The following is a 57,671-nucleotide window of genomic DNA, read 5'->3' on the forward strand; positions in this document are numbered from 1 at the left end:
GCATAGTCGAGATCGTTCTTCGGGTAAACGAAGGGCTGGCCGATATGGTACTTGTAGGCCATGGCGGCAAGCGTCGGCATCTTGGCGATCATACGAAGGCTTGCGACCATGCGCTGGTGCGGATCGGTGATGTCGGTCGAGTCGTGATAGAAGGCCGACAGAGCGCCGACGCAGCCGCACATGACGGCCATCGGATGCGCATCGCGGCGGAAACCGGTGAAGAAGCGGGACATTTGTTCATGCACCATGGTGTGGTGCACGACCCGATAGTCGAAGTCCTTCTTCTGGGCTGCGGTCGGCAATTCGCCGTAGAGCAGCAGGTAACAGACTTCGAGGAAGTCGCCGTGCTCGGCAAGCTGTTCGATCGGATAACCGCGATGCAGCAGAACGCCTTCGTCGCCATCAATAAAGGTGATGCTGGACTCGCACGACGCAGTCGAAGTGAAGCCAGGATCATAGGTGAAAGTGGAGGTGTTCTTATAAAGGGCACCAATATCAATGACACTTGGGCCGATGGTTCCGGTCTTAACCGGCAAATCCACCGTCTTTTCACCCCAAGTTAGTTTCGCGCTTTGTTCCGTCATGCTGATCCTCCAAGATTTGGCGGGATTGGCGCCTTAAAAAGCGCCAAAGGGTTAAGCGACTAACGATTAGCTATATGATCCAGAGCCTAATGCCAAGTTATCCTTACGCTGAATTGTGCATTGCAGTATCAACTTTTGGGCAATGCGGTAGACCGGCTTGCCGTGCGCAAGCATGAATTGGCGTCATTTATGGAAGAACCGACGGATTTCAGTTGAAATCACCTAATAGTGACGGCAAAACTCTCGCTTTAGCTGTAGTTTTGCGTAGGCGCTTTGATGTATGCCTAATTTAGAGGCACCGGATCCGCAGGTGGAGAGTCGGGAATTTGCTGCGGTCGCCGAGCGCGAGCGCGGCATGGCCGCCATTATTCCTCGTGCCAAAGCGACACAGCCGAAACGGACGCAGGATCAAACCGCCCTCATCGTCCGCCTTCGCCGTGCGGCCGCCGGCATCCGACCCAGCATTTACAATTTAGCCGAAGAAGAGGCGGCGCACGGGCGCGCGATGCTATTTGCGCCGGTCTATATCGGCGTCGGCGCGCTTTTCTGGTTCTCTGCCGGAGCCGATCCGCCGCCCCAGGCCGTTTTTACCGCCCTTCTTATCTTCGCAGCCGCTTTTTTCCTCCGGCAGGAGGCCGGACGAGTGCTGCGGCATTTGCTGTTTGCCGGCTTGCTGGTGTTCTCCGGCATGGCTCTGGCGCAATGCGAGACTTGGCGGGCGTCGACGGTGATGCTCGATTCCGCGGTGACCACCACCATTACGGGCAGGATCGAAAGACGCGAGGCCGATGACAAAGGACGCTGGCGCTATGTCGTCGCCCTGGAGTCAACGGAAAAACCGGCCATTCGCCGGCCGCCGGCGCAGGTCACCATTTTCGTGCGCAAACAACTCCAGCCCTTTGAACTCGGCGATCGCATTCAGGGGAGGGCCCGGCTGACGCCGCCGGCCGGACCCGCCTTGCCTGGCCTCAACGATTTCGCCTTCAGCGCCTATTTCGATGGCACCGGGGCGAATGGCTTTGCCTATGGAGCGCCGACGCTATTGTCGCCGGCCGGTGATGTTTCCCAAGGATCGGTTCTCGACAAGGCGGATATCTGGCTTGCGCGTTTGCGCAGCAGCATCGGCGACCGGATCAGGATGCTTCTACCCGGCGATACCGGCGCCTTCGCGGCATCGCTTGTCACCGATGAGAGACGCGCGATCTCGGATGATACGACGGAAGCACTGCGGACCTCGGGTCTTGCGCACATCATCGCAATCTCCGGTCTAAACATGGCGCTGTCTGCAGGCATCTTTTATGTCGGCCTGCGCTATGCGCTTAGTCTATTTTTCGGCGTGGCACAGGCTTGGCCGACGAAGAAGATTGCAGCCTTCGGCGCGCTGATCACGGTGACGGCCTATTATCTCATTTCCGGCTTCGGCGTATCGGCAGAGCGCGCTTTCATCATGATGGCGATCATGCTGGTCGCCGTGCTCTTCGACCGGCCATCCCTCAGTCTTCGCAATGTGGCGCTCTCGGCGATCGTCATCCTCATTCTGTCGCCGTCCGAGGCGCTCGGACCGAGTTTCCAGATGTCCTATGCCGCGACATTGGCCTTGGTGTCGGGTTATTCGCTGTGGACGAGGAGGCCGCATCGAGAGAGCGTCCTCTCCCGCTTCCGGCTCGTGCGTCCGCTGCTATTCGTTTCACGCTTCTTCGGCGGCATATTGTCGACCTCCTTTATCGGCGGCGCGTCGACCGCGATCTTCTCGATAGAGCATTTTCACCGCTTGGCGACATACGGCCTTATCGCCAATTTGGCGGCCATGCCGGTCGTCTCCTTTGTCGTCATGCCGTTTGGCATGGCCGCCACGATGCTGATGCCATTTGGCGTCGATGCTCCATTCTGGCAGATCACCGGTGCGGGACTTGATGCCGTCATCGTCATTGCCAAAACGGTTGCCGCTTGGGGCGGTAACATTCCCTTTGGCCGACTACCGGTCTGGCTGTTCCCCACGGTCATAGCCGGCTTCTTGCTGATGACCCTGCTCAAAACATGGCTGCGGCATGCAGGCGCGCTTTTGATCATCGGTTCGATCGCAGTCGTGGCGCTCAGTCCCGGTGTCCCGAAACCCGATCTGATGATCTCCGAGGACGGCACATTGGTTGCTTTGTTGCGCAACGGTGCATTGACGACCAACCGTGAAAAGCCGCCCGATTTCATCTTCGAGCAATGGCAAAGAGCCCTGGCGATCACCGAGCAGCAACCGCCGACGATGCTTCCGCCCGACAGCCAGCTCCCTAAAATCAGCAAATCAGACAAGCATCGACGCTTGAGTTCCGACGAACAGACCGCCGTTCGAAAGGCGATGGATGCGGCACTGGATAAGGCCGGGCAGGGTGGATTCGCCTGCCAGAAAGGGGCTTGGTGCGTGGCAATGCTGGCGAATGGCGACATGCTCGTCACCATCGAAGACGCTGCCTGTCTCGCCCCGGCCTGCGATACCGCCAATATCGTCGTCACGCCCGTACGGCTTCGCCTGGATCGCTGCCGCTCCGGCGCCCAACTTTTCACAGGTGCAACGCTGCGTCGCACCGGATCCATCGAAATGAATCTCAGCGCCGAGAAACCGGTCATAACGGCGGCATTTGAAAATCTGACGCGGTCATGGAGTCTTCATCGCGCTTATGATTGGCGAACCGGGACTTTCGGAGCACCGATCGCACCGGTGTCACCCGTCAGTGATAGCGGCGAATGAGGCCGACGAGCTTGCCTTGTACTTTCACGCGATCCGGCCCAAAGATGCGAGTCTCATAAGCCGGGTTCGCTGCCTCAAGCGCGATCGAGGCTCCCTTGCGGCGGAAGCGCTTCAGCGTCGCCTCTTCGTCATCGACGAGAGCAACGACGATGTCGCCCGGATTGGCGGTCGTGGCGTTGCGGATAATGACGGTATCGCCGTCAAAGATGCCGGCATCGATCATCGAGTCGCCCTTGACCTCCAGCGCATAATGCTCACCGGAGCCGAGCATGTCGGCAGGAACCGTGATGTCATGGGTATTGTTCTGGATGGCCGAGATCGGAACGCCAGCGGCGATGCGGCCCATGACGGGGACCGAAACCGAACTGTTTTCCTCACTTGCCGGCTTGGCGGGAGCGGGCGGCGGCACAAGCTGCGGTTTGCCAAGGCTACCCTCGATGACGCTCGGCGAAAAGCCGCGGCGCGGCTGCAGACTGGGGCTATAGGCCTCTGGCAGCTTGATGACTTCCAGCGCCCGGGCTCGGTTTGGCAGGCGGCGTATGAAACCGCGTTCTTCCAAGGCCGTGATGAGACGGTGGATACCCGATTTTGACGCAAGGTCCAGCGCATCTTTCATCTCATCGAAGGATGGCGGAACACCGGACTCCTTCATTCGTTCGTGAATGAAGAGAAGCAGTTCCTGCTGCTTGCGCGTCAACATCGTTTTGAACCTCGGGAGTGAGAAGGTGTCGTGAAACAAATCCAGAACGGACACTATATGTTCCATATGTGTTCTGCAAGCCCTTAAATTTTGGTGAAGATTTTGTAAGCGCAACAAATAAATGGGAACATAACAGGTCCTGGGCGGACAGATTTTTTCGATACACCCAAGCTAAATGCAGGAAATATATCAGGAACTCTGCGGGAAGCGATTTCTACCCATCGGGGATAGCCCATTAAAAAAAAGCGATGAGAAGCCATCTTGTTTGCGCAATAAGCTCTTTGGGGGACGATGCTCGCCGAACGAAGGGAGTAAGCTATGGATCAGACTTGGAAATCGCATTCGCAGCGGCTTTGATCGGCGCCGTCCGTAGCGATATTGGACGGGGATTCAATAGGTTGAGCTTTTTCTGGAACTCCCGTGCCGGTGCTCGAGCAAGGTGCGATCGTTGGCGATCTGCCTCAGCATGCTGCGCCCGGCCAGAATCATCTCGAAGAGGAAGGCCACAAAAGCGCCCATGAGCGCGATGACCGCGAGGCCGAAGAACCACAGCAGCAGCTGCTCGCGAAATTGCTGACGAATCGCGCCTCCCATGAGGCCGAGCGTTGCAAGGCATGTGCACACGCCCGATGCTGTGGCGATCAGGACGGCAACCTCAAGCGCCAATGTTCGCCGCCGCAGATAATAGAGCTGCAGCAACCGCGTTTCGTCCGGATCGTCCGAAGTAACCCGTTCGAAAAGGCTGTTGACCCGGTCGGAGACCCGAGCGAGCCTTGCCGAGAAGACATTGAGGCACCCGGCGGTGCCGGCCAGCAGAAAGACCGGTGTCAGTGCTATTTGAATAACGTGCGCGGCAATGGAAGATAACTGGTCGCTCAGCACACTGGATCTCCTTCTATCGAACGTCATCCGGTATCGTCCCCCGACGTTGTCGCCTTCAAAGAGACGCTTCGAGAGGGTAGTGGCTGATCTCACGCGAAGGTTTTACGTCGGTGGCGACGGCGATACCGTCATTTGGTCAGTGATCCTCTTCCTCTGCAGTGTCATTGCGGCGATTGCGGCGTCGGATTTCTCCTCTCCACCCACCTGCACCGTCGGTTGGGCGAATTCGATACCATTTTCCATGAAGGCGTCGCGGATCATGGTGTAAGCCTGCCGCCGTATGTAAGTCTGCCGGCCGGGAAGGGCGGTAAACGCGAAGCTCAGTTCGATACCGAAGTCGCCAATCTGCTCGACACCCTTCATTTTCAGCGTCTCCAGAATCTGCGGCCCGATTTCCGGGTCTTCCTTCAACTGCTCTCCGATTTGCTTGACGATCGCTTTCGCCTTGGCAACGTCGGTGTTGAACGGAACCCGCAGCAGGAATTTATCGATCGCCCAGTCGCGGCTCATGTTCTGAACGGCGCCGAGCTCGCCGAAGGGCACCGTGAATACGGGTCCGCGATGATGGCGAAGCCTGACGGAGCGGAGGCTGAAGGATTCCACCGTCCCCTTGTAGCTGCCGCTTTGAATATATTCGCCAACGCGGAAGGCATCATCCATCAGATAGAAAATGCCGCTGACGATATCCTTGACCAGCGTTTGCGAGCCGAAGCCGATCGCTACGCCGAATATTCCGGCTCCCGCAATCAACGGCCCGATCTGAACGCCCATTTCGGAGAGCACGGTAAGGGCCGCCGCGGCGATGACGATGGCTGCGAGCGCGTTGCGGAAGATCGGCAGCAAAGTGCGAAGTCTGCCCGCGCGGGCGGCTTCCGTCGACAGCGAGGATGCGCTGTTGTCGGCGGTGCTTAATTTCTCGTCGATGAATGCCTTCGACAATTGCCAGCAGAGATCGGCCAAAATCAGTATGACAACGCTCTTCAGAGCGCCGCGGACGGCGGCGTCGATCGCCGGATTTTCTCGTGCGAGAATGTTGGGATCATAGTGCCATACGAATGTGATCCAGGCGACCGCGGCCGCGATGACGACCGCCCGTGCGCCGCGGACGGCCAGCACCATACGCGCGCTGTTCTTATTGTCGCTAGGCCAGCGTCCTTTTGCAAATGCTTCAGCCGTTCGTCCGACAGCAGCCAGCAGCGCCGGAAGAACAACGAGATAGATGCCAAGCCAAAAAAGCCCGAGGAAATTGGCCACCCAAAGAAGCCATAGGCAGATCGCATAGAGCGAATAGAAGGTGTTCATAAGCGCGAGCTGTCTGGGAACGGTTGTCTTGCTCGGTCGTCGCCACACGGCTTCCAGCGCGATCAGCAATAAGAGGATTGAAAAGCTAAAGGAAACAAGAATACCGACATTCCTATCGACGGAGAGCGGACTGGTCAGCGAGGTCGTCGCGCCCGCCACAGCCAGGACGCCAATAAACATACGTGCCCTGCGATAGCCGAAGGCGGATAGGGCGCCCGCATCCATCGATAGTTTGCAGACAGCGAACGCAAGGCGAGCGGCGATGAACGCCACCAGATAAAACAGGATCACGGCGTGCAGAAGCGGTGGCCAGTCTATGGCAAGGAAAATGGCGGAGCTGACGAGGGTGAAACTGATCCACGGTCCGAATTCTCCGATCGTATGGGCGATGAGAGGATTTTGAAACCGCGCTTTGAGGACGGTCTTTTTGAAAAACCATTCGCCTGCGAGCCCGACGCAAACCAATGCGGCGAACATTACGATTGCGGGGGCAAAGCCGTTGCTCCTTGCCTGCTCACGCACCCTACGCGTTGCATCGGCGATCTGCACCGGGACATCTGGGATCGCCGAGCGCAGTGCCTGATATCGGGCCCGAGCGCGGGCTTCCCCGGTTTCGATCAGCGTTGCCGTCGCCGAAGATGGCTGCTGCTGCTCCACTGCCTGCCGCTTTTCCAACCACTGACGCAACTCCGGATCATTCATCAAACGCAGTAGTTCCGATAGCTTCGCGGGTGGCGCGGGGACTGCTTCCGGCGATTGCGCCTGACACGGCTGCGGCGCGACAGCGGCAAAGAGAAGCACGAGCACAAGGGGGATCAAGCCACTGCGTATGAGGGCAGCCCCGAGCGGGACAGGGTTCCTGAATCCTCGGACATATCCCATCAGGGCAAAATGAAGAGAAGCCGCTAAGTGTAAGACCGGGCGTATGGGCGCCCCCTCGACGAGCATCAAGCGCATGTCTCCCCCAAGCACCCGACAATCAAATTAAATACCGCTGCAAAGATAGAAGTAACCGCAGGCCGCTTTCCTGTCTTTCCGAGATCGGATGGTGAATTGCGTCAGCTTTGGACAATCCGAACGGAAGAATGTGCATCTTGTCTTGCTGCCGGGAAATGGACTTGTCGGCTCAATCCTCTCCGTGCCACTCACCGCTGGCTTCGCTACAGGCAAGTTTGTTGCAGTACGATCGGGATATTGCTTGAATTATCGCCCTCTCACAAGGGAGAGTTTTATGCCGCTGCATATATAATTCGGCTGGTTGACCTGCGGATTTTAGAGGTGTTCCTCGCGGGTCCGCAGTTCTCCGGTAACGCTTTGATCTTGAATTGAACAGCAGATGGGCGCAAACCTGCCGACGAATGAAGGGGAAGATCATGACCTCATCGCCGCATCCGCTGGATCATCTCGTTCTGCCGACGGTCAATATCGCTGTGGCGCGGGAACGCTTGGGCAAGCTCGGCTTTACCGTTGCCCCCGACGCTCGTCATCCCTTCGGCACGGAGAACGCCTGCGTTTTCTTTCCCGACAACATCTATCTGGAGCCCTTGGGTGTCGCGTCTCGGGAGCAGCGCCAGAACAGCGTGGCGGAGGGTAATGTTTTCGTCGCTCGCGACCAGGCCTATCGTTTTCGCATCGGTGATGAAGGTTTTTCGGCCATCGTTTTCGGCACGGATAATGCGGTCGCCGATGATGAGCGGTTCCGGGCAAATACGATATCGGCCGGAAACATGCTGGATTTTTCCCGGCCGATGCGTATGCCGGACGGCTCCGAAGTAATGGCGGGATTCCGTCTCGCTTTCGCAGCCGATCTGCGTTCGCCGGATTTTTTCACCTTCTGCTGCCAGCGCATCAATCCATTGCCGGCCGATCGCAGTGCCCTGGAGCGGCATGCCAATGGCGTGACCGGCATTGCAAAAATTGCCGTGTCGACGCCGAAGCCGGCTGCGTTCCGGGGCTTTTTCGAGCAGGTCGTGGGTGGACCAAAGATAATGGATCATTCTTTCGGCCTGACTATCCATTCAGCCAATGCAGCGGTCGAGATATTGACCTCCGAGGGTATGGAAGCCTTTTACGATTGGCCGGTGCCTTCGGAGGATCCCGGCCTTCGCGCACGGGCAATCCTTTTCAAGACCCGCGATCTTTCCGTGACATCGGCGCATTTGACTGCTAACGGCGTCACATACACGCGTAAAAACAATCGTATTCTGGCAAAGCCCGCCCCTGGACAGGGCGCGCTGTTCGCCTTCGAGGAGATAGCATGAATACCAATTCCGAAGTGACCGTCGGTGAGGGAGCCTCCAAGGTCCTGTTCTCCAATACGTCAAAGTTGTCGCTGATTGCCGGCCCCTGTCAGATGGAAAGCCGCGATCATGCCTTCATGATCGCCGGCGTGTTGAAGGAACTCTGCGATAAGCTCGGTGTCGGCCTTGTCTACAAGTCGTCCTTCGACAAGGCGAACCGTACGTCTCTCTCAGGCAAGCGCGGCATTGGCCTGGAAATGGCGCTGGAAGTCTTTGCCGACCTCAAGAAGGAATATGGCTTTCCGGTTTTGACCGACATTCATACCGAAGAGCAGTGCGCCATCGTTGCTAAGACGGTCGATATTCTGCAGATCCCGGCGTTCCTCTCGCGCCAGACCGACCTTCTTGTCGCCGCCGCCAAGACCGGCCGCGTGGTCAATGTCAAGAAGGGGCAGTTCCTCGCGCCCTGGGACATGAAGAACGTGCTCGCCAAGCTGAACGACAGCGGCAATCCGAATATCCTCCTCTGCGAGCGCGGCGCCTCCTTCGGTTACAACACGCTCGTTTCCGATATGCGCTCGCTGCCCATCATGGCGGCAATGGGTGCGCCGGTGGTCTTCGACGCGACCCATTCCGTGCAGCAACCGGGCGGGCAAGGCGGTTCGACTGGCGGTGACCGCCGATTTGTCGAAACTCTGGCGCGCGCCGCCGTTGCCGTTGGCATTGCCGGTCTCTTCGTCGAAACCCATGAGGATCCGGACAATGCGCCGTCCGATGGTCCGAACATGGTCTATCTGAAGGACATGCCGCGGCTTCTGGAAAAGCTGCTGGCCTTCGACGCGATCGCCAAAGCCTGAGAAATGGGAGGCGTTCAACAGGCTGACATGAACTTGCGCTACGCGGCCTGTAGGACCCTTGATCAAGGATGTGGAGCGGCATTGTAATTTCCGCGTCTTCGACTAAGACAGATTTCAATCGATTTATAACCAGCGAGCAGGAACCTATCATGACCGCAATCACCGACATTATCGCCCGCGAGATTCTCGACAGCCGTGGCAATCCCACCGTCGAAGTCGATGTGTACCTCGAAGATGGCAGCATGGGCCGCGCTGCGGTTCCGTCGGGCGCTTCGACGGGCGCACATGAAGCCGTCGAAGTTCGCGACGGCGGCAAGCGTTACCATGGCAAGGGTGTCGAAAAGGCCGTTGAAGCCGTCAACACCGAGATCTTCGACGCGATCGGCGGCATTGACGCGGAAAACCAGATCCAAATCGACAACATCATGATCGAGCTCGACGGCACGCCGAACAAGTCGCGCCTCGGCGCCAATGCCATCCTCGGCGTGTCGCTCGCAACCGCCAAGGCCGCTGCCCAGAGCGCCAACCTGCCGCTCTACCGCTATGTCGGCGGCGCCCATGCCCGCCTGCTGCCGGTTCCGATGATGAACATCATCAACGGCGGCGCTCATGCCGACAATCCGATCGACTTCCAGGAGTTCATGATCCTGCCGGTCGGCGCAGATACCCTCCGCGACGCCGTGCGCATGGGTTCGGAAATCTTCCACGTTCTCAAGAAGGAACTGGCTTCGCAGGGCCACAACACCAATGTCGGCGATGAAGGCGGCTTCGCGCCCGGCCTCTCCAGCGCCCCTGCTGCCCTCGACTTCATCATGAAGTCCATCGAAAAGGCGGGCTATAGGCCGGGAGACGAAATCGCTCTCGGCCTCGACTGCGCTTCGACGGAATTCTTCAAGGACGGCAAGTACGTTCTGGAAGGTGAAGGCCGCACGCTGGAATCCGGCGCCATGGCCGAATACCTTGCCGAGCTCGCCGCCAAATATCCGATCATTTCGATCGAAGACGGCATGGCCGAAGACGATTGGGAAGGCTGGAAGATCCTGACTGACCTCACCGGCAAGAAGACGCAGCTTGTCGGCGACGACCTGTTCGTTACGAACTCCGCTCGTCTGCGCGACGGCATCCGCATGGGCGTCGCCAACTCGATCCTCGTCAAGGTCAACCAGATCGGCTCGCTGACGGAAACCCTCGATGCCGTCGAAACCGCGCACAAGGCCAATTATACGGCCGTCATGTCGCATCGTTCCGGCGAAACCGAAGATTCGACCATTGCCGATCTTGCCGTTGCGACCAACTGCGGTCAGATCAAGACCGGCTCGCTGTCGCGTTCCGATCGCCTTGCCAAGTACAATCAGCTCATCCGCATCGAAGAAGCGCTCGGCCCTCAGGCACAATATGCCGGCCGTTCCATCCTTCGCGGCTGATAGCGCGTACCCCTGAAATTCCGGGGATTTTCGGAAAGGCTTGGCCTGCATCGGATAACGATCCGAGTCGCCTTATAAGCCAATAATTTCCAGCTCTTGAACCGCGCCTTCGGGCGCGGTTTTTTGTTGGAAAAATGGCAGAGTCAACGGATGGTTAATCTCTGACGGCTAGTGTTGTCATAGATGTTTGATTTAGCGTGATCTTCTCCGAAACCGCTTCGTATTTCAGTCGCGGACCTGGGTTCGGGGTCATTCTCGGCAGAGCGTTTTGAGCAAGCGAGTATGTGGACAAAATATCATAAGAAGAGAAAGTTCGGCCGTTTCGTTCTTCCCGCCATCACGGTCGCTTTCGTGAGCTATTTCGGCTACCACTGCATTCACGGCGATTACGGTCTGAAGGCGACCGAGGTCTTCGAGAAGCAGCGCATCGACCGCAGCAAGGAACTCGCCGATCTCGTCGCTAAGCGCGAACACCTTGAAAAGGAAGTGGCTTTGCTCAGCGATGGCTCGCTGGACAAGGACATGCTCGACCAATATGCGCGCTATCAACTGACTTATTCCAAGGCCGACGAAATCCTCATCTTCAACAAATAGACATAATTAACCGAATTCCGGTTAATTGCCTTTTTTATAATCATATCAATCGCTTGCGAAGAATATGAGCCATGCAATTATAGCATTGCTGTGGCGAGCAATCTTCCCTATGTTACGCGGCACTACATAACGAGGCCACTCACATAGGGAGAGTTGAATGGCGCCGCGAAAATCCGCGTCCGTTTCCAGCCGCAAAACGACATCCAAGCCTGCCAGAGACACCAATGGTGGTGCGATCGCGGAATTCGACCGCGATGCGGAGCTCAAGGCCTATCGTGAGATGCTCCTGATCCGCCGCTTCGAAGAGAAGGCCGGCCAGCTCTACGGCATGGGCTTCATCGGCGGTTTCTGTCACCTCTACATCGGCCAGGAAGCTGTCGTCGTCGGCATGCAATTGGCGCTGAAGGAAGGCGACCAGGTCATCACCGGCTACCGCGACCACGGCCACATGCTGGCAACCGGCATGAGCGCCCGCGGCGTCATGGCCGAGCTCACCGGACGCCGGGGCGGCTATTCCCGAGGGAAGGGCGGCTCCATGCATATGTTCTCCAAGGAAAAGAACTTCTACGGCGGCCATGGCATCGTCGGCGCGCAGGTCTCGCTCGGCACCGGCCTCGGCTTCGCCAACTGGTATCGCGGCAATGACAATGTCAGCGTCGCCTATTTCGGCGATGGCGCCGCCAATCAGGGCCAAGTCTCCGAAAGCTTCAACATGGCGCAGCTCTGGAAGCTGCCGGTGATCTACGTGATCGAGAACAACCGTTACGCTATGGGCACGTCGACGGCGCGCGCAACGGCGCAGGCCGACTTCTCCAAGCGCGGCTCCTCCTTCGGCATTCCCGGCATCCAGGTCGACGGCATGGATGTCCGCGCCGTCAAGGCCGCTGCCGACGAAGCTGTCGAATATTGCCGTTCCGGCAAGGGTCCGATCATTCTGGAAATGCTGACCTATCGCTACCGCGGCCATTCCATGTCGGATCCGGCCAAGTATCGTTCCAAGGACGAAGTGCAGAAGATGCGCTCCGAGCATGACCCGATCGAGCAGGTTCGCGCACGCCTTCTGGAAAAGGGCTGGGCATCGGAAGACGAGCTGAAGGCGATCGATAAGGACGTCCGCGACATTGTCGCCGATAGCGCCGATTTCGCCCAGAACGATCCGGAGCCGGATGCATCCGAGCTCTACACTGACATTCTGCTCTAATCGGGGAGGGACGATCCATGCCCATCGATATTCTCATGCCCGCCCTTTCTCCGACGATGGAAGAGGGCACCCTTTCCAAATGGCTCAAGCAGGAAGGCGACAAGGTCGCTTCCGGTGACGTCATTGCCGAAATCGAGACCGACAAGGCCACCATGGAAGTGGAAGCCGTCGACGAAGGCGTCATCGGCAAGCTGCTGGTTCCGGCCGGTACGGAGAACGTCAAGGTCAACGCCAAGATCGCCGTGCTGCTGCAGGATGGTGAATCGGCCGATGCGATTTCGAATGCTCCGGTTGCCGCCCAGCCGGCTTCTGTCGCTGCTCCCCAGGTCGCACAGGAAGAAAAGCCGACAAATACCGGCTCTGCTGCCGCACCGGTCCCGGCCGAGCCGAAGGCATCCGTTCCGAACGATCCGGAAATCCCGGCAGGCACTGAAATGGTCTCCATGACGGTGCGCGAAGCGCTCCGCGATGCGATGGCCGAAGAAATGCGCGCCAATGCGGACGTCTTCGTCATGGGCGAAGAAGTCGCCGAATATCAGGGTGCCTACAAGGTTACCCAGGGCCTGCTGCAGGAATTCGGTCCCCGCCGCGTTGTCGATACCCCGATTACCGAGCATGGTTTTGCCGGCGTCGGCGTCGGTGCCGCGATGGCTGGCCTTCGTCCGATCGTCGAATTCATGACCTTCAATTTCGCCATGCAGGCGATCGATCAGATCATCAACTCCGCCGCCAAGACGCTTTATATGTCCGGCGGCCAGATGGGCGCTCCGATCGTCTTCCGCGGCCCGAACGGCGCGGCCGCTCGCGTCGCCGCCCAGCACAGCCAGGACTATGCTGCCTGGTACAGCCATATTCCGGGCCTCAAGGTCGTCATGCCCTATACGGCAGCCGACGCCAAGGGCCTGCTGAAGGCCGCAATCCGCGATCCGAACCCGGTCATCTTCCTTGAAAACGAAATTCTCTACGGCCAGCACTTCGACGTTCCGAAGCTCGACGATTTCGTTCTGCCGATCGGCAAGGCCCGCATCCATCGTTCCGGCAAGGACGCAACGGTCGTCTCCTTCGGTATCGGCATGACCTATGCCACCAAGGCGGCTGCCGAGCTGGAAGCCCAGGGCATCGATGTCGAGCTGATCGACCTTCGCACCATCCGCCCGATGGACCTACCGACCATCATCGAATCCGTCAAAAAGACGGGTCGCCTGGTGACGGTCGAGGAAGGCTATCCGCAGTCTTCCGTCGGCACGGAAATCGCCACCCGCGTCATGCAGCAGGCCTTCGATTATCTCGACGCGCCGATCCTGACGATCGCTGGCAAGGATGTGCCCATGCCCTACGCTGCCAACCTCGAGAAGCTGGCGCTTCCGAATGTCGGTGAAGTGGTCGATGCGGTGAAAGCCGTTTGCTACAAATAAGGGGAGGGCTCTTCGATGCCTATCAACATCACTATGCCTGCCCTCTCGCCGACCATGGAAGAGGGCAACCTCGCCAAGTGGCTGGTCAAGGAAGGCGATAAGATCAAGTCCGGTGACGTCATCGCCGAGATTGAGACCGACAAGGCGACGATGGAAGTCGAAGCCGTCGACGAAGGCACCGTTGCCAAGATCGTCGTTCCCGCCGGCACCGAAGGCGTTAAGGTCAACGCGCTGATCGCCGTTCTGGCCGGCGAAGGCGAAGACGTCTCCGCCGCTGCCTCGGGCGCTGCCGCTCCGGCTGCAGCACCTGCGCCGAAAGCGGAAACGGCTCCGGCTCAATCCGCTCCTACGGCACAGCCCGCGCCGGTAGCGCCTGCGGCTCTCACGACGGATAGCCATCGTACCTTCGCCTCGCCGCTCGCTCGCCGCCTTGCCAAAGAGTCGGGCATCGATCTGACTGCGCTCGTCGGCTCCGGCCCGCATGGCCGGGTGGTCAAGAAGGACATCGAAGCTGCCGTTTCCGGTGGTGTCGCCAAGGCCGCTCCGGCGGCGGCTCCCGCTGCCCAGCCGGCCGCGGCTGCACCGGCTCCGGCCCCAGTCGCTGCGAAGGGCATGTCTGATGATGCCGTCCTCAAGCTTTTCGAGCCCGGTTCTTACGAGCTTGTGCCGCATGACGGCATGCGCAAGACGATTGCCAAGCGCCTGCAGGAATCCAAGCAGACGATCCCGCACTTCTACGTCTCGGTCGATTGCGAACTCGATGCACTGCTGGCACTCCGCACGCAGCTCAACGATTCCGCTCCGAAGTCAAAGGACGGCGCGCCGGCGTACAAGCTCTCGGTCAACGACATGGTCATCAAGGCCCTGGCGCTGGCGCTGCGCGACGTTCCGGATGCCAACGTCTCCTGGACCGACAGCAACATGGTCAAGCACAAGCATGCCGATGTCGGCGTTGCCGTTTCCATTCCCGGCGGCCTGATCACGCCGATCATCCGTAGCGCCGAACTGAAGACCCTGTCTGCCATCTCCAACGAAATGAAGGACTACGGCAAGCGCGCCAAGGAGCGCAAGCTGAAGCCCGAGGAGTATCAGGGTGGCACGACGGCCGTGTCGAATATGGGCATGATGGGCGTCAAGAACTTCGCCGCCGTCGTCAACCCGCCGCATGCGACCATTCTGGCCGTCGGCGCGGGCGAGCAGCGTGTGATCGTCAAGAAGGGCGAAATGGCCATCGCCACCATGATGAGCGTTACGCTGTCGACCGACCATCGGGCCGTTGACGGTGCGCTCGGTGCCGAGCTCCTGGCAGCCTTCAAGGGCTACATCGAAAATCCGATGGGGATGCTCGTCTGAGCTAGAGCCGGATGATTTTAGGTCGAATCGACCTAAAATCTGAATCCGCTCTAGAATGAAATAGGTAGAGCGTGATGTCGTCCGAAAACCGCTTACACTTTTCGGCATCACGCTCTGGTCGCGACACGGAGGCATGAATGACCAAGACCGTTCTGTGTTACGGCGACTCGCTGACATGGGGCTATAGCGCCGAAACGATGGGTCGTCATGCCTTCGAAGATCGGTGGCCGAGCGTGCTGCAAAAGGCGCTCGGCGATCAGGTTCGGATCATCCCAGAAGGGCTGAACGGCCGCACCACGGCTTTCGACGATCACCTCGCCGATTGCGACCGTAACGGTGCGAAGGTGTTGCCGACGATCCTGCAGACGCATGCGCCGCTCGATCTCGTCATCATCATGCTGGGCACCAACGACATGAAGCCGGTCATCGCCGGTTCGGCCTTTGCTGCCTTGCAGGGCATCAGCCGGTTGATTCAGCTTGTGCGCAGTCATACATGGCCATTCGATTATGAAGTCCCGGACATCCTGATCGTTGCGCCTCCCGTCATCGCCGAGACTGCCGATCCGGCTTTCGCCGCTCATTTCCTCGGCGCGATCACAGAGTCGGCGAAGCTTGCGACGCTCTACCGCGATCTCGCCGACGAGCTTGGCTGCGGCTTTTTCGATGCAGGCACGGTTGCCGTCACCACGCCGCTCGACGGCGTGCATCTCGATGCAGAAAATACCCGGGCGCTCGGTCGCGGCCTAGAGCCGATCGTGCGAATGATGCTCGGACTTTAATTATTTGATTACGCATGATCTTACTTGAAAGCCGCTTCACAATCTTCGCTTCGCGGTTCTTCGGTTCGCCATCGTGCTTCGGAAAAATCAAGGCGGGCTGAGCTTTGGCCGGCCGCCAACCAAAGGCAGGAAACATATGGCTGAGAATTACGACGTCATCATCATCGGCTCTGGCCCTGGCGGCTATGTTGCCGCCGTGCGCGCCGGCCAGCTTGGTCTGAAGACGGCGATCGTCGAACGCGAGCACCTGGGCGGCATCTGCCTGAACTGGGGCTGCATTCCGACCAAGGCGCTGCTCCGTTCGGCCGAAATCCTCGATCATTCCAATCATCTGAAGGACTATGGCCTTGTCCTCGAAGGCAAGGTGACGCCCGATGTGAAGGCCGTCGTCGCCCGTTCGCGTGGCGTTTCCGCCCGCCTCAACATGGGCGTCGGCTTCCTGATGAAAAAGAACAAGGTCGATGTGATCTGGGGTGAGGCCAAGATCACCAAGGCTTCGACTGGCGCTCAGCCCGGCGAAATCGTCGTCGGCAAGTCGACCAAATCCGTTGTCGAGCCGCAGCATCCACTGCCGAAGAACGTCAAGGGCGAGGGCACCTACACTGCCAAGCATATCATCGTCGCCACGGGCGCCCGCCCGCGCGCGCTGCCCGGCATCGAGCCTGACGGCAAGCTGATCTGGACCTATTTCGAGGCGCTGAAGCCGGATTTCCTGCCGAAATCGCTCGTCGTCATGGGTTCCGGCGCAATCGGCATCGAATTCGCGAGCTTCTATCGCTCGATGGGTGTCGACGTCACGGTCGTCGAAATCATGCCGACCATCATGCCGGTCGAAGACGCCGAAGTCTCCGGTATCGCCCGCAAGCAGTTGGAAAAGCGCGGCCTGAAGATCTTCACCAAGACGAAGGTCACCAAGGTAGACAAGGGCGCGAACAACATCACCGCCCATATCGAGACCGAGGACGGCAAGGTGCAGCAGATCACGGCTGACCGGATGATCTCCGCCGTCGGCGTGCAGGGCAATATTGAAAATCTGGGTCTGGAAGCGCTCGGCGTGAAGACCGACCGCGGTTGCGTCGTCATCGATGGCTACGGCAAGACCAACGTGCCGGGCATCTATGCGATCGGCGATGTTGCCGGCCCGCCGATGCTGGCGCACAAGGCCGAGCATGAGGGCGTTGTCTGCGTCGAGAAGATCGCCGGCCTCCCGAACGTGCATCCGACCGACAAGAGCAAAGTGCCGGGCTGCACCTATTGCCAGCCACAGGTCGCCTCCGTCGGTCTGACGGAAGCAAGGGCAAAGGAACTCGGCCGCGACATCCGCGTTGGCCGCTTCCCGTTTACGGCCAACGGCAAGGCGATCGCGCTTGGCGAGGATCAGGGCCTGTGCAAGGTCATCTTCGACAAGAAGACCGGCGAGTTGCTCGGCGCGCATATGGTCGGCGCCGAAGTGACCGAACTGATCCAGGGCTTTGTCGTCGCCATGAATCTGGAGACGACGGAAGAGGAGCTGATGCACACGATCTTCCCGCATCCGACCGTTTCTGAGACGATGAAGGAAGCCGTGCTGGACGCCTACGGCCGCGTGCTCAACGCTTGATAATCTCCTGGCTCGCCCTTTATCCAGAGGGTGGAAAATCGCAAAGGAAATCATCATGTCTGTCAGTACTGAGGCTTGGGTCGTTTTTCTGTTGATCGGTTTGGTGGCGGGGTTTCTCGCCAGCCTGGTTGTTGGCGGTGGCGGCCTGATCAGTTGTTTGTTGAGCGGCGTGATTGGTGCTTTCGTGGGCGGATTCCTGTTCAATTGGCTGGGAATTTCGCTCGGCATACAAAATGCGCTCGTGGTCGAAATCATTCACGCAACGGTGGGCGCGATTGTCGTGGTCCTGTTTGCAAGAGCGATAGCGTGGGGGTAGAGGTGCGATGGAAGGCGTAGGCTGGCTGGGTCTGATCATTATCGGCGGTCTTGCCGGCTGGCTCGCGGGCAAGCTGATGGAGGTGCGATACGGCATCATCCTCAACATCGTTCTTGGCATTGCGGGCTCGGTCGTTGCTGCGGCCATTCTGGTGCAATTGCATATCGGCGTGCCCGGCGGTCGGATCGGTTATTTCGTCACTGGTTTCATCGGTGCATGCATTCTGATATTTCTCGCCAAACTCGTCCGGCGATGAATAGGCCGCGAGCAAGCGGCGGAAAGTAGACATTTCATGGTCACGATTCTCGACACGATCAATCCCGAAGCCAAGCGCATCAGGCATCCGGAAAAGGCGCATCGGCCGGATACGGAAGTTCTGCGCAAGCCGGACTGGATCCGCGTCAAGGCGCCGACGTCGAAGGGCTATGCCGAGACCCGCTCGATCGTGAAGGAGCACAAGCTCGTCACCGTCTGCGAGGAGGCCGGCTGCCCGAACATCGGCGAGTGCTGGGACAAGAAGCACGCCACTTTCATGATCATGGGCGAGATCTGTACGCGCGCTTGCGCCTTCTGCAACGTCTCGACCGGCAAGCCGAACGCACTCGATATGGCCGAGCCGGAAAACGTCGCCAAGGCCGTCAAGGAAATGGGCCTCAGCCACGTCGTCATCACGTCCGTCGATCGCGACGATCTGGAAGACGGCGGCGCCGAGCACTTCGAAAAGGTGATCTGGGCGATCCGCGCCGCTTCGCCGACAACGACGATCGAAATCCTGACGCCGGACTTCCTGAAGAAGCCGGGTGCCTTGGAGCGCGTCGTCGCCGCCAAGCCGGATGTCTTCAATCACAATATGGAAACTGTCGCCGGCAACTATCTGACCGTGCGTCCCGGCGCCCGCTATTTCCACTCGATCCGTCTGCTGCAGCGTGTCAAGGAACTCGATCCGACCATGTTCACCAAGTCCGGCATCATGGTCGGCCTCGGCGAAGAGCGCAACGAAGTGCTGCAACTCATGGACGACCTCAGGACCGCCGATGTCGACTTCCTGACCATCGGCCAGTATCTGCAGCCGACGCGCAAGCATCATCAGGTCATGAGCTTCGTCACCCCGGACGAATTCAAGTCCTACGAGACGGTTGCCTACACTAAAGGCTTTCTGATGGTCGCTTCCAGCCCGCTCACCCGCTCGTCCCATCACGCCGGCGACGATTTCGCCCGGCTGCGGGCCGCCCGTGAGAAGAAGGTTCTGCTGGCTGCGGAGTAAAATTCCAATCTCTTGCATTTTGAACGAACCGCGGCGATTGTGCCGCGGTTTTTGTTCTACCGTCATCAGATCGTCATCTGCGCTACAGCCTCTGAGAGTGGGGGGAAACGTGATGGATCAGATCGCAATTAAGTTGGATAACGAGGTGACCGATCTGAGGCAGGCAGCGGATCATATCCGCGGCGCTGACCGCATTCTCGTTATGGGCTGCTCGGGAGGTGGGAAATCGACCCTGTCTCAGCAGATCTGCGCGCACTTGGATTTGCCTTACGTCTCGATGGATCGCGAGTTTTTCTGGCTACCGGGCTGGATAAACCGAGACAAGGCGGAGGAGCGCGCCCTGATCGCAGCCAAGGTCGCCGAGGAGCGTTGGCTCATTGATGGGACGGCACCATCAAGTTTTGATCTGAGGTTGCCCCGAACAGAGCTCGTCCTTTGGGTACGCATGCCGCGCTGGCTGTGCATGTGGGGCGCTTTGTCGAGAGCGCTGCGATGGCTTGGGCGGTCGCGCCCCGATATGGCGCCGGGTTGTCCCGAGCGTATCGATTGGGAATTCCTGCGTTACATCTGGGATTGGGAGCGCAAGTTTGCTCCCAAGGTACTTGCCGGCATCGCTCAACACGCTCCTGATGTCCCCGTTCTACAGCTAAAATCCCGCGGCGAAATGCGCAGGCTTCTTGATCTTCTGAGCCGTCCTGCTTAATTGCCGCTCATGCCTCAGTTTGAAACGCACCGCCCCGTACCGCACTCGCCTGACCAGATGTTCGATCTCGTTGCCGATGTCGAGCGCTATCCGGAATTCCTGCCGCTTTGCGAGGCGCTGGTTGTCCGCAACCGCAAGGAGCGCGACGGCAAGATATTGTTGGTCGCCGACATGACTGTCGGCTACAAAGCGATCCGCGAGACCTTTACGACACAGGTACTGCTCAACAAGGCGGAACGGGCGATCGATGTGAAGTATATCGACGGGCCGTTCAAATATCTCGACAACCGCTGGCGCTTCACGCCGTCGGAAAACGGCGGATGCAGCATTGATTTCTTCATCGACTACGAATTCAAGAGTCGCATCCTTGGCGCCCTGATGGGATCGATGTTCGATCGCGCTTTCCGTATGTTCACGGATGCCTTCGAGACACGCGCGAAGAAGATCTACGCCTGAAGCGGGGGCGCGGTGCTACTTGCCAAGAGTGATGAGCATTTCCAATGCGGTCTTTAAGGTGGCGAGCCGAACCTTGTCGCGGCCGATATCGCCATAGCGCATTTCATGATGGATGAGGCCGCCCGTGCGTGCCTTGGCGGCGAGGTGAACGAGGCCGACCGGTTTGTCCGCAGAGCCGCCACTCGGTCCGGCGACGCCGGTCACGGCAACGGCAAGATCGGCGCGCGAGCGGAAAAGGGCGCCATGAACCATCTGCAGTGCCGTCTCTTTGGAAACGGCACCGAACTGCGCCAGGGTCTGCTCTTGCACGCCAAGCATGTCCATCTTCGCCGTATTCGTATAGGTGACGAAGCCGCGGTCAACGACTGCCGATGAGCCGGGAATTTCCGTCAAGGCACCCGCGATCAGCCCGCCGGTGCAGGATTCCGCCGTGGCGACCATCCAGCCCTTGGCCGCGAAATCGGTGATGATGCCTTGGGCGAGCGCCAGAATATCGTCGGGAAAATGAGTCATACCTTGCCTCCCCGATAAACCACCGTCGCCGTGGCAATGGCCGCGATGCCCTCGCGGCGCCCGACGAAACCGATCTTTTCGTTCGTGGTCGCTTTCACCGAGCAGCGTTCAAGGCTGATTCCCAGGAATTCCGAGAGTTTGGCGCGCATCGCCTCGCGGTGCGGCCCAACCTTCGGCGCCTCGGCGATCAGCGAGACATCGGCATTCATGATCGTGCCGCCGTGGTCGCGAACGATCTTGGCCGCATGTTCGATGAAGATGCGGGAGGGTGCGCCCTTCCATTGCGGATCGGAGGGCGGAAAGTGGTCGCCGATGTCGCCGGCGCCGCAGGTAGCGAGCAAAGCATCCGTCAGGGCATGCAAGGCGACATCGGCATCGGAATGTCCCTTTAGCTTCTGGTCGTGCGGAATGAAGACGCCGCAGAGCGTCACGCCATCGCCGGGCTCGAGCTGGTGGACGTCATAGCCGTTGCCGGTGCGCACATCCGGCAGCAGGCCGGCGGAAAGCTTTTCATCGGCCATGGCGATATCCCTTTTGATCGTCAGTTTGACGTTGTCGGCGCTGCCGGCAACGAGCGTCACCGGTAGACCCGTCCATTCGGCGATGGCAGCATCGTCGGTGAAATCCGTCTTGTCCTCGGCTGCGGCTTTTTCATGAGCCGCCAGAATATCGGCAAAACGGAAGGATTGCGGCGTCTGTGCGGCGTAGAGCCCTGAGCGGGGCACGGTTTCGGTCACCAAACCATCCGCATCGGCTCGTTTCAACGTATCCGTGACCTGCATGGCGGGCAGCACGGCCAGTGCGCCGGCGGCCAGCGCCGCGGCAACACGATCGAGCAGATCATGGTCAAAGAAGGGACGCACGGCGTCGTGGATCATGACATGCGTCACACCGGCATTTTGCAATTGCCGTAACCCGGCAAGCACCGATTGCTGACGGGAAGCCCCCCCGAAAGCAATTTCGACCGCAGGCGAATCGGCAACCTGTTGCAGGGCGGTTTGCAACAATGTCTCGTCGTCGCGATGGATGACGATCACAATCTTTGCTGCTTGTGGCCATGTCACGAATTTTTCAAGCGTATGCGCAATAACCGACCGGCCGCCGATCGGGCGATACTGCTTCGGGCCTTCCTCGGGCGATCCAGCCCGCTCGCCACGTCCGGCTGCCACGATCACGATTCCGATCGACATCGGTTGCATTGAGTGCATTTGCGTCATAAACCCCAGGGATGAAAGGCTTTCGCTCCAGCATGATCTCCAAAATTGCAAAATGGTTTTTGGACAGCATCTTGCCGAGCAGACCGCCCAAGCCGGACCTCGCTCCAGCAGGGTCTATCGTCTTGAATGGGTATTTTCCAGCTTTTGCCCGAAAAATATCGGCATTCTCCGAAACCCCTTGGCAAGCTTCATAAGATTGTCTAAAAATAGTGCAGATATATGGTGTGCCTGAAAGATAATCATTTGTTTCCGTCCGAACTTGCAGCCCCATTTTTCATCGGCCCGGTGCCCATCCGCAATCGCGTGATCCTCGCGCCGATGTCAGGCGTAACCGATTTGCCTTTCCGTCAGCTCGCTTTGCGCTATGGGGCCGGCCTCGTCGTGACGGAAATGGTCGCCAGCCGCGAATTGGTGCAGGACACGGCGGAATCCTGGGCGCGCCTGAAAGGCGCTGGGCTTAAGCCGCATATGGTGCAACTGGCCGGTCGTGAGGCGCATTGGATGGCAGAGGCAGCGAAGATTGCCGCCGACAATGGCGCTGATATCATCGATATCAATATGGGCTGCCCGGCCAAGAAGGTCATTGGCGGCTATTCCGGTTCGGCGCTGATGCGTGATCCGGATCATGCGCTGAGCCTGATCGAGGCGACGGTCAAGGCTGTTGATATTCCGGTAACGCTGAAGATGCGGCTTGGCTGGGACGAAAACTCCCTAAACGCGCCGCATATCGCCTGCCGCGCCCAGCAGGCTGGAATCCAGCTCGTCACCATTCATGGGCGCACGCGCATGCAGTTTTATGAGGGCAGGGCGGATTGGGATGCGATCCGCGCCGTGCGCGAGGTCGTCTCCATTCCGCTGGTCGCCAATGGCGATGTCGACACGCCGGAGGATGCGCGCGAAATCCTTCGCCGCTCCGGTGCCGACGCCGTCATGGTTGGTCGCGGCTGCCAGGGGCGGCCCTGGCATGCGGGTGTGCTTGCCGGCCATCCTCATCCGGACCATGGCGATATCGCCGACATCGCCCTCGAACATTATCAGATGATGTTGGAATTCTATGGCGAAGCCGTGGGCATTCGTCATGCCCGCAAACATCTCGGCTGGTATCTGGACCGTTACGCTCCCACCATAACAGGCGCTGAAAAGGCAGGAATCATGACTTCGAAAGACAGCCGGGAGGTGGCGGCTTTGTTTCATGCGGCGCTGCAGGCCGGATCCGATCTTCCCCAATGCGCCCAGGAGGCCGCATGAGTTCCAAATCCGATTCTGGAGCTGCGGATCACATGGGGAGCGTCGCCATGGCCGTTCTCAATGCGATCCAGAACCCGGTCGTCATGGTCAACGAGGCCGGCCTGATCGCATTTGCCAATTGGGAGGCGGAAGCCTTCTTCGGCGCCAGCGCCTCGCATCTGTCGCGCTACGAGATTTCCACGTTCATTCCCTTCGGCAGTCCGCTGCTGGCCCTGATCGATCAGGTGCGCGAGCGCCGAGGCCCGGTCAATGAATACCGCGTCGATCTCAGTTCGCCGCGCCTCGGTCAGGACAAGCTGGTGGACATCTATGTCGCGCCTGTTTCGAGCGAACCAGGCTCCGTGGTGATCGTTTTCCAGGAACGGTCCATGGCCGACAAGATCGACCGGCAGTTGACGCATCGTGCCGCCGCCCGTTCTGTGACTGGCCTTGCCTCGATGCTGGCGCATGAGATCAAGAACCCGCTCTCGGGCATCCGCGGTGCGGCCCAATTGCTCGAACAATCGGTAGAGGATGATGATCGCGGTCTGACGCGCCTCATCTGCGACGAGACCGATCGCATCGTCTCGCTGGTCGATCGCATGGAGGTGTTTTCCGACGAGCGTCCGATCGACCGCGTGCCGGTCAACATTCATTCCGTACTCGATCATGTGAAGGCGGTGGCAAAAGCCGGTTTTGCGCGCAACATCAAGGTCACCGAGAATTACGACCCGTCATTGCCGGCGGTTTATGCCAATAGAGACCAGCTCGTGCAGGTCTTCCTCAATCTGGTGAAGAATGCCGCCGAAGCCATTGGCGACCGGCCGGATGGCGAGATCATGCTGACGACGGCCTATCGCCCGGGTATCCGCCTTTCCGTCGCCGGCACGCGCGAGAAGATTTCGCTGCCGCTGGAATTCTGCGTGATCGACAACGGCCCGGGCGTGCCCGCCGATCTCCTGCCGCATCTCTTCGATCCGTTCATCACCACAAAGACGAACGGGACCGGCCTCGGCCTTGCGCTAGTCGCCAAGATCATCGGCGATCATGGCGGCATCGTCGAATGCGACAGCCAGAATCACCGTACCACCTTCCGCGTACTGATGCCGGCTTCCAAGGGCATCACGCTTGAAGATGCTCCTCTTCCGAACTCCACAGGGACTACTCGATGACAGCTACGATCCTTGTCGCCGACGATGATGCGGCCATCCGCACCGTGCTCAACCAGGCTTTGAGCCGCGCGGGCTACGATGTGCGCATCACATCCAACGCCGCCACGCTCTGGCGTTGGGTTTCCGCCGGCGAAGGCGACCTCGTTGTAACCGACGTCGTCATGCCTGACGAAAACGCCTTCGACCTGCTGCCGCGCATCAAGAAGGCGAGGCCGGAGCTGCCCGTTCTGGTCATGAGTGCACAGAATACCTTCATGACGGCGATCAAGGCTTCGGAAAAGGGCGCCTATGATTATCTGCCGAAGCCCTTCGACCTGACGGAGCTGATCGCCATCATCGGCCGCGCTTTGTCCGAACCGAAGCGCAAGCCCGCCAAGCTCGATGACGACGTGCAGGACGGCATGCCGTTGGTTGGCCGCTCCGCCGCCATGCAGGAAATCTACCGTGTGCTGGCGCGTCTGATGCAGACCGACCTGACGCTGATGATCACCGGCGAATCCGGCACCGGCAAGGAGCTCGTAGCTCGCGCCCTGCATGATTACGGCAAGCGCCGCAATGGCCCCTTCGTCGCCATCAACATGGCGGCGATCCCGCGCGACCTGATCGAATCCGAATTGTTCGGCCACGAAAAGGGCGCCTTCACCGGCGCACAAACGCGCTCGACCGGCCGCTTCGAGCAGGCCGAGGGCGGCACGCTGTTTCTCGACGAAATCGGCGATATGCCCATGGACGCGCAAACACGTCTGCTGCGCGTCCTGCAGCAGGGCGAATATACGACGGTCGGCGGCCGCACGCCGATCCGCACCGACGTCCGCATCGTTGCCGCTACCAACAAGGATTTGAAGCAGGCGATCAATCAGGGCCTCTTCCGTGAAGACCTCTATTATCGTCTCAATGTGGTGCCGCTGCGCCTGCCGCCGTTGCGTGACCGCGCCGAGGATATTCCCGATCTCGTCCGTCATTTCGTGCAGCAGGCGGAAAAGGAAGGTCTGGGCTCGAAGCGCTTCGACCAGGAAGCCCTGGAGCTGATGAAATCCTACCCCTGGCCGGGCAATGTGCGAGAGCTGGAAAACCTCATCCGCCGCCTGATGGCGCTCTATCCGCAGGATGTCATCACCCGCGAGATCATCGATGCGGAATTGCGCGCCGACGTGCCCGATAGCCCGATTGAAAAAGGCCCGGTCCGCACCGGCAGCATGACCATCGCTCAGGCGGTCGAGGAGAACATGCGTACCTATTTCGCCGGCTTTGGCGACAATCTGCCGCCGCCGGGACTCTACGATCGGGTTCTCACCGAAATGGAATATCCGCTGATCCTTGCCGCACTGACCGCCACCCGCGGCAATCAGATCAAAGCCGCCGATCTGCTTGGCCTCAACCGCAATACATTGCGCAAAAAGATCAGAGAACTTGGTGTTTCCGTCTATCGAAGCTCCCGTACGGCTTGACAATGTGATCGGATGCGTTGCATTTTCGCCACAATGCGTTGCTTAAAGGTCACGCAGCCGGTTCACTGATTTGTGGTAGCGATCCGTTCGGGTGTGTTCCTGCGCAAAGGGAAATTGTTCATTAGTTTCAGCTCATTGTTCAAATGATTTGAAATAGAGGTTTCGCATTGGGTGTGAAGCCGAATGGCGGTTCCGATCTTGCCTGGTCGCTTTTGCTGCCGTCAAAACAGTGCTGATGCAATTTGGCCCGGGCGCCGACCGCCGCCCGCGCCCGGAGATGATGGGAATGAAGCAGGACGCGGTGTCGCCGACAACGAGCGACGAGGCGGTCGTCAAGGTGACGGATCGTCGTGCATCCTTCGCCCTTCCGGGCCTGATCTTGGCTGGCGGCGCGCTCTTGTGCGCGATCGCGACGCTCCTGATGCTTCTGGGGCTGACACCGGTTGCTCCTACATCCTCCGTCGTCTTCACCTCCGTCGTCATCAACGGCCTGTTCGTTCTGGGGCTGATCGCCCTGATCGCACGTGAGGTTGCGCGCCTTGTGAAAGCGCGCAGCCGCGGCCGGGCGGCGGCGCGCCTGCATATCCGCATTGTCGTTCTCTTTTCCATCGTTGCGATCACCCCGGCGATCCTCGTGGCCATTGTCGCCAGTTTGACGCTAAATGTCGGCCTCGATCGCTGGTTTGCACTGCGCACGCAGCAGATCATCAGCTCCTCGCAGAATGTCGCGCAAGCCTATCTGATGGAGAACGCCAGCTACCTCCAGGGCCAGACTGTTTCCATGGCGAACGATCTGGAGCGCAACCGCACGCTTTATAGCCTGGATCGCACCGGTTTCGCCGATCTGATGACCCGGCAGGCCAAGGGGCGCGGCTTGCTGGGCGCTTTCCTAGTGCGTCGCGACGGCACCGCGATCGTCCAGGCCGACATCAAGACCGAGCGTCCGCTGCCGGCAATTCCGAAAGACGCGCTCGATGCTTCCGCCGACGGCCAGCCGACGCTGATCCCGCCTGGTGTGACCAACCTGGTCGGCGCTATCCTCAAACTGGACGAGATTCCCGGCGCCTTTCTCTATACCGTCCGGGCTGTCGATCCGCGCGTCATGAACGCGATGCGCATGGTCGAAGACAACACGGCCGAATACAAGGCGATGGAAGCGGGACGCATGTCGCTGCAGATCGCCTTTGCCGTGCTCTACATCGGCTTTGCGCTGATCGTGCTTCTGGCGGCGATCTGGACCGCGATCGCGGTTGCCGACCGCATCGTTCGGCCGATCCGGCTTTTGATCAGCGCCGCCGACAATGTCGCCTCCGGTAACATGAATGTGCTGGTGCCGGTGCGGGCGGCCGACGGCGACGTCGGCAGCCTGTCCCGCACCTTCAACAAGATGATCTCGGAGATACGGACTCAACGCGACGAGATCCTCGAAGCCAAGGACGAGGTGGATGACCGCCGCCGCTTCATCGAAGCGGTTCTCTCCGGTGTGACCGCGGCCGTGATCGGCGTCGAACACGACCGGCGTATCACCATTGCCAACACGTCCGCCGAAGAGCTGCTGACTCTGAAGAGCGATGAGCTTGTCGGCAAGAACCTCGCTGAGATCGCCCCTGAAGTCGAGCAGGTGGTGACGGAAGCAACGACCCGGCACCGCAATGATTTCCGCAAACAGATCAGCCTGGTGCGCGGCGGCACGGTGCGGACCCTGAGCGTGCAGGTGACGCGTGAGGAATCGCGCGATTCGAACGAATCCTACGTCATCACGCTCGACGACATCACCGATCTGGTCATTGCCCAGCGTTCGACGGCCTGGGCCGACGTCGCCCGCCGTATCGCGCATGAAATCAAAAATCCGCTGACGCCGATCCAGCTTTCCGCCGAGCGCATTCGCCGCCGCTTCGGCAAGAATATTGCCGAGGCCGATCGCCCGGTTTTCGATCAATGCACCGACACGATTATCCGTCAAGTCGGCGATATCGGCCGCATGGTCGATGAATTCTCGTCCTTCGCCCGCATGCCCAAGCCGACGATGGAACCAAGCGATCTGCGCGACATCCTGCGCGATGCGGTGTTCCTGCGCGAGATGGGCAACAACCACGTCAAGTTCGAGCGCGAGCTCGGCGACGAGCGGCTGGAAGGCATGTTCGACACGCGCATGCTGGGCCAAGCTTTCGGCAATCTCATCAAGAATGCCGTCGAGGCGATCGAGGGCGTGCCGAGCGGCGAGACCCGTGAGGAGCCTAAAGTCCTCGTCCGTTCATTCCTGGATGCCGAGCGCGATCGCTTCACCGTCGACGTCATTGACAACGGCCGCGGCCTGCCGGTCGAGAACCGGCACAGCATTCTCGAACCCTACATGACGATGCGCGAGAAGGGGACGGGCCTGGGGCTCGCGATCGTCAAGAAGATCATTGAAGACCATGGCGGGCAGCTTGAACTGCATGATGCTCCCGCCGATTTCGACCAGGGCAGGGGTGCCATGATCCGCGTGCATTTGCCGCGTCGTGAGCAGGCCGCCGTCGCCCAAGCAGCAAGTGACAAGGAAAGCGTTTATGGCATCTGATATTCTCGTTGTGGATGATGAGGAAGATATTCGCGAAATCGTTTCGGGAATTCTTTCGGATGAGGGGCATGAGACTCGCACCGCGTTCGACAGCGACAGTGCCTTGGCGGCGATCTCCGACCGAGCACCGCGGCTGATCTTCCTCGATATATGGATGCAGGGCAGCAAACTCGACGGCCTGTCGCTGCTGGATGAGATCAAGACGCGTCATCCGGAACTGCCGGTGGTGATGATTTCCGGCCACGGCAACATCGAAACCGCCGTCTCCGCCATCAAGCGCGGCGCCTTCGATTTCATCGAGAAGCCCTTCAAGGCCGACCGGTTGATCCTGATCGCCGAACGGGCGTTGGAAAATTCCAAGCTGAAGCGCGAGGTCTCGGAGCTGAAGCGCCGCACCGGCGATGGCGTCGAGCTGATCGGCACGTCGGTTGCCGTTTCGCAGCTTCGCCAGACCATCGACAAGGTCTCCCCGACCAACAGCCGTGTTATGATCTTCGGCCCCTCCGGTTCCGGCAAGGAACTCGTGGCCCGCATGATCCACAAGAAGTCGTCGCGCGCCAATGGTCCTTTCGTCGCGTTGAATGCGGCGACGATCACGCCCGAACGGATGGAAATCGCGCTCTTCGGCACGGAAGGATCGCCGGGCCAGCCGCGCAAGATCGGCGCGCTGGAAGAGGCGCATCGCGGTATTCTCTACCTGGACGAGGTCGGCGAAATGCCGCGCGAGACGCAGAACAAGATCTTACGCGTGCTGGTCGACCAGCAGTTCGAGCGCGTTGGCGGCTCGAAGCGGGTGAAAGTCGACGTGCGCATCATATCGTCGACCGCCTACAATCTGGAAAGCCGGATCGCCGAAAGCCTGTTCCGCGAAGATCTCTATCACCGCCTCGCCGTCGTGCCCGTGCGCGTGCCGGCGCTTGCCGAGCGGCGCGAGGATATTCCATTTCTCGTCGACCAGTTGATGCGGCAGATTTCCGAGCAGGCCGGCATCCGCTCGCGCCGCATCGGCGACGACGCGATGGCTGTGCTGCAGGCGCATGATTGGCCGGGCAATATCCGTCAGCTTCGCAACAATATCGAGCGCCTGATGATCCTCGCGCGCACCGACGGACCGGAGACGCCGATCACGGCGGAGATGCTGCCGACCGATCTCGGCGACATGCTGCCGAAGGTGTCGGCCAAGAACGACTATCACATCATGACCTTGCCGCTGCGCGAAGCCCGCGAAATGTTCGAGCGCGACTATCTGATCGCGCAGATCAACCGCTTCGGCGGCAATATTTCGCGCACGGCCGAGTTCGTCGGCATGGAGCGTTCGGCGCTGCACCGCAAGCTGAAGTCGCTCGGCGTCTGAAGCCGTTTGCGGGCAGTTCCGATCTGCCCCGCACTCTCTCTTATTCTTATGGAATTCTGATCAGGGTCCGTCATGCCGAGAATAGCTTATGTGAATGGCCGTTACGTCAAGCACAGCGACGCGATGGTCCATGTCGAGGATCGCGGTTATCAATTTGCCGATGGTGTCTACGAGGTCTGCGAGGTCCGTCACGGCTTGATCGTCGATCTGACGCGCCATCTCGATCGTCTCAACCGCTCGCTCGGTGAACTGCGCATCGCCTGGCCGATGAGCCGTGCGGCGCTGATCCATGTGATTCGCGAGACCCTTCGCCGCAATCATGTCCGCAATGGCCTGTTCTATCTGCAGGTGACGCGCGGCGTGGCCCGCCGTGACCATGTCTTCCCGGCAGATGGCACACCGTCCTCGATCGTCGTCACTGCCAAAAGCACCGACCCGTCCGTCATCGCCAAGAAAAACGCCAACGGCATCAAGGCGATTACCGTGCGCGACAATCGTTGGGATCGTGTCGACATCAAGTCGGTCGGGCTTTTGTCGAACGCGCTGGCTCGCCAACAGGCCAAGGAAGCCGGCGCACAGGAAGCCATCTATATCGACCATAACGGCATGGTGAAGGAAGGGGCGGCCACCAATGTCTGGATCGTCGACACGGATGGCAATCTTGTCACGCGCCCGGCCGAGCATGGCATTTTGCGCGGCATCACGCGTACGACGCTGATGGATGTCGCGGCGGAGTTAGAGCTTGCCATCGTCGAGCGTTTCTTCTCCGTCGAGGAGATGATGGCGGCGCGCGAAGTGTTCATCACGGCCGCTACCAGCATTTGTTTTCCGGTGGTTGCCATCGACGGCGAGACGATTGCCAACGGTCATCCCGGAAGCGTTTCGCAGAAAATTCGCGAAGCCTTTTTCGACGTTGCGGAAAAGACTGCGATTTGATACCAACATTCGCTGGAGGGGAGAGAATGAGGGTATCTCCTGTCCGGGGTCTCAGTATATCTTGATATTTCACCGGCTTAGGCTGGCAAAAAAGAAAGAAGCGGCGCGATGGCGGAACGTTCTCAAAACTTGCAGGACCTATTTCTCAATACTGTTCGCAAGCAAAAGATTTCACTCACAATCTTTTTGATCAATGGCGTAAAGCTCACGGGCGTTGTTACGTCCTTCGACAATTTCTGCGTCCTGCTGCGTCGAGACGGCCATTCCCAGCTTGTCTATAAGCATGCGATCTCGACGATCATGCCTGGTCAACCGATGCAGATGTTCGAAAGCGAAGAAGTCGCATCCTAAGTAGGATTTGCCGTTATCACGACACGCGATACGAAACACGATTCAATCATCCCGGAAACTGCGAAGCATCGGGATGACATGCATGCGGTCGTCATTGTCCCCGTCCTGAAGCAGGCGCGCGCATCGCGCTCCGCGCAGGCGGATGGTGCGACGACCACCTCACGTTCCCCCGAAAGCCGACTCGAAGAAGCCAAGGGTCTGGCACTCGCCATCGACCTGGACGTCGTCTACGGCTCGATCGTGCCGATCAACGATCCACGTCCGGCAACGCTTCTCGGCACCGGCAAGATCGAGGAAATCCGCGCGCTGCTCGATGAATTCAATGCCGGTCTGGTGATCGTCGATCATCCGCTGACGCCGGTGCAGCAGCGCAATCTCGAGAAGGAATGGAACGCCAAGGTCATCGACCGCACGGGTCTGATTCTTGAAATCTTCGGCCGCCGCGCCTCCACCAAGGAAGGCACGCTGCAGGTCGATCTTGCGCATTTGAACTACCAGAAGGGCCGGCTGGTTCGCAGCTGGACCCACCTTGAACGTCAGCGCGGCGGCGCGGGCTTCATGGGCGGCCCCGGTGAAACCCAGATCGAAGCCGACCGGCGCATGCTGCAGGAACGGATCATCCGGCTCGAGCGCGAGCTGGAGCAGGTGGTGCGTACCCGCCAGCTTCACCGTGCCAAGCGCAAGAAAGTGCCGCATCCGATCGTGGCTCTGGTCGGCTATACCAATGCCGGCAAATCGACGCTGTTCAACCGGATTACCGGCGCCGGCGTCCTAGCCGAGGACATGCTGTTTGCGACGCTCGATCCGACGCTGCGGCGCATGAAACTGCCGCATGGCCGAACCGTGATCCTCTCGGATACAGTCGGCTTCATTTCCGACCTGCCCACCCATCTCGTAGCTGCTTTCCGCGCGACGTTGGAAGAGGTCCTTGAAGCCGACCTGATCCTGCATGTGCGTGATCTCTCCGATGACGACAATCAGGCGCAGAGCGCCGATGTCATGCGAATCCTCGGCGATCTCGGCATTGGCGAGGCGGAAGGGGCGGAGCGCATCCTCGAAGTCTGGAACAAGATCGATCGACTGGAGCCGGAGGCGCATGATGCCATCGTCCAGAAGGCATCGACCGCTGAAAACGTCATCGCGGTATCGGCAAGGAGCGGCGAGGGCGTCGATCGTTTGATGAACGAAATCAGCCGCCGGCTTTCCGGTGTCCTGACCGAAACGACGATCACGCTGCCGGTCGACAAGCTGGCGTTGCTGCCGTGGCTTTACAACCACGCCATCGTCGATAGCCGCGAAGACAACGAGGACGGCACAGTCACCTTGGATCTGCGCTTGACCGAGACAGAAGCGGCGGAGTTGGAGCGGCGCATGGGCAACGGCCCGAAACCGCAGCGCGAGGACTGGGAATAGGCGTCCGCCGTATGCTGTAGCAATGCCAGGAAAAGTGCGAAGCGGTTTTCCGTTCGGGATTGCGAAAAAACACAGAGATAGAGCGGTTCTAAGATTCCGGGAAAAGCTGAACTGCTCTATTCAGCGAGCTGACGCTCGATCGCCTTCGCCGCCTGCCAGATATCTTCCATCCGCTCCAGAGAGGCGCCATCCAGGGTTTCCCCTTCGGCGGCGAGTGTCATTTCAATGTGGCTGAAGCGGCGGCGGAATTTCGTGTTCGTGCCGCGCAATGCCTGCTCGGGATCCGCCTTCACATGCCGGCCAATGTTGACGACGGCAAAGATCAGGTCGCCCAGCTCGTCGCTGACCTTGGCCTTCTCGCCGCTCGCAAGTGCCACCCGCAATTCATCGATCTCCTCCTCGATCTTGTCGAGGATCGGCTCTGGCGCTGACCAATCGAAGCCGACCTTGGCGGCGCGCTCCTGCAGCTTCAGCGCCTCGGTCAAAGCGGGAAAAGTGCGCTGCACCGAACCGAGGAAACCGGTCTTGAAATCCTCGGAGATTCCCCGCCTTGCCCGGCGCTCGGCACGCTCGCGCTTCTCTTCCGCCTTGATCTCTTCCCATTGCACCTTCACAGCGTCGGGCGTATCGGCGCCGGAGACGGCGAAGACATGCGGGTGCCTGCGGATCATCTTGTGGGTAATGGCTTCCACCACGTCGCCGAAGGAGAATTCGCCTGCTTCCTCGGCCATACGGGCGTGGAACACGACCTGCAACAGGAGATCGCCGAGTTCCTCGCAAAGATCGTCCATATCCCCGCGTTCGATCGCATCGGAAACCTCATAGGCTTCCTCGATCGTATAGGGCTTGATAGTTTCGAAGCTCTGGACGATGTCCCACGGGCAACCGGTCTCGGGATTGCGCAGCGCCGCCATGATTTCGATCAGGCGGGATATGTCTCGCGATGCTTCCATCGGGGCCTCTATGGTCTTGTCGAGAGCAATTCCAGGAAAAGTGCGTAGCGGTTTTCCGTCCGGTATTGCGTGAAAACAAAGAGATAGAGCAGTTCAGCGATTCCGTGAAGCGCTGAACTGCTCGAGCTCAGTTCAGTGGAATGTCGTTGTCGCTCTTCGTCGCTTGATAGCGGTCGGAGAGTGCGGCATAGGCGGCCTTGATGCGCGCCGTTTGTTCCTTGAGCGCCGTCTTCAGCGGCTCCGCTTCGGTTTCGACGAGATCGGCAACCGCAAAGCTGTTCCAGAAAGCGTTCTGCCGGCGATAGCCACCCGGTTCCAGTGCGAAGACCTCTTTCAGGATCTTCAGGTCATGCGGGATCGCGAAGGTGTCGCGGGAATCCTCGTGGCTGAAGAAATAGTAGAAATTATCGAAACCGGCCCAGGTGATCGCCGACATGCACATGGTGCAGGGCTCATGCGTGGAGAGGAAAATCAGGTCCTTGGTTGCGGGCTTCTCGCCGAGTTCGTAGAAGCGTTTCAACGCATGTACTTCGCCATGCCAAAGCGGATTTTCGAGCTCGTTGTTTGTTTCGGCGATGACTAGCGACAGGTCGGATTTGCGCAGGATTGCCGCGCCGAACACCTTGTTTCCGGTGGCAACACCCCTTTGCGTCAGCGGCAGGATATCGTGTTCCAGGACATCGAGGAGGCGGGCGGCAATTGTGTTGGCGGACAAGCGGAACACTCCGAGATATTTTCTTCATCTTAACGGCATTGCCGGTACGGCGGAATGCGCAAATGACGTATGGACTCCATTTGCCACAGGCAATAGGAATGTCGTTGATAGCAAGAAGTCCTAAAAGTCTATGGATTTCCTGTATTTATGCTATTCTGACTGGCTGGTGAGTTTTGCTCAAATCGAAGAGATGTCGAGCAAAAGAATACGGACTCGGCGGAGCATTAGAATTTCTGTTTCTTCAATCTCCTGGCCGCTAAGGTGATATTCGGGCAATCTCGAAGTGGAATGATAATGCCTCCCAGGACTCAACAGCTTTCGGTGTTTCCCGCCTTCTTTCGCGTGGAAGGAAGGATCGCGGCTGTCTTCGGCAATGGTGATGAAGCCTTTGCCAAGACGCGATTGCTGATGAATACGCAGGCGAAGATCGTCGCCTATGCGCAGACGCCGGAAGCCGACTATCATTCATTCCTGATCGCCAATCGCATGGAGACCGTACGAGCTGCTTTTTCGCCGGATCAGGTCGAGGGCGCTGCCCTGGTGTTCGCCGCCACCGGCGATGCCGAGGCCGACCGCGCGATCGTCGACGCTGCCCGTACCGCAAAAATTCCGGCAAACGCCGTGGATCAGCCCGACTATTGCGATTTCTATACGCCGGCGCTGGTCAATCGTGCCCCGGTCGCCGTCGCTATAGGCACTGAAGGCGCCGGCCCCGTGCTGGCGCAGATGATCCGCGCGCAGATCGACCAGTTGCTGTCACCCTCGCTCGGCAAGCTTGCGGAACTGGCGACGAGCTATCGCAAATCCGTCGATCGCCTTGTCCCGCGCGGCGTCGCCCGCCGCGTCTTCTGGCGCCGCTTCTTTTCCGGTCCCGTCGCCGACGCCGTCAGTGCCGGTCATTTGCTACAGGCGGAACGCGCCGCCGACAGTTTGCTGCACTCGATGCACAAGGTCGAGGGCCATGTGTGGCTGGTCGGCGCCGGTCCCGGCGCGGAAGATTTGCTGACGCTGCGCGCGCAACGAGTGATGATGGAAGCCGATGTCATCGTCTATGACGCGCTCGTCCCGCAGGCGATCGTCGATATGGGCCGCCGTGACGCCGAACGTCTTTCCGTCGGCAAACGCAAGGGCTGCCATACCAAATCGCAGGAAGAGATCAATGAACTGTTGGTGCAGCTTGGCCGGGATGGCAAGCGCGTCGTACGGCTGAAGTCCGGCGATCCGCTGGTCTACGGCAGGGCGGGCGAGGAAATGGCTGCCCTCCGCGCTGCCGGTATTACCTATGAGGTCGTTCCGGGCATCACCTCGGCCTTTGCAGCGGCTGCCGATTTCGAGCTGCCGTTGACGCTACGCGGCGTTGCCTCGTCGCTTGTCTTCACCACCGGTCACGACCTGACCGGCGACGTCCGGCCGGATTGGGCAAGCCTCGCCATTTCGGGCGCAACCATCGCCGTCTACATGGGCCGCACGGTCGCCGCTTCCGTGGCCGGTCGTCTGATGGAAGCCGGGCTTCCGCCCGAGACCACAGTCGCCGTCATCGAGAATGCCAGCCGCCGCGACCGCCGTCTCATGCACGGCACGCTGAAAGATCTGCCGGACCTGGAGCATCGCGATGAGCTGAGCGGCCCGGTCATGGTTATCATCGGCGACGCCGTCGCCGGCGCCAATTTCGAACAGTCCGAGCCGCTGGTCCGTCAGGAGATCGTGGCTCAAGAATTTGCAAGGAGCTGATCCATGGTCGACAAGGTTCTGACCGCAAACCGGCTGACCGATGGCATTGCCGTCTGGTTGGATGCCAATGGTGCGTGGGCGACCTCGCTGCAGGAGGCGCTCGTCGCCCGCCATGCCGAGGCGGAAGCCGCCCTCGAGGCGATCGGCAAGCAGGCTTATGCCGACAACAAGGTTGTCGACGTCAACCTGATCGACGTTCAGGAAACCGGTGGCAAGCTCTGGCCGCTGCGCCTGCGTGAGCGCATCCGCGCCGAAGGTCCCACGATGGAATACGCGCCGGGCTATGCCGCGGCCGATCCGGAATTCATTGCAGTCTGAGGAAATCATGTATCGTTACGACGAATTTGACCAAGCCTTTGTTGCGGAACGGGTTTCGCAGTTCCGCGATCAGGTGCAGCGGCGCCTTTCGGGTGAGCTCTCGGAAGATGCATTCAAGCCGCTGCGTTTGATGAATGGCGTTTATCTGCAGCTCCATGCCTATATGCTGCGCATTGCTATTCCCTATGGCACGCTGAGCTCGCGCCAAGTGCGCATGCTCGCGCATATCGGTCGCACCTATGACCGCGGTTACGGCCATTTCACCACCCGCCAGAACCTGCAGTTCAACTGGCCGAAGCTGTCCGATATACCCGACGTGCTTGCTGAGCTCGCTTCCGTCGAGATGCACGCCATCCAGACGTCAGGCAATTGCATTCGCAACGTCACGGCCGACCATTTTGCCGGTGCCGCCGCCGACGAGGTTGCCGACCCGCGTCCCTATGCGGAAATCCTGCGCCAGTGGTCCTCCGTTCACCCGGAATTCTCCTTCCTGCCGCGCAAGTTCAAGATCGCCGTTACCGGCGCCGAGCGCGACCGTGCCGCCATCCAGGTGCACGACATCGGCCTGCACCTGAAGAAAAACGACAAGGGCGAGATCGGCTTTGCCGTCTATGTCGGTGGCGGGCAGGGCCGCACGCCGATGGTTGCCAAGCTGATCCGCGAGTTTCTGCCGGAAGAAGACCTGCTGTCCTACACGACCGCCATCGTGCGCGTGTACAATCTGCACGGCCGCCGCGACAACAAATACAAGGCGCGCATCAAAATCCTCGTGCACGAAACCGGAGCTGAGGAATTGGCGCGCCAGGTCGAGGCCGAGTTTGCGAACCTGAAAGACACGGAACTGAAGCTTCCTGAGGCCGACGTTCAGGCGATCGCGACCTATTTCGCACCGCCGGCTCTGCCGGAGCGCGCCGAAGGCTGGGAAAATCTCGCCCGCTGGAAGAAGGCCGATCCGGCCTTTGCCCGCTGGGTGGGGCAGAATGTGCAGCCGCACAAGAATCCCGACTACGGCATGGTGACAATCTCGCTAAAGCCGATCGGCGGTATTCCGGGCGATGCTTCGGATGCGCAGATGGACGTAGTCGCCGATATCGCCGAAGAATATGCCTTCGATGAAATCCGCGTCAGCCACGAGCAGAATCTGATCCTGCCGCATGTGGCGTTGGCCGATCTCGAAGCCGTCTATCGCGCCCTCGTCGCCGCCGGCCTCGAAACCGCCAATGCCGGCCTGATCACCGATATTATCGCCTGTCCGGGGCTCGACTATTGCGCTCTCGCCAATGCCCGTTCGATCCCGGTTGCGCAGGAAATCTCCAGGCGCTTTGGTTCGGCCGAGCGTCAGGCCGAGATCGGTGAGCTGAAGATCAAGATTTCCGGTTGCATCAATGCTTGCGGCCATCACCATGTCGGCCATATCGGCCTGCTCGGTGTCGAGAAGAAGGGTGCGGAACTCTATCAGATTACGCTCGGCGGCTCCGGCGACGAGCATACCTCGATCGGTGAGATCATCGGCCGCGGTTTCGAGCCGGAAAAGGTGACCGACGCTATCGAAACGATTGTCGATACCTATCTCGGCCTGCGCCTGGAGCCTTCCGAAACCTTCCTTGCCGCCTATCGCCGCGTCGGACCGCAGCCTTTCAAGGATGCACTCTACGGCTCGGCAGCGGCCGAAGCGGCGTGAGGAGATGGCCATGACGAAGATTTGGCGGGAAAACGGTTTTGTCGCAAACGATCCCTGGATCATCGAGACCGATGAGCTGAAGGCGACGGAAGAGCAGAAGCCGCTGCTCAGTCTCGACGCCCTGATTGCCAAGGCCGAAGAAAGCAACGATGTCGGGCTCGGCGTGTTGATCAAGCCGGCTGACGATGTGACCCGGCTGGAGCCTTATCTCGATCGCCTGGAGATCATCGCCGTAGCGTTCCCGGCTTTCAATGATGGCCGTGCCTTCAGCCACGCCTCGCTGCTGCGCGAGCGCCTCGGCTACACCAACGAGCTGCGCGCGGTTGGCGACGTGCTGATCGACCAGATCCCATTGATGCTGCGGGTCGGTATCGACAGTTTTGCGGTCACCAACGAGACGGCGCTGAAGCGGCTTTCGGAACAACGCCTGCCGGGCATTCCGCATCACTATCAGCCGACCGCCCGGCATGCCGAAGGTGGCCAGGCCTATAGTTGGCGCCGTCAGGCCGCCAAAACGGCCTGATGCGGCTTTCCAGCCCCAGGAGTGGCGGCAATGCGAGATACATCGGATTGCCGCATTCTAGTGACTATATATGGCTGACATGATGGCGTGAATCTTGACCGGAACACGCATATTTTATGCCGGCGCCGTGTGATGGAATAGAATACCTTTAAATCCGGGCTATATTATAATATCAGCCTCCCGAAAGGCAGCCTGCCAAGAATGACGTGTAAGACGAATACGGGATCCGATACCGAATGAACGCCCCCGCCAAGACCGAAGAATTTGTTTCCGCAGTGCCCGCCGGTGTCTTTGCCGAGAAGGTGCTGAGCGTGACGCATTATACCGACCGGCTCTTTCGTTTTACGATGACCCGGCCGCAGGGTTTCCGCTTCCGCTCGGGCGAGTTCGCGATGATCGGCCTGATGGTCGATGGCAAGCCGCTTTACCGCGCCTATTCGATCGCGAGCCCCGCCTGGGCCGATGAGCTTGAATTCTTCTCGATCAAGGTGCCGGACGGTCCACTGACCTCGCATCTGCAGAACATCAAGCCGGGTGACGAGGTGCTGATGCGCAAGAAGCCGACCGGTACGCTGGTGCTCGATGCGCTGACGCCCGGCAGGCGGCTTTACATGTTCTCGACCGGCACCGGCATTGCGCCCTTTGCCAGCCTGATCCGCGACCCTGAGACCTATGAAAAGTTCGAGGAAGTGATCCTCACCCATACGACCCGTGATGTCGCGGAGTTGAAATACGGCTTTGACCTCGTCGAGGAAATCCGCAACGATGAAATCCTGAGCGAAGTCGTCGGCGACAAGCTGCGCCACTATGCGACGGTCACCCGCGAAGAGTTTCCCTTCAAGGGCCGCATTACCGATCTTATTGAAAACGGCAAGCTGTTCACCGACCTCGGCGTTCCCGCACTGGATCCGGCGATCGATCGCGGCATGATCTGCGGCTCCTCGGCCATGCTGAAGGATACCAAGGATCTGCTTGAGAAGGCGGGTTTCAGCGAAGGCGCCAACAGCAAGCCGGCCGAATTCGTCATCGAACGCGCCTTCGTCGGCTGAAGTAAAAGCTGAACCACTTTCGGATCGGCGATATCGCAATAGGAAAGGCGGTCTCGATAGCGAGGCCGCTTTTTTCATCTATCGCTGAGATAATCGATCAGCGTCGCCATCGTCTTTCGGGCATCTTCGCTATCGCCCCTATGGATAGCCTTGATGACGCTGACATGCAGCGCGATCGAACGGTCCATGGCATCTGGTGTCGCGGTCGAATACCAGAGCCGGCGCGAATGGGTCTGCACGGGGCCGAGAGCGGCCGTGATAAAGCCGTTCGGGCAGGCATCTTCGAGAATTTCATCGAATGCCTTGTCAGCGGCAAAGAAGCCAGGCAGATCGCGCGTTGCGGCGCAATCGGTCATCAGCCGGGCGCATTCCAGCAATTGTTCCCGCTGTTCCTCGGTGGCTTGACTGGCGACCAGTGATGCGGCGATAGGTTCGAGTTCGCGCCTGACCTGCATGACATGCATGTGGTCTTCCGGCCGAACCTCTGCGATCTGCAATCCGACGCGCGGCCTTATGTGGATCAGCCCTTGCCACGCCAGCTTCTGAATCGCCTCGCGGACCGGCGTGCGCCCGTGACCCGCCAATTCGATCAGTTGCTTCTCCGTCACCAGCGCCCCTGGTTTCAAGACTAGCGTCACGATCCGATGCTCGAGAGCGAGATAGGCGAGGTGGCTTTGCGAATTCTGCATTCTCGGCCGATTCCATTGATATATCACAAAGTTGCCATGCCGTTCTCGCCATGGCAAGCGAACGTGATATATCGAGAAAGGCCAGTGCAGGCCGGGTACACTCTAGTCGACAGGCCGCGCCGGGTACCTGCTGCTGTCGCGAAACACGCAGCAAAGTCATTGCCGTATCAGGCACCAGCCAGGAAGCGTGCCGCGCAATGGAAGTTGTGATTTGGTGAAGTCCGAGGTCAAGGGCCGGGCGAAGGAGAGCCCGGCATTCTGTGACCGCGATAATGGCGTCAATAGCCGATTGCGGAGGAAAGGCTCGGCGGCTTCCGCTTGGCCGCCATCAGCAAGTCGAGTTCAGTCGATGATGGTCCGAACTTATCGAACAGCCGCTTAGCTTCCTTGTCGTCGAGTCGATATTTTCGTGCGAATTCGGCGATGCTATAGGGGCGACCGCGTATTACTTTCCGGCCCGGCGTCTGATTGGCGCTTTGGGTCATGCTTCCAACCTCCTCTTCCGTCTACTAATAAAAGCTAGGGCTGCGGATGAGGTTGAAAAGGGTTGTGCAAGTCAAAATCTCACATAAATACAATAAAAAAGGGAAGATGAGTTTATCCCATCTTCCCTTTGATCATCTCTGTCCAGACGGCGTTCTACGCGTGGCGCGCGACTATCGTCTGATCAATCGACCGACGAAGATCAGGATGCAGGCACCGATGAAACCGGTGATCAGATAGTTGAGCCACGCGTGAAACGGCAATGCGATGTGCAGGGCTCCGAGGAGCCAACTCGCAACAATTGCGCCGACGATGCCGAGGATGATGTTCATGATGACGCCCATGTTGCTTTCCATGAGCTTTTCAGCGAGCCAACCGGCGATGCCGCCAATAATGATTGCTGCGATCCAACCGACGTGTGCGTCTTCCATAAAGATCCTCCTGAGGGAATCGGCAGGTTGCTATTACTTTCCGATATACACCAAAAGCGATTCGGGCCGCAAATCATTGCGTCTGGGTTGCGAACCGTTGATCGCGACTATTGAGGAAAAGTATCACGGTTGTTCCGGTGCGCCGAGGCACGCTTTGAGATCGGCAAGCTGCTTTCTGATATCCTCGGCAATTTCATCGGTCGTATCGATGAACCGGTTGTTTTGGACGGCATGTACGCGGATGCGGCCTTGCGTCAGACAATGTAGATGAAAACGCAGAAATTGCTCCTGTGCCTTGCACCATTTGTCCAGTTCGGATTTCTGCTTCATTGGCGCCCTCGACCCCAGTGCCGGCTCAAACCTGATACCGAACAGATGTCGTAACAATTCAGGCTAGTATTCAACAATGCCGTGTTTGTTGAAAATCATCCTATCAAAACAGTGGTAACATTCTGAAGTGGCGCTCGCCGAGTCATTCGTTTGAATAAGAAAGGCGTAGTCGATCCCCAAAAAGTTTGCGGCAATCTTCCGAAAAGGCAAGAATAATCTATGGGATAATTCTTAAATTGAGGAATTGTGGCGCGCCTATCATCAAAACGATTGGTCGCTGCTTTTGCAAAGAGAGACGGACTTTCGTGGGGCCGAGCTCCGATCTGCGCGCCGAAACAGGCAGGTTTCACCACTTCGATAGGCGGAAAAGCATTGGACGTCGTCGCAACCGCGATTTTATGGGTTGACCGCAATGGGGCGTCTGCATATGTTCCGCGCACTTCCAGCCGGGGTGCGATCATCCGCGGACGGGGAGAGCGTAGCTCAGCCGGTAGAGCAACTGACTTTTAATCAGTAGGTCATGGGTTCGAATCCCATCGCTCTCACCAAAATTCAAAAAATCAGTCTATTAAAGCTGTCGTACCTCGCGGCCTGCTAGCCGGCGGATGCTCGTTCGACATAGCGCAGGATTCTGGTCACGGTTGATCGGCTGACGCCCGCCTCTTGAGCGATGCAATCCATCGATTTTCCCTCGGCTTTCAGGCGAAATACGCTTTGCTCCTTATGCCTCATGGCATTGGGCGACGAATCGTGCGCCGGCACCATGCTGACGGAGAGGGAATTTTCGACCGCTGAGGTTTCGGAATGCTCTGTATCAACAGGCGCCATGACACGCTCCCTTGCAATCATTGGAGAGCTGGAAGCAATGACGTCAATGTTGCTACGAGTAAATTCGGATATTAGCAGTATATCAAACAAGCTTTATTCGGTATGACCGCAAGCGTCGCGCCTGCCACCCGCGAAAAGGTGATTGGCCTTCCGGCCACTGCAACGCTAGTAAGACGGCTGAATGACATAGCCGGAGTCTATCGTGTCGCTTGCCGATATCTCGCTTCTGAGTGCCTTGCTCGCCGGAGCGCTTTCGTTTCTTTCGCCCTGTGTGCTACCGCTGGTGCCGCCTTATCTCTGCTATATGGCCGGCATTTCCGTCGAGCAATTCCGCGGCGGCGGTGCTGCCGTTGCGACCGGGCCAAGCGTTCGCGGCAATGTCCTGTTTTCGGCGCTGTTCTTCACCCTCGGCTTTGCGACCGTGTTCATCGCGCTTGGCGCTGGCGCGTCCTCGATCGGCATTCTGCTGCGCCAGCATCTTGATTTTCTGGCGAAAATAGGCGGCCTGATCATCGTCGTCATGGGCCTGAATTTCCTCGGCGTTTTCCGGCTGGGCATTCTCGCCCGCGAGGCCCGCTTCCAGGGTGGCGGCAAGCCGGCGACGCTGACGGGCGCCTATATCATGGGCCTTGCCTTCGCGTTTGGCTGGACGCCCTGCATCGGCCCGGTACTCGGCGCAATCCTCGGCGTTGCGGCTTCGCGCGAGACGATCGGCGCCGGCGCCGGGCTGCTTGCCATCTATTCGCTCGGCCTTGCCATCCCCTTCTGGATCGCCGCCGGTTTTTCCGGCGCCTTCATGAGCTTTCTTGTCCGCTTCCGGCGCCACCTTGGCACGGTCGAGAAGGTCATGGGCGGACTGCTCGTGCTGACCGGCCTCGCGTTCATCTTCGGCTATGTCAGCGACATGGCGATCTGGTTCCAGCAGACCTTTCCAATCCTGATGCAAATCGGCTAAGCAGCTTCCGCCTCCTTTCCAATCATCCAAAATGGACATGCCTGATGGCTGACATTGTCGGTCTGCTGCTGCCGTTCTCCGGTCTGATCGTGATCGGTTACATTGCCGTCCGCATCACGAAACAGTCGGCCGAGGCGCTTGGCTGGCTCAATACCTTCATCATCTATGCCGCGCTGCCGGCCCTGTTCTTCAAGCTCGTCTCGAAAACGCCGATCGAACAGCTGACGCGCGTGGATTTTATCATTACCGATATTGCCGCGACCTATCTGATTTTCCTATTGCTCTTCCTGGTCGGATGCTTCCTGCGGCGCAACTCGCTCGGTGATAGCACGATCCAGGCTTTCGCCGGCGCTTACGGCAATATCGGCTACATGGGGCCGGGCCTGGCGCTGCTGGCGCTTGGCGAGAAGGCCGCCGTACCCGTCGCCCTGGTCGTCTGCTTCGAAAATGCGCTGCATTTCATCGTTGCGCCGGCGCTGATGGCAATCGAGGGCGGCGATAAGCGTTCGCCATGGACGCTTGCTGCCGACATTGCGAGAAAGGTGCTGCTGCACCCGTTCATCCTGTCGACCGCCCTCGGCTTTACCGCTGCTGCCTTTTCGTTCAGCCAGCCGGTCGCCTTGCAGCGCTTCGTCGACTATCTCGCACAGGCGGCCGCACCCTGCGCCTTGTTCGCCATGGTCGTGACATTGGCGCTGCGGCCGCTGAAACGCATCCCGGCCGAGATCGGCTACATCGTGCCGGTCAAGCTCATTCTGCATCCGCTGATCGTCTATGTCGTGCTACAGGCGGTCGGCCGATTCGATCCAATCTGGATCGAATCGGCAGTGCTGCTCGCCGCCTTGCCGACGGCGACGAATGTCTTTGTCGTCGGCCAGCAATATGGCGCCTGGCAGGAGCGGGCCTCCGCGACGATCCTGATCACCACCGCTTGTTCGGTGGTAACGGTTTCGCTGGTGCTTTATTTGATCAAGTCCGGCGCCTTACCGGCGCAGCTTTTCCCGTAGCATCGACGGAAAGCCGCGCAAGCCGCCTCCCGGCTCGATGCCTTCGCGCATGACGATGTTGCGCAATGGCGGAATGGCTGAAAGGACATGCAGCCCTGCTGCTCGCAGCATCTGGACGGGCAGGAAATCCGAAAGCAGCGAGCGGTTCAGCAGATCGACGCTCGCCGTCCGGCTGATGATATCGACGCGGCGGCGGCGGTCGAAACTGTCGCCGGCAGATGCTGAAATCGGCTGTCCGGTCGGGCTTGCGAGAATTTCGACGAGCGTTAGGATATCGCGCAGGCTAAGGTTCAGCCCTTGCGCGCCGATCGGCGGGAAAACATGCGCGGCTTCGCCGATCAGCGCGGCCCGACCCTTGCCGAAGCGATAGGCCGTCATGCCGGAGAGCGGCCAGACCTGCACGCTGTCCTCGACCGTGACCTTGCCGAGCATCGATTGCATGCGCTCCTCGATGAGGCGGCCGAGGTCCTCCAGCGATCTTTCCGAATTGGCGGCCGCTTCCGCCGGCTTTTGCACCCAGACAAGGCTCGAGCGATTGTCGGGCAGGGGGACCTGGGTGAAGGGCCCGCTTTCGGTGTGGAACTCCGTCGAGATGTTTTGATGCGGCAGCGAATGCGCAAAGTTCAGCACCGTGGCCGATTGCGGATAGGACCACGTCTTGACCTTGATCCCCACCGTTTCCCGCACCATCGAATTGCGTCCGTCCGCGCCGACGACGAAAGCCGTTTCAACGATATCGCCGTCTTCGAGAGTGATGGTGACGCCATCGTCGCGGACGGTCACCTCGGAAGCCGCCATCTCGATAAGCGTGATATTGCCTTCTGCCTTTACGGCTTCGCTGAGAGCGCTTAGCAGTGCGGCGTTCGGAATATTGTAGCCGAATGCGTCGAGGCCGATTTCGGAGGCGCGGAAGGCCACGGTCGGCGCACGCAGCAGCCGTGTCGTGCCGTCGATGATCTGCATTGTGTTCAGGGGCGCAGTGGAAGGCGCAATCCTATCCCACAGCGCCAGCCGCTCCAGGAAGCGAATCGACTGGTCCATCAGCGCCGTCGTCCGCCGGTCGGCCTTGTTATGCGGCTGAGCCACGAGGGCAACGGCCCGTCCACCGCGCGCTAAGGCGATCGCCGCGATCATGCCCGTGAGACCGCCGCCGATGACGGCTACTTCAACCTGCTTCATATCGATGCCTCAATTGTCTTTCTTTCTGAAAATAGACGCTTAGCCTGTTGAAATCCATGGGATGAAACATCGCAGCGGGTGAAAATGACAGGAACTCGCGCTAGCCTGTGGCACATGGACGTTTTTGCGCTGGCAGCGCCGCGCAAAGGATGCATATTAGAAAGAAAAATCGCCTGCCGGGGCAGGTGGATAAGCAGGCGAGTATCGGGGCGGATGAAAATCTTCAATTATAAGCGGGTGCCTTACGCGGAGATCCGTGCCTTTTCCGTACATATATTAACGGCATCCGGCTCGTTCCTTGCCTTTCTCGGGGTTGTTGCAGCGGCCGAACATCGCTTCGTCGATATGTTCTGGTGGCTGGGGCTGGCATTGCTTGTGGACGGCATTGACGGGCCGATCGCCCGTAAGGTCAGAGTCAAGGAAGTGTTGCCGAATTGGTCCGGCGACACACTCGACAACATCATCGACTATGTGACTTATGTGCTTCTGCCCGCCTTCGCGCTCTATGAAAAGGGCATGATCGGTGAGCCCTGGTCCTTTGTCGCCGCAGGCATGATCGTCGTCTCCAGTGCCATTTATTATGCCGACATGGGCATGAAGACGGAGGAATATTTTTTCTCCGGCTTCCCGGTCGTTTGGAACATGATCGTCTTTACGCTCTTCGTCATCGACGCCAGCGCGACGACCGCCATGGTGCTGGTCGGCGTTTCGGTTGTTTTGACATTCCTGCCGATTAATTTCCTGCATCCGGTGCGGGTCAAGCGGCTGCGGCCGCTCAATCTCGGCATATTCCTGCTTTGGTCCGCGCTCGGAATATATTCATTGCTCATGTATTTCGTCATGCCGCAATGGGCAGTTATCTTGTTTATCGTCAGCGGCATCTATCTTTATTGCATCGGCGCCGTACTGCAGTTTTTCCCGTCCCTCGGGCGTCAATGAGGATTGCGTGTCATGAAGAAGACTAAGGCCATTCACATTCACGAAAATGGCGGTCCGGACGTCATGAAATTCGAGGATGTGGACCTGCCGTCTCCGGGCGCCGGCGAGGTGCAGATCCGTCATGCTGCGATTGGCCTCAATTTCATAGATGTCTATTTCCGTTCGGGTGTCTACAAGGCGCCCTATTTTCCTCTGCCGCTCGGCAAGGAAGCGGCGGGCACAATCATTGAAGTCGGGCCTGGCGTAACCGATTTTGCCGTCGGCGATCGCGTCGCCTATGTCGGCAGCGACGGCGCTTATAGCGTCGCGCGCAACATAGAAACCCGCCATCTGGTCAAGGTGCCTGACGATATCCCGCTCGAAACCGCCGCATCGATGATGCTGAAGGGGATGACGGCCGAATATTTGCTGAATCGCACCTTTAAGGTCGGCCCCGGAACGACGCTGCTGTTTCATGCCGCTGCCGGCGGCGTCGGGCTGATTGCAGGCCAATGGGCCAAGGCTCTCGGAGCCGGCACCGTCATCGGCACTGCAGGTTCTGCCGAAAAGGTCAAACTGGCGTTGGCGCATGGCTATGATCACGTCATCGATTATAGCAGGGAGAGCTTCGCCGATCGTGTCCGAGAGATTACGGGCGGCAAGGGCGTCGACGTCGTTTACGATTCGATCGGCAAGGACACGTTCCCGCATTCGCTCGATTGCCTGAAGCCGCGCGGCATGTGGGTCACCTTCGGTCAATCCTCTGGCCCGATCGAGAACTTCAATCTCGCCATCCTCAACCAGAAGGGTTCGCTTTTCGCGACGCGTCCGAGCCTTTTTGCCTATGTCGGCACACCTGAAGAGTTAAGAGCCAGCGCCAGCGCATTATTTGCTGTTGTGCAAAGCAACAAAGTGCGTATCAATATTCATCAGACCTATCCGCTGAGCGATGCAGGGCGCGCGCACACGGATTTGGAAACAAGAAAAACGAGTGGAACTACGCTGCTGATCCCATAGATCCGAAAGGTAGGACGGTGGGAAGGAAATGAGGGGAACGTGTCGTCATTCGATGTACCGGCAACCGGTGCGTTATTGTCGGTTCGCAAGCTGACGAAGCTGTTCGGTAGCTTTGCTGCCTGCAATGGAATTGATCTGGAAATTCGACCGGGCGAGATTCACGCTCTGCTCGGCGAGAACGGCGCAGGCAAATCCACTCTGGTGAAGATGCTGTTCGGTGTTTTGGAGCCGACCGAGGGCGAGATCGCGTGGCAAGACCAACCCGTTTCGATCGGCTCGCCGGGCGAAGCGCGCAAGCTCGGCATCGGCATGGTGTTTCAGCACTTCTCGTTGTTCGAGGCGCTGACGGTTGCTGAAAACATTGCCCTTTCCCTTGATGACAGTATCCCGATCGACAAGATCGCCGAGGAGGCTGCCAGCCTGTCGCAAGCCTATGGCCTGCCGCTCGATCCTTATGCGCATGTCGCCGACCTTTCCGTCGGCGAGCGCCAGCGCATCGAAATCGTCCGTGCGTTGCTGCAAAATCCGAGACTGATTATCCTAGACGAGCCGACATCGGTGCTGACGCCGCAGGAAGCCGACCGGCTGTTCGAAACGCTCTTCCGACTCCGGGACGAAGGCCGTTCGGTGCTCTATATCAGCCACCGCCTGGAGGAGGTGCAACGCATCTGCTCCCGCGCCACGGTGCTGCGCCATGGCAAGGTAACCGGTGCCTGCGACCCGCGGCAGGAAACGCCCGGCTCGCTCGCCCGCATGATGGTCGGCAGCGATGTTGCCAGCGTGCAGCATGAAGGGCTTGGTAAAAAGGGCGAGATCCAGCTCGAGATCGCCGGCCTTTCCGTGCCTGCGCGCACACCCTTTGCCATGTCGTTGAAGGATGTTTCGCTGCGCGTGCGCGCAGGCGAGATTCTGGCGATCGCCGGCGTAGCCGGCAACGGGCAGGGGGAGCTGTTCGACATCGTTTCCGGTGAGCACACCGTATCCTCAGACGATTTGATTCGGGTGCGCGGCCAGGCGGTCGGCACCAAGGGTATCAACACGCGCCGCCTGCTGGGCGCCGGCTTCGTGCCGGAGGAGCGTCATGGCCATGCGGCGGTTTCGGGGCTGAAGCTATCGGACAATCTGGTGCTCGCTCGCAGCAAATCGGACCGCCGGGCTTTTCTTGGCGGCGGTTTCCTAAAGGTGATCCGTCGTGGCGCGGTCAAACAGGCGACCAAGCGCATTTCCGAAGCCATGGACGTGCGCAAGAGCGGCGAAGATCCGGCTGCAGGCTCTCTCTCCGGCGGCAATCTCCAGAAGTTCATTGTCGGCCGTGAGCTCGACCGGCAGCCGACCGTGCTCGTCGTCAACCAGCCGACCTGGGGTGTCGACGCGGGTGCGGCAAGCCATATCCGTCAGGCATTGGTCGATCTTGCCCGCAACGGCTCGGCCGTGCTGGTCATCAGTCAGGATCTCGACGAAATATTCGAAGTGGCTACCGACATCGCCGTCATTTCCGAAGGGCGACTGTCGCCGGCCTATTCCGCGGGCGAGCTGACGCGGGAAAAGATCGGCCTCCTGATGGGCGGCCTGCATGAATCAAAGACGCATTCGGAGCCCATGCATGCGCATTGAATTGGAAAGGCGCCCGCAGGCTTCGAAACTGTTCGGCTTCCTGTCGCCGCTGCTTGCTCTTGCGCTGGCGCTGATCGCGGGCACCATCATGTTCGCCGTACTTGGCAAGGATCCTGTGGAAGCGTTGGATGCTTTCTTCGTTGAGCCTCTGCTGGAAGTCTGGTCTTTGCATGAGCTGGCGATCAAGGCCGGGCCGCTGATCATGATCGCCGTCGGCCTTTGTGTCTGCTACCGCTCCAATAACTGGAATATCGGCGCCGAAGGCCAGTTCACCATCGGCGCGGTCGCTGGCTCCTACATTCCGATCGTCTTCACCGACTGGCATTCGCCGATGGTCCTGCCGCTGATGCTCATCGCCGGCGCTGTCGGCGGCGCGCTCTATGCCGCCATCCCGGCGTTGCTGAAGGCGCATTTCAACACCAATGAGATCCTGACGAGCTTGATGCTCGTCTATATCGCGCAGCTCTACCTGGATTGGCTCTCACGCGGCCCCTGGCGCGATCCGCAGGGCCATAATTTCCCGCAGAGCATCGATTTTCCGCCGGAGGCGACATTGCCGGCAATCTGGGCGGACTCGGGCCGGGCGCATTGGGGGATCGTCTTTGCCATCGTCGCGGCGATCCTTGCCTGGTTCATGATGAAATACACGCTGAAAGGCTTTGAGATAACCGTTCTCGGCCAATCGGAACGGGCAGGGCGCTTCGCCGGCTTTTCTTCGAAGAAAATGGTTTGGTTCGGCTTTCTCTTCTCCGGCGCTCTGGCAGGTCTTGCCGGCATCTCCGAAGTTTCCGGCTCGATCGGGCATCTGCAGCCGGCGATATCGCCGGGCTATGGGTTTACCGCCATCATCGTTGCCTTCCTGGCGCGTCTCAATCCGCTCGGCGCGATCCTCTCCGGTTTTGTGCTGGCGCTCACCTATCTCGGCGGCGAGGCCGCGCAATTGTCGCCCGGCATCTCCGCCAAGGCGGCGAGCGTCTTCCAGGGGCTGCTGCTGTTCTTCGTGCTCTCCTGCGATACGCTGATCAACTATAGGATTCGGCTGGTTTGGTCGCGGGTTCGGGGAGGTGCCGCATGACTATGAGCGTCTTTGAAGCGATCCTCCTGACCATCATCACGGCTTCGACACCGCTTGTGATTGCCGGACTTGGCGAACTGGTGGTGGAACGCTCCGGCGTGCTCAACCTCGGCGTCGAAGGCATGATGATCATGGGTGCTGTCGCCGCCTTCGTCGGCGCGCAGATGAGCGGATCGCCCTATGTGGGCCTTATCACCGGCATTGTCGGCGGCGCGCTGTTTTCTCTGCTGTTTGCATTCCTGACACTGACGCTGGTGACCAATCAGGTGGCGACAGGTCTGGCGCTCACCATCCTTGGCCTCGGTCTCTCCGGCATGATCGGCGAAGGTTATGTCAGCGTGCCCGGAGTGCAGTTGCGGGAAATCGTCTTTCCGTTCCTCTCCGATATTCCGCTCGTCGGGCCGGTGCTGTTCAAACAGGACCTGACTTTCTATCTGTCGATCGCATTGCTCATCGGCGTCAATTGGTTCCTTTTCCGCAGCCGGACCGGCCTGAAGTTGCGCGCCATCGGCGACAGTCACGGCTCGGCGCATGCCCTTGGCATCGACGTCATCCGCACGCGCTATCTCGCCGTGATGTTCGGCGGCGCCTGCGCAGGGCTCGCCGGCGCGCAATTGTCGCTGGTCTACACGCCGCAATGGGTCGAGAACATGTCGGCCGGCCGCGGCTGGGTGACTCTGGCGCTCGTTGTCTTTGCCTCGTGGCGACCGATGCGCGTCATGGCCGGCGGCTATCTCTTCGGCGCGGTGACGATCTTGCAGTTTCACGCGCAGGGCTTCGGCGTCGGCATCCCCGCACAATTCCTGTCGATGTTGCCCTATGCCTCGACTATTGTGGTTCTCGTCATCATCTCTCAAAATCGCCGCGCGACCTTGATCAATACGCCAGCGTCGCTCGGCAAGGCCTTCGTTCCGGAACGCTAAACACAATAACCGGACGAATTTTTGTAATATCAAACCAGCAGGGGTAACCATGAAAAAACTAGCTCTCGCACTCGCCACCACGGCCGCTGCCATAATCGGCTTCGCTGCCGCGGCTGAAGCGGCCCCGACTAAGGTCTGCTTCGTCTACGTCGGCTCGCACACGGACGGCGGTTATTCGCAGGCGCACGATCTCGGCCGTCAGCAGATCCAGAAGGAGTTCGGCAATAAGATCGATACGCCTTATCTCGAAAATGTTCCGGAAGGCCCGGACGCTGAACGCGCGATCGAGCGTCTCGCCCGCTCCGGCTGCTCGCTGATCTTCTCCACCTCGTTCGGCTTTATGGATGCGACCGTTAAGGTCGCCGCGAAGTTCCCGAAAGTGAAGTTCGAGCATGCGACCGGCTTCAAGACAGGCCCGAATCTCGGGACCTACAATTCGCGCTTCTACGAAGGCCGCTATATCCTCGGTCAGATCGCCGCCAAGATGTCGAAGAATCATGGTGCCGCCTACATCGCTTCCTTCCCAATTCCGGAAGTGGTGATGGGCATCAACTCCTTCGAGCAGGGCGCGCGCTCGGTCGATCCGAGCTTCAAGCTCAAGGTCATCTGGGTCAATACCTGGTTCGACCCGGGCAAGGAAGCCGACGCGGCCAAGGCGATGGTCGACCAGGGCGTCGACATTCTGACGCAGCACACCGACACCACCGCACCGATGCAGGTGGCCGAAGAGCGCGGCATTCATGCCTTCGGCCAGGCGTCCGACATGATTGCTGCCGGTCCGCATGCGCAGTTGACCGCCGTCGTCGACACTTGGGGCAACTACTACTCCAAGCGCGTCCATGCGCTGCTTGACGGCACTTGGAAGGCCGAGCAGAGCTGGGACGGCCTGAAGGACGGCATTCTGAAGATGGCGCCCTACACCAACATGCCTGACGACGTGAAGAAGATGGCCGAAGAGACCGAAGCCAAGATCAAGTCCGGCGAGCTCGCACCCTTCACTGGTCCGATCAACAAGCAGGACGGCACGCCCTGGCTGAAAGCTGGTGAAAAAGCCGATGACGCTACGCTTCTGGGCATGAATTTCTATATCGAAGGCGTCGACGACAAGCTGCCGGCTTCTAAGTGATCTCGGCCAAATCGGCAAGGTTGAAAAAGGGCGTCTCGAGCGCCCTTTTTTGTTGCGCTGCATCATCGAATGTCGATTTACAAAAGTATTACTATATGATTTTTTGACTGCGGGCCTGAGGAGATAGGCCATTGGGAGATAATCATGAAATTTAAGACCGCACTCGTTAGTGCTACGATTCTTGCTGCCTGCATGTTTACGTCGGCATCGGCAAAGCAGCTTGTCGTCGGCTTCTCGCAAATCGGTTCGGAGTCGGGCTGGCGCGCGGCTGAGACGACGCTGACCAAGCAGGAAGCTTCAAAGCGCGGCATCGACCTGAAGTTTGCCGATGCTCAGCAGAAGCAGGAAAACCAGATCAAGGCGATCCGGTCCTTTATCGCGCAGGGCGTCGATGCGATCCTGCTGGCACCCGTCGTCGAAACCGGATGGGATTCCGTCCTGAAGGAAGCCAAGGAAGCGAAGATCCCGGTCATTCTGCTTGACCGCACGGTCAACGCGCCGAAAGACCTTTATCTGACCGCTGTCACGTCCGACTTGGTTCATGAGGGCAAGGTTGCCGGCGACTGGCTTGTAAAGACAGTCGGCGACAAGAAGTGCAATATCGTCGAGTTGCAGGGCACGACCGGCTCCTCGCCGGCTATTGGCCGCAAGAAGGGCTTCGAGGAAGCCATCAAGAGCCACGATAACCTGAAGATCGTTCGCAGCCAGACCGGCGACTTCACACGCGCCAAGGGCAAGGAAGTCATGGAAAGCTTCCTGAAGGCGGAGAACGGCGGCAAGGACATCTGCGCGCTCTATGCTCATAATGACGATATGGCCGTCGGCGCCATCCAGGCGATCAAGGAAGCCGGCCTGAAGCCCGGCAAGGACATCCTGACCGTATCCATCGATTCAGTTCCGGATCTCTTCAAGGCCATGGCTGCCGGCGAAGCGAATGCGACCGTGGAGCTGACGCCGAACATGGCTGGTCCGGCCTTCGATGCGCTCGATGCCTACCTGAAGACCAAGAAAGAGCCGCCGAAGTGGATCCAGACGGAATCCAAGCTCTATACCCAGGCTGATGATCCGCAGAAGGTCTACGAGCAGAAGAAGGACCTCGGCTATTAAGATGAAAGCCTGTCGCACCGGATCGGCAATGCCGTCCCGGTGCGATATCCTGTGCAAGATGCCGGCGCATCCACCGAATGCGCCGGCTATCGCTTTCGCAATTTGATTCATTCCAAGGAAATTCGCGCTTCATGGCTCACGGCGTAGAGCGACTTCTGACAGCGACAGGTTTTTGTAAATATTTCCCCGGTTCGACCGCTCTCGATCACGTCGATTTCACATTGATGCGCGGCGAGGTCCATGCGCTTCTCGGCGAGAACGGTGCCGGAAAATCGACCTTGATCAAATGCATGACCGGTGCTTATCGCCGGGATGCGGGTACTCTGGTTCTCGATGGTGCCGAGATCGATCCACACGATACGCTTGCCGCTCAGAAGCTCGGTATCGGAACCGTCTATCAGGAAGTGAACCTGCTACCCAATCTGAGCGTCGCGGAAAACTTGTTTCTGGGCCGCCAGCCGCGGCGGTTCGGCATGGTCAGCAGCCGCGTCATGAATAAGATGGCAAGAGATCTGCTGTCGCAATATGGTCTCGATATCGATGTCACCCACCAGCTCGACCGCTTTTCGGTCGCCATTCAGCAGGTGATCGCTATTGCGCGTGCCGTTGATCTGTCCGGTAAGGTTCTCATTCTCGATGAGCCCACGGCGAGTCTGGATACGCATGAAGTCGAAATGCTGTTCGGTATCGTCAGGCGATTGAAGCAGCGCGGGCTGGGAATTGTCTTCATCACGCATTTCCTGGAACAGGTTTACGAAATCTGCGACCGCATCACCGTTCTCCGCAACGGTCGCTTGGTCGGCACGCGCGATGCGGCCGGTCTTCCGCGGCAGACGCTGATCGCCATGATGCTCGGCCGCGAACTCGCCGAGACCGAAAGCAAGGTAAAGCAGAGCGAGACGGAAAGCGGCCCGGTCAAATATCACTTCACGAATTTCGGCAAGCGAGGCAAGATCAAGCCTTTCGATATGGAGGTGCGCGTCGGCGAAGTGGTGGGCATTGCCGGCCTGCTTGGCTCGGGACGTACGGAAACCGCCGAAGTGCTTTTCGGCGTCGAGCGCGCCGACAGCGGTGAGGCAAAGATCGAAGGCAAGACCATTGCGCTTTCCAACCCGCGGGCCGCGATCAAGAGCGGTTTCGGTTTCTGTCCGGAAGACCGCAAGACCGATGGGATCATCGGTGATCTCTCCATCCGCGAAAACATCGTCATGGCGCTGCAGGCAAGGCGCGGCTGGGCAAGGCCCTTGCCGCGCAGCGAGCAGAACGCCATCGCCGATCGCTACATCAAGGCGCTGGATATCCGTACGACCGATCGGGAAAAGCCGATCAGACTTCTTTCGGGCGGTAACCAGCAGAAGGCGATCCTTGCGCGATGGCTGGCGACCAATCCGAGTTTCCTCATCCTGGATGAGCCGACACGCGGCATCGACGTCGGTGCCCATGCCGAAATCATCCGATTGATCGAGGATCTTTGCCGGCAGGGAATGTCGCTGGTGGTCATTTCATCCGAACTCGAGGAGCTTGTCGCCTATAGTTCGCGCGTCATCGTCCTGCGCGATCGTGAACATATTGCCGAGTTAACCGGCAGTGAGATAACGGCCGGAAATATCGTCGAGGCTATTGCCACGGCTCAAAAGATGCGGGAGGACGCATGAGCTCGCCAATCAGAACCTCCTTGCTCCGGCTGATGCCGCAGTTGATCGCGCTCGCGGTTATTCTTCTGTTGAATTTCATTATGTTCCCGCATTTCTTTCATCTGGAAGTTCAGAATGGAAGGCTCTACGGAAGCTTGATAGACGTACTCAATCGTGGTGCACCGGTAGCGCTGCTCGCCATTGGCATGACGTTGGTCATCGCGACCAAGGGGATCGATCTGTCCGTCGGTGCGGTCATTGCAATTTGCGGCGCTGTCGCGGCGTCGTCCATTGTTGCCGGCTACTCGCTTTCCTATACGCTGCTGTTGACGATCGGCATCGGTCTGGCGTGTGGGCTCTGGAACGGATTCCTCGTCGCCGCGCTCGATATCCAACCGATCATCGCGACGCTGGTGCTGATGGTGGCAGGTCGAGGCATTGCGCAATTAATCACCGAAGGCACGATCCTCACTTTCAACAATGACGGGCTGATCTTTCTTGGTAGCGGCTCGTTTGCCGCCCTGCCGATGCCGGTGGTGATCTGGCTCGTCGCCGCGCTCGTGGTGATCGCTCTAGTTCGGCGCACGGCTCTTGGAATGCTGGTCGAAGCCATAGGCATCAACCGCCGCGCAAGCACGCTGTCCGGTATCCGGACGCCGGTCCTCCTGATCGCGGTCTACGCATTGAGCGGCCTGTGCGCCTCCATTGCCGGTATCATCATTACGGCCGACATCAAGGGGGCGGACGCCAACAATGCCGGTCTCTGGCTTGAACTCGACGCGATCCTGGCTGTCGTCGTTGGCGGCAATTCCCTTCTTGGCGGCCGTTTCAGCATCGTCGGTTCGCTGATCGGCGCGATGATCATCCAGTCGGTCAATACGGGCATTCTGCTGTCCGGCTTTCCGCCGGAATTCAATCTGGTGATCAAGGCCGTCATCGTCATCACCATTCTGGTCATCCAGTCTCCGGCTCTCCAATCCGCCTCGTCATTTTTCTGGCGCCGGCGCGGCGCGGCGCAGATGATCCATGAGGAGCAGGCAAAGTGAATTCGAAATATCTTCCTCTGCTCGTGACGATCGTCATTTTCCTGCTGGCCTATACGGGCTGCGTGCTGCAGTTTCCGAACATGCTATCGACGCGGGTTATCGGCAATCTGCTGACAGACAATGCTTTTCTCGGAATTGCCGCGGTCGGCATGACATTCGTCATCCTCTCCGGCGGCATCGACCTATCGATCGGCTCGGTCATCGCCTTTACCGGCGTCTTCCTGGCGATCATTCTGCGGGATACCTCAATCCATCCTTTGTTCGCCTTCGCGCTTGTCCTGGCGATCACGACGATTTTCGGCGCAGCCATGGGCGCGATCATCCACTATCTCAGCATGCCGCCTTTCATCGTCACCCTGGCGGGCATGTTTCTTGCGCGCGGTATCGCGTTCGTCCTGTCGATCGACAGCATCCCGATCGAGCATGATTTCTATTCGCAACTGAGCGATCTTTATCTGATGCTGCCGGGCGGCGGCCGACTGACGCTGATCGGCGGTATCATGCTGATCGTCTTTGCCGGCGGCGTCGTCCTGGCGCATCGCACCCGCTTCGGAGCCAACGTCTATGCTCTCGGCGGCGGCGTGCAGACGGCCCAGTTGATGGGCGTTCCGGTCGGACGCACGACGATCCAGATCTATGCACTGTCCGGCTTTCTCGCCGGTCTATCCGGAATCGTTTTTTCGCTCTATACGTCGGCAGGATATTCGCTGGCTACCGTTGGCGTCGAGCTTGACGCCATTGCGGCGGTGGTCATAGGCGGAACATTGCTGACGGGGGGAGCAGGGTTCGTAGGAGGAACTCTCATCGGAATTCTCATACAGGGCTTGATCCAGACTTACATCACCTTTGATGGAACGCTCTCCAGTTGGTGGACTAAGATATTGATCGGGTTGCTGCTTTTTGTGTTTATTCTGATGCAAAAGGGTCTTCTGCTGCTTTCCCGCTTCAATCGACGTTACGCCTGAGGGAAGGACAGAGTGCTTGCGCAGCAGATTGCTTGAAACAAGAAAAACCGAGGGAAAATCGCGGACCAGCCATGCGCAGGTCGTGGATGATCTCGGAAAAGCGATCGTGTCGGGCGCCTTTCCCATCGGCAGTATTCTTCCCGGCGACAGCGAGCTTCTGCAACGGTTCAAGGTGTCGCGCACGGTCCTGCGCGAGAGCATGAAGACGTTGGCGGCGAAGGGCCTTGTCGTTCCGCGCGCCCGCGTCGGCACCAGGGTCACCGAGAAGATCCATTGGAATATGTTCGACAGCGCGGTGCTGACCTGGCACTTTGAAAGCGGCGTCAACCAAGAGTTCCTGCTGCACCTCTATGATATTCGCCTGGCTTTCGAACCGTTCGCCGCCAGTCTCGTGGCGGAGCGCGCCAGCAGCGAGGAAATCGAGTTGTTGCGGCGACTGGCGATGGCCATGGCCGCGCCGGAACACACGCCCGACAGTCTCGCCGTCGCCGACCTTCATTTTCATCTGGCAATCACGGAGGCGTCGCACAATCCCTTCATGCGCTCGCTCGGCGGCCTCATCGAAGCGGCTCTCGTCGGCATGTTCCGGATGAGCGCGCCTCCTGCCAGCAATGGCTTCGGCAACATCGCGGATACGCATATGGCCATCGTTGAAGCCATCGCCGCCGGTGACGCGCTTGCGGCGCACAAAGCGATGGAATTCGTCATTTTCGATGGCCGCCAGCATGTCCAGGAAGCTTTCGCAGCGCTCGCGGACGCTTGACGTCTACGTC

General features: G+C 59.2%; 55 protein-coding genes and 1 tRNA gene. 42 read left to right on the forward strand and 14 right to left on the reverse strand.

Annotation, left to right across the window (positions count from 1 at the left end; translation table 11 throughout):
• Positions 1–584 (reverse strand): citrate/2-methylcitrate synthase (locus K290_RS0117420; protein ID WP_028753125.1); only part of this gene is annotated, 584 nt, incomplete at its 3' end.
• Positions 585–864: 280 nt separating this feature from the next.
• Between K290_RS0117420 and K290_RS0117425 the strand changes: the two genes are divergently transcribed.
• Entirely contained in the window at positions 865–3,324 is a 2,460-nt protein-coding gene (locus tag K290_RS0117425; RefSeq protein ID WP_028753126.1) for a ComEC/Rec2 family competence protein, read from the forward strand.
• On the opposite strand, the gene lexA is transcribed toward K290_RS0117425, so the two are convergent.
• From lexA to K290_RS34455, 3 genes are all read right to left on the reverse strand, one after another.
• Positions 3,305–4,024 (reverse strand): transcriptional repressor LexA, encoded by a 720-nt coding sequence (lexA, locus tag K290_RS0117430; protein ID WP_028753127.1) that lies wholly within the window; start codon positions 4,022–4,024, stop codon positions 3,305–3,307. The genes K290_RS0117425 and lexA overlap by 20 nt on opposite strands.
• Before the next feature lie 390 nt (positions 4,025–4,414).
• On the reverse strand, positions 4,415–4,906 hold the full coding sequence (locus K290_RS34450; RefSeq protein ID WP_065091547.1) for a DUF2721 domain-containing protein: 492 nt from the start codon (positions 4,904–4,906) through the stop codon (positions 4,415–4,417).
• Positions 4,907–5,008: 102 nt separating this feature from the next.
• Positions 5,009–6,910 carry a mechanosensitive ion channel family protein gene (locus tag K290_RS34455; protein WP_245276572.1) on the reverse strand — a complete coding sequence of 634 codons (1,902 nt, stop codon included), beginning with the start codon at positions 6,908–6,910 and terminating at the stop codon, positions 5,009–5,011.
• A gap of 671 nt (positions 6,911–7,581) precedes the next feature.
• Between K290_RS34455 and K290_RS0117445 the strand changes: the two genes are divergently transcribed.
• From K290_RS0117445 to K290_RS0117510, 14 genes are all read left to right on the forward strand, one after another.
• Positions 7,582–8,469 carry a VOC family protein gene (locus tag K290_RS0117445; protein ID WP_028753128.1) on the forward strand — a complete coding sequence of 296 codons (888 nt, stop codon included), beginning with the start codon at positions 7,582–7,584 and terminating at the stop codon, positions 8,467–8,469.
• Positions 8,466–9,305, forward strand: coding sequence for a 3-deoxy-8-phosphooctulonate synthase (gene kdsA, locus K290_RS0117450; protein ID WP_028753129.1), 840 nt, complete (start codon positions 8,466–8,468; stop codon positions 9,303–9,305). Before K290_RS0117445 ends, kdsA begins: the two co-directional genes overlap by 4 nt.
• A 149-nt stretch (positions 9,306–9,454) precedes the next feature.
• Entirely contained in the window at positions 9,455–10,729 is a 1,275-nt protein-coding gene (gene eno / locus K290_RS0117455; RefSeq protein ID WP_028753130.1) for a phosphopyruvate hydratase, read from the forward strand.
• 282 nt (positions 10,730–11,011) lie between these two features.
• The gene (locus K290_RS0117460; RefSeq protein ID WP_028753131.1) at positions 11,012–11,323 is read left to right on the forward strand and encodes an FtsB family cell division protein; all 312 of its coding nucleotides are present in this window, start codon (positions 11,012–11,014) and stop codon (positions 11,321–11,323) included.
• Positions 11,324–11,480: 157 nt separating this feature from the next.
• A complete protein-coding gene (gene pdhA, locus K290_RS0117465; RefSeq protein WP_028753132.1) occupies positions 11,481–12,524 on the forward strand; it encodes a pyruvate dehydrogenase (acetyl-transferring) E1 component subunit alpha in 1,044 nt (347 codons plus the stop codon).
• Positions 12,525–12,541: 17 nt separating this feature from the next.
• The gene (locus K290_RS0117470; protein ID WP_028753133.1) at positions 12,542–13,939 is read left to right on the forward strand and encodes a pyruvate dehydrogenase complex E1 component subunit beta; all 1,398 of its coding nucleotides are present in this window, start codon (positions 12,542–12,544) and stop codon (positions 13,937–13,939) included.
• A gap of 15 nt (positions 13,940–13,954) precedes the next feature.
• Complete coding sequence (locus K290_RS0117475; protein ID WP_028753134.1) at positions 13,955–15,292, forward strand: pyruvate dehydrogenase complex dihydrolipoamide acetyltransferase; 1,338 nt, start codon at positions 13,955–13,957, stop codon at positions 15,290–15,292.
• 137 nt (positions 15,293–15,429) lie between these two features.
• Positions 15,430–16,071 (forward strand): SGNH/GDSL hydrolase family protein, encoded by a 642-nt coding sequence (locus K290_RS0117480; RefSeq protein ID WP_028753135.1) that lies wholly within the window; start codon positions 15,430–15,432, stop codon positions 16,069–16,071.
• A gap of 136 nt (positions 16,072–16,207) precedes the next feature.
• A complete protein-coding gene (gene lpdA / locus K290_RS0117485; RefSeq protein WP_028753136.1) occupies positions 16,208–17,671 on the forward strand; it encodes a dihydrolipoyl dehydrogenase in 1,464 nt (487 codons plus the stop codon).
• A 55-nt stretch (positions 17,672–17,726) separates the two neighbouring features.
• Positions 17,727–17,987, forward strand: a complete 261-nt coding sequence (locus K290_RS0117490) for a GlsB/YeaQ/YmgE family stress response membrane protein (RefSeq protein ID WP_028753137.1) — start codon at positions 17,727–17,729, stop codon at positions 17,985–17,987.
• A gap of 7 nt (positions 17,988–17,994) precedes the next feature.
• Complete coding sequence (locus K290_RS0117495; RefSeq protein ID WP_028753138.1) at positions 17,995–18,243, forward strand: GlsB/YeaQ/YmgE family stress response membrane protein; 249 nt, start codon at positions 17,995–17,997, stop codon at positions 18,241–18,243.
• A gap of 36 nt (positions 18,244–18,279) precedes the next feature.
• On the forward strand, positions 18,280–19,251 hold the full coding sequence (gene lipA / locus K290_RS0117500; protein ID WP_028753139.1) for a lipoyl synthase: 972 nt from the start codon (positions 18,280–18,282) through the stop codon (positions 19,249–19,251).
• A 112-nt stretch (positions 19,252–19,363) separates the two neighbouring features.
• Positions 19,364–19,954, forward strand: coding sequence for a P-loop NTPase family protein (locus tag K290_RS0117505; protein ID WP_037135658.1), 591 nt, complete (start codon positions 19,364–19,366; stop codon positions 19,952–19,954).
• A gap of 9 nt (positions 19,955–19,963) precedes the next feature.
• Positions 19,964–20,410: a type II toxin-antitoxin system RatA family toxin gene (locus K290_RS0117510; RefSeq protein WP_028753141.1), complete on the forward strand. Its 447-nt coding sequence runs from the start codon at positions 19,964–19,966 to the stop codon at positions 20,408–20,410.
• 15 nt (positions 20,411–20,425) lie between these two features.
• Here the strand turns inward: K290_RS0117510 and K290_RS0117515 are convergent, their stop codons facing one another.
• Positions 20,426–20,923, reverse strand: coding sequence for a CinA family protein (locus K290_RS0117515; protein WP_028753142.1), 498 nt, complete (start codon positions 20,921–20,923; stop codon positions 20,426–20,428).
• Positions 20,920–22,140, reverse strand: a complete 1,221-nt coding sequence (locus K290_RS0117520; protein WP_028753143.1) for a bifunctional 2-C-methyl-D-erythritol 4-phosphate cytidylyltransferase/2-C-methyl-D-erythritol 2,4-cyclodiphosphate synthase — start codon at positions 22,138–22,140, stop codon at positions 20,920–20,922. Before K290_RS0117520 ends, K290_RS0117515 begins: the two co-directional genes overlap by 4 nt.
• 219 nt (positions 22,141–22,359) lie before the next feature.
• Between K290_RS0117520 and dusB the strand changes: the two genes are divergently transcribed.
• The 8 genes from dusB to hflX all read left to right on the forward strand — a co-directional run bounded on the left by dusB (position 22,360) and on the right by hflX (position 32,601).
• Positions 22,360–23,388 (forward strand): tRNA dihydrouridine synthase DusB, encoded by a 1,029-nt coding sequence (dusB, locus tag K290_RS0117525; protein ID WP_037135660.1) that lies wholly within the window; start codon positions 22,360–22,362, stop codon positions 23,386–23,388.
• The gene (locus K290_RS0117530) at positions 23,385–24,539 is read left to right on the forward strand and encodes a two-component system sensor histidine kinase NtrB (RefSeq protein ID WP_028753145.1); all 1,155 of its coding nucleotides are present in this window, start codon (positions 23,385–23,387) and stop codon (positions 24,537–24,539) included. Before dusB ends, K290_RS0117530 begins: the two co-directional genes overlap by 4 nt.
• The gene (gene ntrC, locus K290_RS0117535; RefSeq protein ID WP_028753146.1) at positions 24,536–25,987 is read left to right on the forward strand and encodes a nitrogen regulation protein NR(I); all 1,452 of its coding nucleotides are present in this window, start codon (positions 24,536–24,538) and stop codon (positions 25,985–25,987) included. The genes K290_RS0117530 and ntrC overlap by 4 nt, the downstream gene beginning before the upstream one ends.
• A 286-nt stretch (positions 25,988–26,273) precedes the next feature.
• Entirely contained in the window at positions 26,274–28,547 is a 2,274-nt protein-coding gene (locus K290_RS0117540; RefSeq protein WP_028753147.1) for a sensor histidine kinase NtrY-like, read from the forward strand.
• Entirely contained in the window at positions 28,537–29,901 is a 1,365-nt protein-coding gene (gene ntrX / locus K290_RS0117545) for a nitrogen assimilation response regulator NtrX (protein ID WP_028753148.1), read from the forward strand. Before K290_RS0117540 ends, ntrX begins: the two co-directional genes overlap by 11 nt.
• 72 nt (positions 29,902–29,973) lie before the next feature.
• Positions 29,974–30,837: a D-amino-acid transaminase gene (locus tag K290_RS0117550; RefSeq protein WP_028753149.1), complete on the forward strand. Its 864-nt coding sequence runs from the start codon at positions 29,974–29,976 to the stop codon at positions 30,835–30,837.
• Between the two features lie 108 nt (positions 30,838–30,945).
• On the forward strand, positions 30,946–31,188 hold the full coding sequence (hfq, locus tag K290_RS0117555) for an RNA chaperone Hfq (protein WP_007693481.1): 243 nt from the start codon (positions 30,946–30,948) through the stop codon (positions 31,186–31,188).
• Positions 31,189–31,266: 78 nt separating this feature from the next.
• Positions 31,267–32,601, forward strand: a complete 1,335-nt coding sequence (hflX, locus tag K290_RS0117560; RefSeq protein WP_028753150.1) for a GTPase HflX — start codon at positions 31,267–31,269, stop codon at positions 32,599–32,601.
• Between the two features lie 116 nt (positions 32,602–32,717).
• Here the strand turns inward: hflX and mazG are convergent, their stop codons facing one another.
• Together mazG and K290_RS0117570 are read right to left on the reverse strand one after the other, a co-directional pair.
• A complete protein-coding gene (gene mazG / locus K290_RS0117565) occupies positions 32,718–33,554 on the reverse strand; it encodes a nucleoside triphosphate pyrophosphohydrolase (protein ID WP_028753151.1) in 837 nt (278 codons plus the stop codon).
• A gap of 127 nt (positions 33,555–33,681) precedes the next feature.
• Positions 33,682–34,269, reverse strand: a complete 588-nt coding sequence (locus K290_RS0117570; protein ID WP_028753152.1) for a nucleoside deaminase — start codon at positions 34,267–34,269, stop codon at positions 33,682–33,684.
• A 288-nt stretch (positions 34,270–34,557) separates the two neighbouring features.
• Between K290_RS0117570 and cysG the strand changes: the two genes are divergently transcribed.
• The 5 genes from cysG to K290_RS0117595 all read left to right on the forward strand — a co-directional run bounded on the left by cysG (position 34,558) and on the right by K290_RS0117595 (position 39,571).
• Complete coding sequence (cysG, locus tag K290_RS0117575; RefSeq protein WP_172831023.1) at positions 34,558–36,000, forward strand: siroheme synthase CysG; 1,443 nt, start codon at positions 34,558–34,560, stop codon at positions 35,998–36,000.
• Between the two features lie 3 nt (positions 36,001–36,003).
• A complete protein-coding gene (locus K290_RS0117580) occupies positions 36,004–36,318 on the forward strand; it encodes a DUF2849 domain-containing protein (RefSeq protein WP_028753154.1) in 315 nt (104 codons plus the stop codon).
• A 7-nt stretch (positions 36,319–36,325) separates the two neighbouring features.
• Positions 36,326–37,999, forward strand: a complete 1,674-nt coding sequence (locus K290_RS0117585; RefSeq protein ID WP_028753155.1) for a nitrite/sulfite reductase — start codon at positions 36,326–36,328, stop codon at positions 37,997–37,999.
• A gap of 10 nt (positions 38,000–38,009) precedes the next feature.
• The gene (locus K290_RS0117590; RefSeq protein WP_028753156.1) at positions 38,010–38,522 is read left to right on the forward strand and encodes a DUF934 domain-containing protein; all 513 of its coding nucleotides are present in this window, start codon (positions 38,010–38,012) and stop codon (positions 38,520–38,522) included.
• Positions 38,523–38,758: 236 nt separating this feature from the next.
• A complete protein-coding gene (locus tag K290_RS0117595) occupies positions 38,759–39,571 on the forward strand; it encodes a ferredoxin--NADP reductase (RefSeq protein ID WP_028753157.1) in 813 nt (270 codons plus the stop codon).
• 74 nt (positions 39,572–39,645) lie between these two features.
• Here K290_RS0117595 and K290_RS0117600 read toward each other — a convergent pair whose 3' ends face one another.
• The 4 genes from K290_RS0117600 to K290_RS0117615 form a co-directional block, all read right to left on the reverse strand.
• Positions 39,646–40,260, reverse strand: a complete 615-nt coding sequence (locus K290_RS0117600; protein ID WP_028753158.1) for a GntR family transcriptional regulator — start codon at positions 40,258–40,260, stop codon at positions 39,646–39,648.
• A gap of 278 nt (positions 40,261–40,538) precedes the next feature.
• Positions 40,539–40,745, reverse strand: a complete 207-nt coding sequence (locus K290_RS0117605) for a hypothetical protein (RefSeq protein ID WP_028753159.1) — start codon at positions 40,743–40,745, stop codon at positions 40,539–40,541.
• A 171-nt stretch (positions 40,746–40,916) separates the two neighbouring features.
• Positions 40,917–41,174 (reverse strand): GlsB/YeaQ/YmgE family stress response membrane protein, encoded by a 258-nt coding sequence (locus K290_RS0117610; protein ID WP_028753160.1) that lies wholly within the window; start codon positions 41,172–41,174, stop codon positions 40,917–40,919.
• 123 nt (positions 41,175–41,297) lie between these two features.
• Entirely contained in the window at positions 41,298–41,504 is a 207-nt protein-coding gene (locus tag K290_RS0117615) for a hypothetical protein (RefSeq protein WP_028753161.1), read from the reverse strand.
• Between the two features lie 472 nt (positions 41,505–41,976).
• Here K290_RS0117615 and K290_RS0117620 point away from each other — a divergent pair.
• Positions 41,977–42,052: transfer RNA gene (locus K290_RS0117620), tRNA-Lys, on the forward strand.
• A 46-nt stretch (positions 42,053–42,098) separates the two neighbouring features.
• Here K290_RS0117620 and K290_RS0117625 read toward each other — a convergent pair.
• Positions 42,099–42,422: a helix-turn-helix domain-containing protein gene (locus tag K290_RS0117625; RefSeq protein ID WP_154668627.1), complete on the reverse strand. Its 324-nt coding sequence runs from the start codon at positions 42,420–42,422 to the stop codon at positions 42,099–42,101.
• A 112-nt stretch (positions 42,423–42,534) separates the two neighbouring features.
• Between K290_RS0117625 and K290_RS0117630 the strand changes: the two genes are divergently transcribed.
• Entirely contained in the window at positions 42,535–43,287 is a 753-nt protein-coding gene (locus tag K290_RS0117630) for a cytochrome c biogenesis CcdA family protein (protein ID WP_028753163.1), read from the forward strand.
• Between the two features lie 44 nt (positions 43,288–43,331).
• Positions 43,332–44,294, forward strand: a complete 963-nt coding sequence (locus K290_RS0117635) for an AEC family transporter (RefSeq protein WP_028753164.1) — start codon at positions 43,332–43,334, stop codon at positions 44,292–44,294.
• Here K290_RS0117635 and K290_RS0117640 read toward each other — a convergent pair.
• Positions 44,271–45,473: a UbiH/UbiF family hydroxylase gene (locus K290_RS0117640; protein WP_028753165.1), complete on the reverse strand. Its 1,203-nt coding sequence runs from the start codon at positions 45,471–45,473 to the stop codon at positions 44,271–44,273. The genes K290_RS0117635 and K290_RS0117640 overlap by 24 nt on opposite strands.
• Positions 45,474–45,686: 213 nt before the next feature.
• On the opposite strand from K290_RS0117640, the gene pcsA reads away from it, so the two are divergent.
• The 11 genes from pcsA to K290_RS0117695 all read left to right on the forward strand — a co-directional run bounded on the left by pcsA (position 45,687) and on the right by K290_RS0117695 (position 57,661).
• Positions 45,687–46,412 carry a phosphatidylcholine synthase gene (gene pcsA / locus K290_RS0117645; RefSeq protein WP_028753166.1) on the forward strand — a complete coding sequence of 242 codons (726 nt, stop codon included), beginning with the start codon at positions 45,687–45,689 and terminating at the stop codon, positions 46,410–46,412.
• A 12-nt stretch (positions 46,413–46,424) separates the two neighbouring features.
• Positions 46,425–47,408, forward strand: a complete 984-nt coding sequence (locus K290_RS0117650; protein WP_028753167.1) for a quinone oxidoreductase family protein — start codon at positions 46,425–46,427, stop codon at positions 47,406–47,408.
• Between the two features lie 39 nt (positions 47,409–47,447).
• The gene (locus K290_RS0117655; RefSeq protein ID WP_028753168.1) at positions 47,448–49,022 is read left to right on the forward strand and encodes an ABC transporter ATP-binding protein; all 1,575 of its coding nucleotides are present in this window, start codon (positions 47,448–47,450) and stop codon (positions 49,020–49,022) included.
• A complete protein-coding gene (locus tag K290_RS0117660) occupies positions 49,012–50,097 on the forward strand; it encodes an ABC transporter permease (protein WP_028753169.1) in 1,086 nt (361 codons plus the stop codon). Before K290_RS0117655 ends, K290_RS0117660 begins: the two co-directional genes overlap by 11 nt.
• Positions 50,098–50,099: 2 nt before the next feature.
• On the forward strand, positions 50,100–51,020 hold the full coding sequence (locus K290_RS0117665) for an ABC transporter permease (protein WP_028753170.1): 921 nt from the start codon (positions 50,100–50,102) through the stop codon (positions 51,018–51,020).
• Positions 51,021–51,069: 49 nt separating this feature from the next.
• Positions 51,070–52,146: a BMP family ABC transporter substrate-binding protein gene (locus K290_RS0117670; protein ID WP_028753171.1), complete on the forward strand. Its 1,077-nt coding sequence runs from the start codon at positions 51,070–51,072 to the stop codon at positions 52,144–52,146.
• Positions 52,147–52,290: 144 nt separating this feature from the next.
• Positions 52,291–53,253: a galactofuranose ABC transporter, galactofuranose-binding protein YtfQ gene (ytfQ, locus tag K290_RS0117675; RefSeq protein WP_028753172.1), complete on the forward strand. Its 963-nt coding sequence runs from the start codon at positions 52,291–52,293 to the stop codon at positions 53,251–53,253.
• Positions 53,254–53,384: 131 nt separating this feature from the next.
• Positions 53,385–54,908 (forward strand): galactofuranose ABC transporter, ATP-binding protein YtfR, encoded by a 1,524-nt coding sequence (gene ytfR, locus K290_RS0117680; RefSeq protein ID WP_028753173.1) that lies wholly within the window; start codon positions 53,385–53,387, stop codon positions 54,906–54,908.
• Positions 54,905–55,933, forward strand: coding sequence for an ABC transporter permease (locus K290_RS0117685; RefSeq protein ID WP_028753174.1), 1,029 nt, complete (start codon positions 54,905–54,907; stop codon positions 55,931–55,933). Before ytfR ends, K290_RS0117685 begins: the two co-directional genes overlap by 4 nt.
• Positions 55,930–56,898, forward strand: a complete 969-nt coding sequence (gene yjfF / locus K290_RS0117690) for a galactofuranose ABC transporter, permease protein YjfF (RefSeq protein WP_028753175.1) — start codon at positions 55,930–55,932, stop codon at positions 56,896–56,898. The genes K290_RS0117685 and yjfF overlap by 4 nt, the downstream gene beginning before the upstream one ends.
• 16 nt (positions 56,899–56,914) lie before the next feature.
• Entirely contained in the window at positions 56,915–57,661 is a 747-nt protein-coding gene (locus K290_RS0117695) for a FadR/GntR family transcriptional regulator (protein WP_028753176.1), read from the forward strand.
• Positions 57,662–57,671 lie beyond the last annotated feature (10 nt).

The organism is Rhizobium leucaenae USDA 9039, assembly GCF_000426285.1.
Classification (GTDB): Bacteria; Pseudomonadota; Alphaproteobacteria; order Rhizobiales; family Rhizobiaceae; genus Rhizobium; species Rhizobium leucaenae.

Bases quoted from the DNA above. Each gene is read 5' to 3' on its own strand.
- K290_RS0117425 (WP_028753126.1), top strand. From the start codon at position 865: ATGCCTAATTTAGAGGCACCGGATCCGCAGGTGGAGAGTCGGGAATTT.
- lexA (WP_028753127.1), bottom strand. From the start codon at position 4,024: ATGTTGACGCGCAAGCAGCAGGAACTGCTTCTCTTCATTCACGAACGA.
- K290_RS34455 (WP_245276572.1), bottom strand. From the start codon at position 6,910: ATGAATGATCCGGAGTTGCGTCAGTGGTTGGAAAAGCGGCAGGCAGTG.
- K290_RS0117445 (WP_028753128.1), top strand. From the start codon at position 7,582: ATGACCTCATCGCCGCATCCGCTGGATCATCTCGTTCTGCCGACGGTC.
- kdsA (WP_028753129.1), top strand. From the start codon at position 8,466: ATGAATACCAATTCCGAAGTGACCGTCGGTGAGGGAGCCTCCAAGGTC.
- eno (WP_028753130.1), top strand. From the start codon at position 9,455: ATGACCGCAATCACCGACATTATCGCCCGCGAGATTCTCGACAGCCGT.
- K290_RS0117460 (WP_028753131.1), top strand. From the start codon at position 11,012: ATGTGGACAAAATATCATAAGAAGAGAAAGTTCGGCCGTTTCGTTCTT.
- pdhA (WP_028753132.1), top strand. From the start codon at position 11,481: ATGGCGCCGCGAAAATCCGCGTCCGTTTCCAGCCGCAAAACGACATCC.
- K290_RS0117470 (WP_028753133.1), top strand. From the start codon at position 12,542: ATGCCCATCGATATTCTCATGCCCGCCCTTTCTCCGACGATGGAAGAG.
- K290_RS0117475 (WP_028753134.1), top strand. From the start codon at position 13,955: ATGCCTATCAACATCACTATGCCTGCCCTCTCGCCGACCATGGAAGAG.
- K290_RS0117480 (WP_028753135.1), top strand. From the start codon at position 15,430: ATGACCAAGACCGTTCTGTGTTACGGCGACTCGCTGACATGGGGCTAT.
- lpdA (WP_028753136.1), top strand. From the start codon at position 16,208: ATGGCTGAGAATTACGACGTCATCATCATCGGCTCTGGCCCTGGCGGC.
- K290_RS0117490 (WP_028753137.1), top strand. From the start codon at position 17,727: ATGTCTGTCAGTACTGAGGCTTGGGTCGTTTTTCTGTTGATCGGTTTG.
- K290_RS0117495 (WP_028753138.1), top strand. From the start codon at position 17,995: ATGGAAGGCGTAGGCTGGCTGGGTCTGATCATTATCGGCGGTCTTGCC.
- lipA (WP_028753139.1), top strand. From the start codon at position 18,280: ATGGTCACGATTCTCGACACGATCAATCCCGAAGCCAAGCGCATCAGG.
- K290_RS0117505 (WP_037135658.1), top strand. From the start codon at position 19,364: ATGGATCAGATCGCAATTAAGTTGGATAACGAGGTGACCGATCTGAGG.
- K290_RS0117510 (WP_028753141.1), top strand. From the start codon at position 19,964: ATGCCTCAGTTTGAAACGCACCGCCCCGTACCGCACTCGCCTGACCAG.
- K290_RS0117515 (WP_028753142.1), bottom strand. From the start codon at position 20,923: ATGACTCATTTTCCCGACGATATTCTGGCGCTCGCCCAAGGCATCATC.
- K290_RS0117520 (WP_028753143.1), bottom strand. From the start codon at position 22,140: ATGACGCAAATGCACTCAATGCAACCGATGTCGATCGGAATCGTGATC.
- dusB (WP_037135660.1), top strand. From the start codon at position 22,360: ATGGTGTGCCTGAAAGATAATCATTTGTTTCCGTCCGAACTTGCAGCC.
- K290_RS0117530 (WP_028753145.1), top strand. From the start codon at position 23,385: ATGAGTTCCAAATCCGATTCTGGAGCTGCGGATCACATGGGGAGCGTC.
- ntrC (WP_028753146.1), top strand. From the start codon at position 24,536: ATGACAGCTACGATCCTTGTCGCCGACGATGATGCGGCCATCCGCACC.
- K290_RS0117540 (WP_028753147.1), top strand. From the start codon at position 26,274: ATGAAGCAGGACGCGGTGTCGCCGACAACGAGCGACGAGGCGGTCGTC.
- ntrX (WP_028753148.1), top strand. From the start codon at position 28,537: ATGGCATCTGATATTCTCGTTGTGGATGATGAGGAAGATATTCGCGAA.
- K290_RS0117550 (WP_028753149.1), top strand. From the start codon at position 29,974: ATGCCGAGAATAGCTTATGTGAATGGCCGTTACGTCAAGCACAGCGAC.
- hfq (WP_007693481.1), top strand. From the start codon at position 30,946: ATGGCGGAACGTTCTCAAAACTTGCAGGACCTATTTCTCAATACTGTT.
- hflX (WP_028753150.1), top strand. From the start codon at position 31,267: ATGCATGCGGTCGTCATTGTCCCCGTCCTGAAGCAGGCGCGCGCATCG.
- mazG (WP_028753151.1), bottom strand. From the start codon at position 33,554: ATGGAAGCATCGCGAGACATATCCCGCCTGATCGAAATCATGGCGGCG.
- cysG (WP_172831023.1), top strand. From the start codon at position 34,558: ATGATAATGCCTCCCAGGACTCAACAGCTTTCGGTGTTTCCCGCCTTC.
- K290_RS0117580 (WP_028753154.1), top strand. From the start codon at position 36,004: ATGGTCGACAAGGTTCTGACCGCAAACCGGCTGACCGATGGCATTGCC.
- K290_RS0117585 (WP_028753155.1), top strand. From the start codon at position 36,326: ATGTATCGTTACGACGAATTTGACCAAGCCTTTGTTGCGGAACGGGTT.
- K290_RS0117590 (WP_028753156.1), top strand. From the start codon at position 38,010: ATGACGAAGATTTGGCGGGAAAACGGTTTTGTCGCAAACGATCCCTGG.
- K290_RS0117595 (WP_028753157.1), top strand. From the start codon at position 38,759: ATGAACGCCCCCGCCAAGACCGAAGAATTTGTTTCCGCAGTGCCCGCC.
- K290_RS0117600 (WP_028753158.1), bottom strand. From the start codon at position 40,260: ATGCAGAATTCGCAAAGCCACCTCGCCTATCTCGCTCTCGAGCATCGG.
- K290_RS0117605 (WP_028753159.1), bottom strand. From the start codon at position 40,745: ATGACCCAAAGCGCCAATCAGACGCCGGGCCGGAAAGTAATACGCGGT.
- K290_RS0117610 (WP_028753160.1), bottom strand. From the start codon at position 41,174: ATGGAAGACGCACACGTCGGTTGGATCGCAGCAATCATTATTGGCGGC.
- K290_RS0117615 (WP_028753161.1), bottom strand. From the start codon at position 41,504: ATGAAGCAGAAATCCGAACTGGACAAATGGTGCAAGGCACAGGAGCAA.
- K290_RS0117635 (WP_028753164.1), top strand. From the start codon at position 43,332: ATGGCTGACATTGTCGGTCTGCTGCTGCCGTTCTCCGGTCTGATCGTG.
- K290_RS0117640 (WP_028753165.1), bottom strand. From the start codon at position 45,473: ATGAAGCAGGTTGAAGTAGCCGTCATCGGCGGCGGTCTCACGGGCATG.
- pcsA (WP_028753166.1), top strand. From the start codon at position 45,687: ATGAAAATCTTCAATTATAAGCGGGTGCCTTACGCGGAGATCCGTGCC.
- K290_RS0117650 (WP_028753167.1), top strand. From the start codon at position 46,425: ATGAAGAAGACTAAGGCCATTCACATTCACGAAAATGGCGGTCCGGAC.
- K290_RS0117660 (WP_028753169.1), top strand. From the start codon at position 49,012: ATGCGCATTGAATTGGAAAGGCGCCCGCAGGCTTCGAAACTGTTCGGC.
- K290_RS0117665 (WP_028753170.1), top strand. From the start codon at position 50,100: ATGAGCGTCTTTGAAGCGATCCTCCTGACCATCATCACGGCTTCGACA.
- K290_RS0117670 (WP_028753171.1), top strand. From the start codon at position 51,070: ATGAAAAAACTAGCTCTCGCACTCGCCACCACGGCCGCTGCCATAATC.
- ytfQ (WP_028753172.1), top strand. From the start codon at position 52,291: ATGAAATTTAAGACCGCACTCGTTAGTGCTACGATTCTTGCTGCCTGC.
- ytfR (WP_028753173.1), top strand. From the start codon at position 53,385: ATGGCTCACGGCGTAGAGCGACTTCTGACAGCGACAGGTTTTTGTAAA.
- K290_RS0117685 (WP_028753174.1), top strand. From the start codon at position 54,905: ATGAGCTCGCCAATCAGAACCTCCTTGCTCCGGCTGATGCCGCAGTTG.